The sequence below is a fragment of the Mycobacterium sp. HM-7 genome, from assembly GCF_053852335.1.
The window spans coordinates 961,909-1,018,873 of record NZ_CM132657.1; the positions used below are offsets into that span (position 1 = coordinate 961,909).

The window sequence follows — 56,965 nt, forward strand, 5'->3', positions numbered from 1 at the left end:
CGACCATGAACAGCGCCGTCTCGACGCCTTCGCGGCCGACGGCCAGGAAGGCGAGGGTCGCGACGGCGATGCCGCCCGTCTCGAGGGCGCGGGCCATGTCGCTGCGCAGCTCACCGGAGATGGTCGCGGCGGCCTTCCGCATCCACAGCACCATGGTGGTGACGATGATCACCGCCACCAGGGACGCGACACCGGCGATGGCCTCGGCCGCGAGTCCGGAGATGGTGTTCTCGCTGAGTTGGATGGTGAGGAACACGCCGATGGTCATCGCGATGGCGCCGGCCACGCCGAGCCAGACCCATTTCAGGGCGTCGCGGCGGTCGGACTTCACGAGGAAGGCGATGAGGATGGTGACGACGATCGCAGTTTCCAGGCCTTCACGGAGGCCGATCAGCAAGCTGCCAAATAGCTGTGAGGAAACGCCGGGGCCCGCGGCGACCAGCGATGTCGAGACCGCGAAAGTGGTGGTCATCCGCAATCCTTAGATAGACTAAACGGCAACACAGGTTTGCCTTGCCAAAGGAAGGCAAGCCAACCTTATCAGCGGATGGGCGCCCGTCGTACTCCGTGCTGGAAAGCTTGCGCTCCCGGAGGCATCCAGCCCGGCATGCGACGATGACGGGACGACGAATCCGTCGAGAATCTCTGGGCATGGGGGAGTAGTGGTGTTGCGAGCGCGTCTGCTGCGGGCGACCGCTGTTGCCGCCGCGACAGCGCTCCTGATGGCCTCCAGCTGCTCGTTTCAGCCCGGCTACCTGCGCGGAGTGCCGCCGCCGGCGGGGCCTGCGGTGCCCCCGATCAATACCCATGTGAAGGGCCGGGGCGCGGATCAGCTGCGCGACTGGGCCGAGCATCTGGCACCGCCGCTGGGGATCCCGGTCATGGCGCTGGAGGCGTACGGGTACGCCGCGCGCGTGGCCGAAGTCGAGAACCCCAAGTGCCACATCGCGTGGACCACGCTGGCCGGCATCGGGATGGTGGAGAGCCATCACGGCACCTACCGCGGCGCGACCATCGCCCCCAACGGCGACGTGACGCCCCCGATCCGCGGCGTGCCACTCGACGGAACCATGAACAACCTGCGGATTCCGGACTCCGACTCCGGCAGCATGGACAGTGACGACGCCGTCGACCGCGCCATGGGGCCCATGCAGTTCATCCCGGACACCTGGCGGTTGTACGGCGTCGACGCAAACAACACCGGCTTCGCCAGCCCCGACAACATCGACGACGCGGCGCTGTCGGCGGCGGGTTATCTCTGCTACCGCGGCAAGGATCTGTCCAGCCCGCACGGCTGGATGGACGCGCTGCACGCCTACAACCTGTCCGACGACTACGCCCGCGCCGTGCGGGACTGGGCGACGGCGTATGCGAACGGGCACCAAAGATAGGTATGCGGTAGGTACCGGTAGCTGACGCACTTCACGCCCTGGCACCGTTTAGGCTGATGGGCGTTCGCACGAGTCCGTGACGCCAAAGGGAGACCCAAGTGCCAATCATCGAACAGGTCGGAGCCCGCGAGATTCTCGACTCTCGGGGAAATCCGACGGTCGAGGTCGAGGTCGCTCTGACCGATGGAACGTTCGCTCGCGCGGCCGTGCCGTCGGGTGCGTCGACCGGTGAGCACGAGGCTGTCGAACTGCGCGACGGTGGCGCCCGCTACCTGGGTAAGGGTGTCGAGAAGGCTGTCGAGGCCGTGCTCGACGAGATCGCTCCCGCGGTCATCGGCCAGGCGGCCGACGACCAGCGCATCATCGACCAGGCGCTGCTGGACCTGGACGGCACTCCGGACAAGTCGCGCCTCGGCGCCAACGCGATCCTCGGCGTCTCGCTGGCCGTGGCCAAGGCCGCTGCCGACTCCGCCGGCCTGCCGCTGTTCCGCTACATCGGCGGCCCGAACGCTCACATCCTGCCGGTGCCGATGATGAACATCCTCAACGGTGGCGCCCACGCCGACACCGGCGTCGATGTCCAGGAGTTCATGGTCGCCCCGATCGGTGCCCCCACCTTCAAGGAATCGCTGCGCTGGGGCGCGGAGGTCTACCACTCGCTCAAGTCCGTGCTGAAGAAGCAGGGTCTGGCGACCGGCCTCGGCGACGAGGGTGGTTTCGCGCCCGATGTCGCCGGCACCCACGCCGCACTCGAGCTGATCAGCACCGCCATCGACGCCACCGGCCTGAAGCTGGGCAGCGACGTGGCCCTGGCGCTGGACGTCGCGGCCACCGAGTTCTACACCGACGGCACGGGTTACGCGTTCGAGAAGCAGACCCGCACCGCCGAGCAGATGGCCGAGTTCTACGCCTCGCTGCTGGATTCGTTCCCGCTGGTGTCCATCGAGGACCCGCTGTCCGAGGACGACTGGGACGGCTGGGTGGCGCTGACCACCGCGATCGGTGACCGCGTCCAGCTCGTCGGCGACGACCTGTTCGTCACCAACCCGGAGCGGCTGGAGGAGGGCATCGAGAAGGGTGCCGCCAACGCGCTGCTGGTGAAGGTGAACCAGATCGGCACGCTCACCGAGACTTTGGACGCTGTCGCCCTGGCGCACGCGGCCGGCTACAAGTCGATGATGAGCCACCGCAGTGGCGAGACCGAGGACACCACCATCGCCGACCTCGCCGTGGCATGCAGCTGTGGCCAGATCAAGACCGGTGCCCCGGCCCGCAGCGAGCGCGTCGCCAAGTACAACCAGCTGCTCCGCATCGAGGAGACCCTGGGCGACGCCGGGCGGTACGCCGGCGACCTGGCGTTCCCGCGTTTTGCGGTGGACGCCAAGTAGTTTCGCGGGTCTGACCTACCGATATGGCCGATCCGAAGCGGCGTTCCCCCGCCTCCCGTCCCGCCAAACCCGGCGAGGCGAAGCGGGGGCGCGCCGGGGCCGGGACGGCTGCATCCAACGCGAAGGCCAAAGCGGGTAGCCGGCCCAAGGCCGAGCCGCGACGCGTCCCGGACAATCTGCCGGTTCCGGTCACCGAGCCGATCCGGCAGGCGTACGCGGAGTCGGTCGAGCACCATGCCGAGCAGCGGCTGGGGTCGGCGGCGCGACGCGCGGCGATCCTCGCCGTCGTGGTGTGCGTGCTGACCCTGACCATCGCCGGGCCGGTACGCACCTTCTTCGCGCAGCGCACCGAGATGCAGCAGCTGGCCACCGCCGAGTCCCAATTACGTTCGCAGATAGCCAATTTGGAGCAGCAGAAAGTGAAGCTGGCCGACCCGGTGTATATCGCCGCGCAGGCTCGTGAGCGGTTGGGCTTCGTGATGCCGGGTGATATCCCGTATCAGGTGCAACTGCCTGCCGGCGCCGTCACGACACCGGTCGCACCCGCGCCGTCGCCCACCGCGAAGAGCAACCAGCCCTGGTACACCGCGTTGTGGCACACCATTGCCGATCAGCCGCATGGACTTACGCCGGCCCCGGCTGTCGTCCCGCCCGGCCCGGATGGCGTCACCCCGGACCCTGACGTGCCCCCGACTGATCTGCCCGCACCTCAGGCGCCGCCCGGTGGTTGACGCTGCTGATCTCGAAGCCGTTGCGGCCCAACTGGGGCGGGAACCGCGTGGCGTCCTGGAGATCGCCTACCGCTGTCCCAATGGCGAGCCCGGCGTGGTCAAGACCGCGCCGCGGCTGCCCGATGGAACCCCTTTTCCCACTTTGTATTACCTGACGCATCCGGCGCTGACTGCTGCCGCCAGCCGGTTGGAGTCGTCGGGTCTGATGCGGGACATGACCGAGCGTCTGCAGGCTTCCGAAGAATTGGCGGCGGCGTATCTGCGCGCGCATGAATCGTTCTTGGCCGAGCGTGACGCCATCGAGTCGCTGGGGACGACGTTCTCCGGCGGCGGGATGCCTGATCGCGTGAAATGCCTGCACGTGGTGATGGCGCATTCGTTGGCAAAAGGCCCGGGCGTCAACCCCTTTGGTGACGAGGCGCTGGCGTTGTTGGCCGTCGAACCGGGCATGGCCGGGATTCTGGATCCGAAGGTGTGGGTGTGAGTTCGCGGGTCGCTGCTGTTGACTGTGGCACCAACTCGATACGTCTGCTCATCGCGGACGTCTCCGACGGTCGCCTGCGGGACGTGCACCGCGAGATGCGGATCGTCACTCTCGGTGAAGGTGTCGACGCCACAGGGCAATTCGCGCCTGCCGCGCTGGCTCGCACCGAAGCGGCGCTGACCGACTACGTCGAGGTGATGCTGGCGCACGACGTGACCAAGGTGCGGATGGTCGCGACCTCGGCGGCTCGTGACGCGGGCAACCGCGACGAGTTCTTCGCCATGACGGCAACGCAATTGGGCCGGGTGATGCCGGGCGCGGTGGCCGAGGTGATCACCGGGACCGAGGAAGCCGCGTTGTCGTTCCGCGGCGCTGTCGGCGAATTGGACCCGGCCACAGGGCCTTTCGCGGTCGTCGACCTGGGCGGCGGCTCGACAGAGGTGGTGCTCGGTGGTTCCGGCGCCGAGGTTGCGGACGTGGTGGCCAGCTTCTCGGCCAATATCGGCTGCGTGCGTCTCACCGAGCGCTGCCTGCAGTCCGACCCGCCCACCGCGGACGAGGTGGCTGCGGCGCGTGCCGTGGTGCGCGAGAAGTTGGCCGAGGCGCTGGCCGTCGTGCCCATCGAAGGTGCCCGCACATGGGTCGGCGTGGCCGGCACGTTCACCACGGTAGCCGCGCTGGCGCTGGGGCTGCCGGAGTACGACTCCGAGGTGATTCACCTGTCCCGCATCGGGATTCCCGATGTCGTCAAGGTGTGCGACGACCTGATCGCGATGCCGCGGGCGCAACGCGCCGAGCTCGGCCCCATGCACCCCGGGCGGGTGCCGGTGATCGGCGGCGGCGCGGTGGTCGTCGAGGAATTGGCCCGCGAATTCGGTCAGCGGGCGGGGATCACGGAATTGGTGGTCAGCGAGCACGACATCTTGGACGGCATCGCTTTATCCATCTGACGCCGAGACTACGGTTGCTGACGCGAAAATGGCGATTTCACGACAACAACCGTAGTTTCGCCGATCGAGATTTCTGACTAAACCTTGCAGTTCGGGCGGTTGTGGCAGTGGTGTCCGTCGCGGCAGGCGTTGCACTGACAGCCACAGGTCGACACGTTCTTGGTGGAAACCTTCATTACTGATCACCCCTGTTTGTCTCGGCTTATCGAGATATGACTACTTCACCATAGTTCGATCGCGGGGTGGAGTGAAGGTCGTGGGGAGAGAACGATCCTGGACGATGTCAGGACAGACCGACGGCCGGAACCAGTCCTCGTGAGACTGACTTCCGGCCGTCGGCTGGGGGGTGATTCAGTTGGCTGTGTCGTCCGACGCCTGGACCATCGGTGCCGCCGGTGCGGCAGGAGCGCCCAGCTGGCGGGCGACGAAGTCCGCGGCCTGGTTGGCCATGCCGTTGAACTTGTAGGCGCTGTGGGCCGAGCGATCCATGCCGCCACCGCAGATCGGGTCGCCGGGGGCACACAGCTGGATGGTCTTGCCGGCATAGGCGCCGCCGATGTTGATGGCCGGCGCGCTGCGGTCGGCGACGCTCAGCACGAACGGGCTCGGGGTGCCGAACAGAACCACGGCGGCGACGTGGGAGGCGACCGACGCCGGCATCGGGCCGCTGATTCCGGACGGCAAGACGAAGCCGGCGGGGACGCTGCTCATGGTGCTGTAGCCGGCGACGGCTGCACCCTGTGAGTAGCCGCCGATGACGATCTTGGTGGCGGGGCACGAGGCGGCGATGGACTCGATGCGGTTGGTGGCGTCGGCGACGCCGTCGGCGGCCGCGCCGAAGTCCAGGGAGGCGGGGTAGTTCACGCCGTAGGCGTCGATGTTGCGGCCGGGCATCCGGGCGTTCAGTGCGTCGACGAAGGCTTGGCCGGTGGCTCCGACGCCGGGGGCTTCGAAGGTGCCGCGGGCGAAGACGACCTCGACGTTCGCACAGGAGTCGTCGGCGGCGTTTGCGGTGGCGACCGGGCCGGCGATGGCGCCTGCGATGATCGTGAAAGCGGCGACGGCGGTGAATGCCACCTTGCCTGCCGCGGTACGAATGGCGCTCATGTTGTTTTCCCCGTCCCTTGAATTACCAGTTGCCTGGTATAAGCCGAACGGGTGAGCTGCGATTCCATGCGGTCGTGTGACGTATCGCATACCTAGGGTGGCTAAGCAACAGGGATGATCTGCAGGCCGGAATGCGTTGCGGTCCGGTCACTCCTGGAAGCGGTACCCCATGCCGGCCTCGGTCAGCAGATGCTTGGGGTGTGACGGGTCGACCTCGAGCTTGCGGCGCAACTGGGCGAGATAGACGCGCAGGTAGTGGGTCTCCTTCGCGTATGCGGGTCCCCACACCTCTTTGAGCAGCTCCTCGCGACCGACCAGCTTGCCGCGGTTGCGCACCAGCATTTCCAGCATGCCCCACTCGGTGGGGGTCAGGTGCACCTCGGTGCCGCTGCGTGTCACCCGCTTGGCCGCCAGATCGACTGTGAACGAAGACGTTTCGACGACGGGCTCGTCAGTCTCGGACGCTGCCGCGCCACGGCGCACCGCGGCCCGGAGCCGGGCCAGGAACTCGTCCATCCCGAACGGCTTCGTGACGTAGTCGTCGGCGCCGGCGTCGAGGGCCTCGACCTTGTCCATCGAGTCGGTACGCGCGGACAGCACGATGACGGGCGCCGTGAGCCAGCCGCGCAGCCCGGCGAGCACGTCGATGCCGGACATGTCGGGCAGGCCGAGATCCAGGATCACCACGTCGGGCTTGTGTTCGGCGGCCGCCTTCAACGCCTCGGCGCCGGTGGCCGCGACGGTGACGTCGTAGCCGCGCACGGACAGATTGATCCGCAACGCACGCAGAATCTGTGGTTCGTCGTCGATGACCAGAACCCGTGTCACACCCGATCCTTTCCCGCGGCCGCCAGGTCCACCACGACGGTCAGCCCGCCGCCGGGGGTGTCGGTGGCAGAGATGGTGCCGCCCAGTGCTTCGACAAAACCGCGTGCCACCGAAAGGCCAAGTCCCACACCGGTGCTGTTGTCATGGTCGCCGAGACGCTGGAACGGCGCGAACAGCTGCTCCTCGGCGCCACGCGGGATGCCGGGACCCTCGTCGACGATGGTGATCAACACCCGGTCGCCGACCTGTCCGGCATTCACCCGCACCACGCTGCCCGCGGAGTAGCGCAGCGCATTGTCGATGAGGTTGACCAGCACGCGTTCCAGGAGTCCCGCGTCGGCCAGGGCGACGGCGTCGCCCACTTCGACCTTGACCCGGTCGAGCCCACGGTGCCCGTAACCGGTTGCGCCCCGGCTGATCCCGAGCAGTGCCCGCTGCACTACCTCTTCCATGTACACCCGCCGCAGCTCCGGTTTCACCACCCCGGCGGCCAGCCGCGACGAGTCGAGCAGGTTGCCCACCAACGCCGTCAGTTGGTCGACCGATTCCTCGATGGTGGCCAGCAGTTCGGCGGTGTCTTCGGGCGAGAATCCGACATCCTCGCTGCGCAGGCTCGACACCGCGGCCTTCGCCGCGGCGAGCGGGGTACGCAGGTCGTGGCTGACGGCGCTCAGCAGGGAGCGGCGCAGTTCGTCGGCTTTGGCCAGCGCTTCGGCGCGGCCCGCTTCTTCGGCCAGGGCGCGCTGGCGCACCAACCCCGCCGCCTGCCGGGCGACGGCGCCGAGCACCCGGCGATCGCGGGCCTCGGTCTTGCGGCCGGCCATCAGGAGCCAGTAATCGTCGTCGCTGACCTCGATGGCGGTGTCGGCGGAATCGACTGTCACACAGGGTTCTGCCCCGACGCACGCGACGATGCCGTCCTCTTCGTGCAGCAGGCTGACGGCCCGTTGCGCGTAGGTCTCGCGGACGCGTTCCAGGAGCGTGGTCAGGTCGGCGCCGCGCAGCACGCTGCCGGCGAACAAGGCCAGCAGCTCGGCTTCCTGGGAGGCATGACGGGCTTCCCTGGACCGTTTGGCGGCGCCGTCGACCAGCGCGGCGACGGCGACCGCGACGGCCAGCAGCACCACGATCGTCAGCGCACTGTCGGGGTCGGCGATGGTGAAGCTGTACCGCGGGGCGACGAAGAAGTAATTGAGCAGCAGCCCCGACAGCACAGCCGACAAGGCAGCCGGCGCGACGCCGCCGAGCAGTGCGACGACCAGCACGCCGATGAAGAACACCGCGCTCTCGCCGCCGATGTGCAGGAACGGATCCAGCAGGGAGGTGATGGCGGTGATGATGCTGGGCACGACGATGGCGGCCAGCCAGGACGCCAGGTGCCGTTGTCCGCGCGTCGCCGTCGACCACGACCAGCCGGGCTGGGACTGCTCATGGGTGACCATGTGCACGTCGATCTTCCCGGAGTTCTGGACGGTCTTGGCGCCGATACCCTCGTCGAAGAGCCGGGCCCACCGCGACCGTCGCGACGTGCCCAGCACCAGTTGGGTGGCGTTCATCTCGCGGGCGAAGTCCAGTAGGGCGCTGGGGACGTCACCGTCACTGCCGCCGACGACGGTGTGCAGGGTGGCGCCGAGGCTGGCCGCCAGCTCGCGCACCTTGCCCATCTGCGGGGCGCAGACGCCCGTCAGCCCATCGCCGCGGACGACATGCACCACCATGAGTTCCGCGCTGGATTTGGAGGCGATGCGTGACGCCCGTCGTACCAGCGTCTCCGATTCGGGGCCACCGGTGACCGCCACGACGACGCGTTCGCGGGCCTCCCAGGTATCCGAAATATTGTGCTCGGCGCGGTATTTCGCGAGGGCCGCATCAACCTGGTCGGCCAGCCACAGCAGCGCAAGCTCGCGCAGGGCGGTGAGATTGCCCTGCCGGAAGTAGTTGGACAGCGCCGCATCGACACGTTCGGGTGCGTACACGTTGCCGTGGGAAAGCCTGCGGCGCAAGGCTTCCGGTGTGATGTCGACCAGTTCGATCTGGGCGGCACTGCGCACCACGGAGTCCGGGACTGTCTCCTGCTGCTCGATGCCGGTGATCTGGGCGACGACGTCGTTCAGGCTTTCCAGGTGCTGGACATTGACCGTGGAGATGACGGTGATGCCGGCGTCGAGCAGTTCCTCGACGTCCTGCCAGCGTTTGGCGTTCTTGCTGCCGGGCGTATTGCTGTGCGCCAGCTCGTCGACGAGCACCACCTCGGGGTGGCGTGCCAGCACCGCGGGGACGTCGAGTTCGGCGAACGTCCCGCCGCGGTAGTCGATGAACCGCGGCGGGATGCGTTCGATACCCGCCATCGCCTCCGCCGTCTTCTTGCGGCCGTGGGTTTCGACCACGGCCGCAACGACGTCGGTGCCGCGCTCGAGGCGGCGGTGCGCCTCGCCGAGCATCGAGAAGGTCTTTCCCACGCCGGGGGCCGCACCCAGGTAGATGCGTAACTCGCCCCGCTTGTCCGGCGTTCCCATGTCACCCATCATCCAATACGGGCTGGGTACTTCTGGTCCAACGCGAGATTCAGCTGCAGGACGTTGACCCGCGGCTCTCCCATGAATCCCAGGGTGCGGCCCGTGGTGTTGTCGGACACCAGGGCCCGGACCTGGTCGGCCGAAATGTGCCGGGCCTCGGCGATCCGGTTCACCTGCAGGTCGGCGTAGTCGACCGAGATGTCGGGGTCCAGGCCACTGCCGCTGGCGGTGACGGCGTCGGCCGGCACTCGCGGGTCGGCGGGCGCCGCACCGTGGATCGCGACGATCTGCCCGGCGGTGTAATCCGCGCCGTCCGTGGCGCATTCGACCCGCACCCCCTCGTAGGTCGGGAGGAATGGCACCTTGGTGGTGGCGCACGGCTGGTTGACGCTGACCACCTTGGTGGGGTGGGCGACGTTGCCGGTGGCGTCCCGCGGGCCGATCACCGACAGCACCGCGCCCACACCGTCCGCGGTGCAGAACGGGCGGGCACCGGCGGCGTGGCCCAGTCCTTCAGCCTCGGCGACGGCGTAACTGCGGGTGCACACCTGGGTCAGCAGGCTCGGCTTGTCGGCGGCGTCGACGATGCTCTCGGGGCCGAGGTTGCTCGCGCCGCTGGACATCGGGTCGTACCCGGTACCGGCATTGGACGGCCGGCTCTGGAAATACTGCGGCAGCGCATTGCCTTTGGCGTCGGTGAACAGCTGGCCGATCAGCGAGCTGCCCACGACCTTGCCGCCCGCGGTGACGAGCGAGCCCTCGGCCTTGTCCTTGAGCCCGGGCAGCTGGGCGATGGCCCAGACGAGCACCGGATAGGCCAGGCCGGTGATGACGGTCAGGACCAGCAGAGCGCGCAGTGCTGCGGCGTGGACACGAATCAGGTTGCCGATATTCATGATTAAGACATCCCCGGGATGAACTGGATGAGCAGGTCGATGAGTTTGATGCCGACGAACGGAGCGACAATGCCGCCGAGGCCATAGACATACAGGTTGCGGCTCAAGAGCTTTGACGCACTACTGGGGGTGTACCGGACACCGCGCAGCGACAGCGGGATCAACGCGATGATGACCAGGGCATTGAAGATCACCGCTGACAGGATCGCCGACTGCGGGCTGTGCAACCGCATGATGTTCAGCAGATCCAGGCCGGGGAACAGGGCCACGAACATCGCCGGGATGATCGCGAAGTACTTCGCGATGTCGTTGGCGATGGAGAACGTGGTCAGGGCGCCGCGGGTGATGAGCAGCTGCTTGCCGATCTCCACGATCTCGATGAGCTTGGTCGGGTCCGAGTCGAGGTCGACCATGTTGCCGGCCTCTTTGGCTGCCGACGTGCCGGTGTTCATCGCCACGCCGACGTCGGCCTGGGCCAGCGCGGGCGCGTCGTTGGTGCCGTCGCCGGTCATGGCGACGAGCTTGCCGCCGGCCTGCTCCTTCTTGATCAGCGCCAGCTTGTCCTCGGGCGTGGCCTCGGCCAGGAAGTCGTCGACTCCGGCTTCGTCGGCAATCGCCTTGGCGGTCAACGGGTTATCGCCGGTGATCATGACGGTGCGGATGCCCATCTTGCGCATCTCGTCGAAGCGCTCGCGCATGCCCTGCTTGACGACGTCCTTGAGGTGGATGACGCCCAGCACGTCTGCGACACCCGTCGCTTCGCTCGCCCCTGAAGCCTTGTCGTGCTGGACCCGCCCGACAACCAACGGGGTGCCGCCCGCCGCGGAGATGCCGTCGACGATGTCGCCCAATTCGACGGGCACGGTGCCGCCGTGACCCCGGATCCAGTCGGCGACGGAGTTGGCCGCGCCTTTCCGGAGCTTCTGGCCGTCGTGCAGGTCGACACCGGACATGCGCGTCAGTGCGGTGAACTCGACCCACGTGGCGTCGGTCAGTTCGCCGGGGGTGCGAGCCCGCAGGCCGTGAGCCTGCTTGGCGTACACCACGATCGACCGGCCTTCAGGGGTCTCGTCGGCGAGGCTGGACAGCTGCGCCGCATCAGCGAGTTGCTCGGCGGTGACGCCGGGTACCGGGAGGAAGCCCGCGGCCTGCCGGTTGCCGAGCGTGATGGTGCCGGTCTTGTCGAGCAGCAGCGTGTTGACGTCACCGGCGGCTTCGACGGCACGCCCCGACATCGCGAGCACGTTGCGCTGCACCAGCCGGTCCATGCCGGCGATGCCGATCGCGGACAGCAGGGCGCCAATTGTGGTGGGAATCAAGCAGACCAGCAGCGAGACCATCACGATGCCGGTGACGCCGAAGCCGTCGAGCGCCTCGGTGTCGGGGACACCCGGGTTGTTGGCCTTCGAGTAGATGGCCAGCGGCTGCAGGGTCGCGACGGCGAACACGAAGATGATCGTCAGCGCGGCGAGCAGGATGTTGAGCGCGATCTCGTTGGGGGTCTTCTGCCGGTTGGCGCCCTCGACCAGGGCGATCATGCGGTCGACGAAGCTCTCGCCCGGCTTCTGGGTGATCTGCACGACGATCCGGTCCGACAGCACGGTGGTGCCGCCGGTGACGGCGCTGCGGTCGCCGCCGGATTCCCGGATGACGGGTGCCGATTCGCCGGTGATGGCCGACTCATCCACGGAGGCAATGCCTTCCACGACATCACCGTCACCGGGGATCACCTGCCCCGCCTCGACCACGACGATGTCGCCCTGCTGCAGCAGCGGTGCGGCGATCTCTTCCTCGGTCCCCGCGCTGCCCGGCGCCCAGCCCACCAACTTGCGGGCCATGGTGTCGGACTTGGTCTTTCGCAGGCTCGCGGCCTGAGCCTTGCCGCGGCCTTCGGCGACGGCTTCGGCGAGGTTGGCGAAAACGACTGTCAGCCAGAGCCAGAACACGATCAGCCAGGCGAACCAGCTGGGCTGCAGTGCGGCCAGGACCGTCGACCAGACGGCGCCGACCTCGACGATGAACATCACCGGGTTGCGCCACAGGGTGCGGGGGTCCAGCTTGCGCAGGGCGTCCGGCATGGACTTCCACAGCATCTTCGGGTCGAGCAGGCCGCCCTTTACAGCGGTATCGGACATCAGTGAATTCCTTCAGCAAGGGGGCCGAGCGCCAGCGCCGGCAGGAAGGTCAGGGCGACCAGGATCAGCGTCACGCCGGCGACCATGCCGACGAACTGCGGGCGGTGCGTCGGCAGGGTGCCGATCGACGGGGGAGTGCTGCCCTGCTTGGCCAGCGAACCGGCCAAGGCCAGCACCAGGATCATCGGCAGGAAGCGGCCGATCAGCATCGCCAGACCCAAAGCCGTGTTGTACCAAAAGGTATTGACCGACAGGCCGGCGAACGCCGAGCCGTTGTTGTTGGCGGCCGAGGTGAAGGCGTACAGCACCTCGGACAGGCCGTGCGGGCCCGCGTTCAGCATTGCCGCGCGCTCACCGGGCAGTGCCATGGCAAAAGCGGTGCCGGTCAACACGATCAGTGGGGTGACCAGGAAATAGCTTGCGGCCAGCTTGATCTCCCGCGGGGTGATTTTCTTGCCCAGGTATTCCGGAGTACGTCCGACCATCAGGCCCGCCACGAAGACGGTGATCACGGCGAGGATCAGCATGCCGTACAGGCCGGAGCCGGTACCGCCTGGCGCGACCTCACCGAGCTGCATGTTGAACATGGTCATCATGCCGCCCAGGGAGGTGTACGAGTCGTGGAACGAGTCCACGGCACCGGTGGACGTCAGAGTCGTCGCGGTCGCGAACACGGCTGAATTGGCCACGCCGAAGCGCTGTTCCACGCCTTCCATGGCCGAGCCGATGGCGGTGGGGACGGTGCCGTGGTGCTGACCCTGGAACAACATCATCAGACTGACGCTGATGACGGCCAACACTGCCATCACGGAGACAATGGCATAGCCCTGCTTGCGGCTGTCCACCATGCGTCCGAAGGTGCGCGGCAGCGAGAACGAGATCACCAGCAGCAGAAAGATTTCCAGCCAGTTGGTCCAGGAGGTCGCGTTCTCGAACGGGTGTGCCGAGTTGGCGTTGAAGAACCCACCACCGTTGGTGCCCAGCTCCTTGATCACTTCCTGGCTGGCCACCGGGCCGCCGGTGAGGGTCTGCTGCGCACCGGCCAGGGTGTTGACGACCTGGTCGTGCAGGTGGAAGTTCTGGATCAGGCCGCCGGCGACCAGGATAACCGCGGCAATCACGGCGAACGGCAACAGGATTCGGATGGTGCCGCGCACCAGATCGACCCAGAAGTTGCCCAGTTCGGTGGCGTGCCGGCGCGCGAACCCGCGCACCAGGGCGACCGCCACGGCCATGCCGACGGCGGCCGACACGAAGTTCTGCACTGAGAGCCCGGCCATCTGCACCAGGTGGCCCTGGGTCGTCTCACCCGAGTAGGCCTGCCAGTTGGTGTTGGTGACGAAGCTGACGGCGGTGTTCCACGCCAGGTCGGCCGTCATCGGGGTGGCCGGATTGTTGAGGTGCAGCGGCAGCGCGCCCTGCACCAGTTGGAAGCCGAAGAGGAACAGCAGCGAGACGGCCGAGAAGGCGAGCGCACTGCGAGCGTATGCGCCCCAGTTCTGCTCGGCCTCTGGATCGGCGCCGATCGCTTTGTAGATGAGACGTTCGGCGCGCGAGTGCTTTTCGGACGTGTACACGCGGAACATGTAGTCGCCCAGGGGCACATGCACGGCGGCGAGCGCGACAATGAGGGAGAGCAGGAACGCGATTCCCGCGGCAGTGGGGCTCACTAGAACCGCTCCGGAAAGAGCAGTGCGGCGACCAGGAACAGTGCGATCACCAGACACAGCACCAGGCCGACGGCATTGGCGAGGTTCACAGGCGCTCGACCGCCTTCTGGATTAGGCCGAGCAGCGCGAAGATCGCCACCGTCAGCACCACGAACACCACTACAGACATGGGTTCTCCCACACGTAAACGGGTCGCCGGCCCTCGGCGACCTCGTCAGCATCGGCCCGCAGGGGGAGGCATCCGCCGATCTTGACGCCTTCTTTACGGCCGGCCCGGCTTCCTTTACGGAATTCGGTATCGAGCGCCGGACGTAAGGTGCGCACAACCCGACAAATGCCTGGTCATGTGATGTTTCGCACAGTGCGAGCGGGTGTTTTTGGGGCGTTTACGGGCGGCCCGGCCGGTGGGAGCCGTCAGCAGGTGATGTCGTCAGGGCGCCCAACCGGCTAACGTGCCAACCGTGTGGGGCCGACCACCCCAGGAACTCGGGAGGTATTGGTGATCGACGTCGTCGGCGAAGTCCGTCAGAAGCTGGGCCGTATTGCGGAGTCCGCGACCGCGGTACGCAGGCTGTTCGAGACCGGATTCTTGGATCTGGCCAACCCCGGGGTCATGGTGGAGACCGCCAAGAACGCGCCGGTTTTCGGTCCGCAGGCCACGATGGCCATCCAGGGCGGCCGGAAGTATGCCGGTCTGCCGGCGCTCGTGGATGAACGTGGCACCTTGACCTACCGCCAGGTCGACGACCAGTCCTGGGCGCTGGCCCGTGGACTTCAGGGTCTGGGTGTGACGGAAGGCTCCGTGGTCGGGCTGCTGTGCCGGGACCACCGTGGCCTGATCCTGGCCATGGTGGCGTGCGGAAAGCTCGGGGCCCGGCTGGTACTGATGAACACCGGATTCGCGAAGCCGCAGTTCGCCCAGGTCTGTGAGCGCGAAGGCGTCAAGGTCGTGCTGCACGACAGTGAGTTCCTCGGACTGCTCGACGCCTTGCCCGCGGACATGCCGCGCGTGTTGACCTGGGTGGACGAGGGCCATGATGTGCCCGACTCGGCACAGACCCTCGACGCGATCGTCACGGCCAACTCCACCGACCCGCTGCCCGCGCCGAGCAAGGCGGGTGGCTCGGTCATCCTCACCAGCGGGACAACGGGATTGCCGAAGGGAGCACCCCGAAGCTCGGTGTCGCCCCTGGCGTCGGCGCAGATCATCGACCGAATTCCGTTCCCGCGCAAGGGAACCATGGTCATCGTTTCGCCGATCTTCCACAGCACCGGCTGGGCCACCTACACCGTCGGCGCCGCGCTGGGAAACAAGGTGGTGACTGCCCGGCGATTCAATGCCGAGCGCACCCTGCAGCTCATCGCCGAGCACAAGGCGGACATGCTCGTCGCGGTGCCGACGATGCTGCACCGGATCGTGGAACTGGGGCCCGAGGTCATCGGCAAGTACGACACCTCGTCGCTGAAGACGATCCTCATCGCAGGGTCGGCGTTGAGCCCCGAGCTGTCCAACCGGGTCCAGGACACCTTCGGCGACGTGCTCCACAACTTGTACGGCTCGACCGAATGCGCCATCGCCAGCGTCGCCACCCCGGCCGAATTGCGGCTCGCCCCGGGCACCGCCGGCCGGGCGCCGGTGACGTGCGAGGTGGTGCTGTACGACGAGAACAACCAGCGCATCAACGGCAAAAACCAGCGCGGCCGCATCTTCGTCCGAAATGGCGCGCCGTTCAGCGGTTACACCGACGGCCGGACCAAGCAGATCATCGACGGCTACATGTCCAGCGGCGACATGGGGCATTTCGACGAGCACGGGCTGCTGTTCGTCGACGGCCGCGACGACGACATGATCGTCTCCGGCGGCGAGAACGTGTTCCCGCAGGAGATCGAAGAGCTTCTCGCCGAACGGGAAGACATCTATGACGCGGCCGTCGTCGGCGTCGATGACGTGGAATGGGGAAAGCGCCTGCGCGCCTTCATCGTTTCGCAGCCGGGCGCGGCCCAGGACGCCGATGAGATCAAGGCGTTCGTCAAGAACAACCTGGCCCGCCACAAGGTGCCACGCGACGTGGTGTTCATCGAAGAGCTACCGCGTAACACCACCGGCAAACTGCTGCGCCGGGTGCTGATCGAGATGGACGTCTAGCGCGGCCATGCCGACCGACCTCAGTGCCGAGCAGGCTGCTGCCCGATTGGAGTCTGCCGACACGCTGGGTATCACCCTCGGCCCCGGCCAGCCGCCGGCTGTGCTGCGGGCGCTCGGTGCGCGCCAGGACTGGACGAATCTGCGGGTGTTCGGGGCGCTGTTGGCCGTTGGTACCGAACTGTTTTCGCGTCCGGGTGTGCATTACGTCTCGGGCTTCTTCGGCCCGATCGAGCGGGCGCTGCGGGACATGGGCGCCGACATCGAGTTCGCTGCCGCGGACTTTCGCCGGTTCGCGCCGCTGCTGGAGCGGCAGGCGCCGCGGGTGATGACGACGGTCGCCACCCCACCCGATGCCGATGGGTGGTGCTCGCTGTCGCTGCATGCCGGCGGGACGATCGGCGAGCTGCAGCGGGCGGGGGCCGACCCGCAGCGCCTGCTCATCGTCGAGGTATCCGACTCCTACCCAAGGACTTTCGGATACGGTCCTCGCCGCCACGCCCTACATGTCGACGAGATCGACATCCTGGTGCGCTCGACAGACGCCCCGCGGGCGCTGCCCGGGGGTGACGTACCGCCGACCGAAGTTGAGCGGTCGATCGCGCGGCATGCCGTCGGTTTCATCGGTTCGGGAGCGACGCTGCAGACCGGAATCGGCGCAATTCCCAACCAGATCGCCACGTTGCTGGCCGAAGGTGACGGCAGCGGCTACGGCCTGCACACCGAGATGTTCACCGACGGCTGCATGCATCTGCACCGCGCGGGCAAGATCACCAACACCGGCAAGGGGCAGTATGACGGCGTCAGTGTCACGACATTCGCGTTCGGCTCGCAGGAGCTCTACTCGTGGCTCGACGACAATCGCGATGTCGCCTTCCTGCCCGTCGATACCGTCAACTCGCCGGAGGTGATCGCCGCCAACACGGACATGATCTCCATCAATGGCGCACTCGCAGTGGACATTCAGGGGCAGGTGATCGCCGACACGATCGACGGGGGTCAGTTCAGCGGGATCGGTGGTGCGGAGGATTTCGTGGCCGGGGCTGGGCTGGAACTCTCCGACCGCTCACTGATCTGTCTGCCTTCGACTTTCGTGAAGGACGGCGAGTTGCGGTCGCGGATCGTGCCGTGGTTTGGACCGGGAGCCGTGATCACCACCCCGCGGCAACAGGTCGACGTGATCGTCACCGAATACGGGGCCGCGGAATTGGAAGGCAAGACCGTCCGCGAGCGCGGTGAGGCGCTGGCGGCGATCGCCCATCCACAGTTCCGCGACGCACTCTTGGCGGCGGCACTGCGCGCCGCGAAGGGACGTTCGCCCGTCGGCTAGTTACAGCTAGTTCTTGTTCGGCGGTGTGCCCTCCCAGGAGCGCAAATCGTGGTTCACTGCCGCCATGACGAGCAGCGACCAGCCGTGGTGGATCTCCGCGCCCGTCGCCGAGCTCGCCGCCGCGATCCTGCCGCTATTCGGGCAGTCGTCGTTCGACAGCGAGCGGGCGGCGATGACGGATGTCGTGTCATGGCTCCGCACCGGCGCCCGCGCTCCCCGCGGCATGTTCTCCGCGGGTGTCTCCACGCGCGGCGATGTGTTCCAAAATCCTGACCTGCGGGCCGTCGCGGAGGCCATGCAGTTGCTCGAACGTGCGGGCCTGCTCCTTCGGGTCTTGGTCCCGTCGAGTCATTCCAGCTTCGACGTCGGTTTGACGCGTCTCGGTTGGCAGGCGGTCCAGACCGGCACGGTCAGGCAATATCTCGGCCTCGGTGACGCGCCGGCCTGAGGCGATGGCGCGGCTCTTGACAATTATGCGGGACCGGGGGTCCCATATAACTGATTGGGCAACGGTGCTCAGCGAGTAGGGGAGCGACGTCATGGCTGTTACGAAGATGGTCCGCCGATGGCGCACAGGGATGGACGTGTGCGACGACCTCGACTACTGCGCGAATCTCGAGACGCTCTCGGCGGGTTCGGTACGCCGTAACTTCAACCCGTATCTGGACTTTTCGTGGGATTCGCCCGAATTCCGGGTGACCGAGAACGACCCGCGCTGGGTGCTGGCCAAGAGCGACCCCATCGGGATGAGCGCCTGGTACCAGGCGCAGCCGCTGGAAAAGCAGATCGCGATCGGCATGTGGCGCCAGGCCAACGTCGCCAAGGCCGGACAGCAGTTCGAGAGCATGCTGATCCGCGGGCTCCTCGCGTACACGTTCTGGGTGCCCAACGGCAGTCCCGAGTACCGCTATTGCCTGCATGAAGCGGTCGAAGAGGGCAACCACACCCTGATGTTCCAGGAGATGGTGAACCAGGTCGGCGTGGACGTCCCCGGCCTGCCGCGCTGGGTCAAGTGGCTCAACTGGGCGTTCCCACTGTTCGCGAGCCCGATGCCGACCTTCTTCTTCATGATGGTGCTGTGCGGTGAGGAGCCGATCGACCACATGCAGAAGTCGATCCTGCGCGAGGGCGGTTCGATCCACCCGATCATGGAGCGCGTCATGGCGATCCACGTTGCCGAGGAGGCGCGCCACATCTCGTTCGCTCACGAGTTCCTGCGCCGGCGGATCCCGGAGATGCGGCGGCTCAACCGGTTTGGGCTCTCCATCATGTATCCGCTGTCGTTCCGGCTGGCGGCCTCGCTCATCGCCAAGCCGCCCCGCTCCTTCTGGCGTGAGTTCGACATCCCCAAGTCGGTGAAGAAGGACATCTTCTGGCGGGCACCGGAATCCAGGACGATGCTGCGCGAGATCTACGGCGACGTGCGCATGCTCGCCGAAGACACCGGCCTGATGAATCCGGTTGCCAAGGTGTTGTGGCGGATGTTCCGGATTGACGGCCCGGCGTCGCGCTACCGCAGCGAGCCGGCGCGCCACGCCGCCGTCACTGTCACCGTCTAGGTCGCAGCGCCCACATTGCGATGAGCTTCGGCCCGATCGCGAGTCATTTCATCAGTCATGTCGAAATCGGCCCCGCCCGTTCGACGTGTATGTGAAGGATTGACTCGACGACGAAAGGTCACCGCAATGCTGTACATGGGTTTGGTCATCATGGATCCCAACCAGGGGATGCCGCCGCAGGAACTGATGGACGCGATGGAGGTCTACGTCGGCAAGAACACCGCCGACGGCATCTATGTCGGCGGCGGCGGACTGGGACAGGGCGAGAACCGGATCGGCTACCAGGTCCGCTCCGGACAGCTGAGCACCACCGACGGGCCCTTCACGGAGGGCAAAGAGATCATCGGTGGGTACGCCATGCTCGAGTACCGCAACCACGCCGAGGCCGTGGAGGGGTGCCGCTCGTTCACCGAGCTTCACCGGCAGCATTGGCCGGAGTGGGAAGGCCGGGTCGAGCTGCATCTGGTCGAAACCGAGCCGTGTCCCGGCGCCTGATCGTCGCGTGACCACAGCGGAGGCAGTGACCGCCGCGTGGCGTGCCGAATCGGCGCGCCTCGTGGCGGCACTGGCTCGCATGACGCGCGACGTCGACCTTGCCGAGGACGTCGCGCAGGACGCTCTCGTTGCGGCGCTTGAGGAATGGCCCGAGCGGGGAATTCCCGCGAACCCCGCCGCGTGGCTCATGACGGCGGCGAAGCGCCGCGCGATCGACCACATCCGTCGGGCCGAGACGCTGCGCCGCAAGAACGAGGAGATCGGGCAGCGGCTGGAGGAGGTCGAAATGCCGGATTTCGACGGGCAGGTCGACTTCATCGAGGACGACGTGCTCCGGCTGATGTTCCTGACCTGCCACCCGGAGCTGCCTGCGCCGTCGCGAGCGGCGCTGACTCTGCGGCTGGTGTCAGGACTGAGCACCGGCGAGATCGCACGCGCCTTCCTGGTGCCGGAATCGACGATGGCGCAACGGATCACGCGCGCCAAGAAGAGCCTCGTCGGCGTCGACATGGAGCTGCCCGTCGGGGCCGAGCGGGCCGACCGCATCGACGACGTGCTCGCTGCCATCTACCTCACTTTCAACGAAGGCTACGTCGCGACCACCGGCCGGGACTGGACGCGCCCCGACCTGTGCTTCGAAGCCATCCGGCTGGCGCGCATGGTGGCGGCCATGGTCCCGGATATTCCCGATGTCCTTGGGCTGCAAGCACTTCTGGAACTACAGGCGTCACGGATCCCCGCTCGCGTCGACCACGTCGGGGCGCCGGTGCTGCTGGACGATCAGGACCGGGCGCGGTGGGATCACCTGCTGCGACACCGTGGCCTCCGGGTGCTGGACCGGGCCGAGAAACTCGCGGCGGCCGGTGCACCCGTCGGGACGTACTTTCTGCAGGCGGCCATCGCGGCCTGCCATGCGCGCGCCATCCGAGCCGAGGACACCGATTGGCAGCGGATCGCGGACCTGTACGACGTGCTGGCGCTTGCCGCGCCGGGTGCCGTCGTCGAGGTGAACCGCGCGGTGGCCCATGGACGTGCGCACGGAGCCGAAGCGGGCCTGGCCGTGCTCGACGCCCTCGGCTCCGATCCGCTGCCCCGATCGCCGCTGCCACATGCGGTCCGCGGAGACCTGCTGGAGCGTTTGGGTCGAACCGTCGAGGCGTCGGCAGCGTTCACGCACGCCGCGACGCTCAGCAGCAACGACGCCGAACGGTCGCTGCTGCTCCAGCGGGCCGAAATGATCTAGGCCGGCTTCTTGGTCAGGTCGGCGTTCTCGTCCTCCTGGATCGGCACGCCGTCCTTCTGTGAGATGGATTCGATCGACCCGATCGAGGAGTTCAGGTCGGTGATGCCGCTGGCGTCGCCGCCCTTCAACTTGTCGAACGCCGCCTGGACGGTGTCCCCGAGCTTGTCCAGCGGCGCGATGATCGCCTTGCACAGCGTGGGGTCGGCCTGCACGTCAGTGGCGGCCAGCCGAACTTCACGTTTGACGAACAGCGCCGAGAGGCCGCCCTTGATGAAGGCCTTGATGCGGCCGTCGGCGCCCTTCTTGAACGTGCCCGCCTGGAACGGCTTCCACAGCCAGCGGTGGAACGCGCCGAAGGCCAGGCCGCTGTGCGCGACGAACTTGGTCTTGGCGAACGAAGTGGTGGCCTGCGCGGGACAGGTCTGGGAGATGGGCGCGGCGTCACCGGCATCGCCCGACGGGTCGGCGGGGATGGAATCCGACGAGGTGGCGTTGTTGCCCGTCGATGTCTGTTTGTGTCCGCAGCCGCCCACCAGCAGGACGACTGGGATGATCAGGACCGCGATCAGACGGACCAGCGTGTTCACGAGTTACCCCCGGCAAAGTTGGCTCGGTTCCAGGACCGCGCGAAGCTAGCACTCGAAGCTGGGTATTTGGTGGCAGTCGGTGGCTTCGACGAATCTGCTCAGACAGGCGGAACCGGCCTGGGTCTGTGAGAATCGTTCGAAAAGTATGCTTTTGCTTCACTGCGCTGCGAGCAGCATTTATATTGACGAAGACGTAACAATCTTGCCGTCGTAGTCGCCTTGAGTTTTTCCGGAGCCATGGAGGCCCAGTGACTGCAGAAGCCTTGGCCCCTGAGCCGATCACCAGTGGCGGGTTCACGGACGCCGACTACACCCGGGGCATGGAGCGCCTGATGAAGGCGGTCCAGGAGCTGTCGATGGCCCGCAGTCTGTCCGATGTCCAGCGCATCGTACGTACCTCCGCGCGTGAACTGACTGGCTGCGATGGCGCCACCTTCATCCTCCGGGACAACGGCAAGTGCTACTACGCCGACGAGGACGCGATCGAACCTCTATGGAAGGGCATGCGGTTTCCGATGGAAGCGTGTGTCAGCGGCTGGGCGATGCTGAACAAAGACGCGGCGGCGATTCCGGACATCTATCAGGATGCCCGCGTGCCGCACGACGCGTACCGACCCACCTTCGTCAAGAGCATGGTCATGGTGCCGATTCGGACGCTCGATCCGATCGGGGCCATCGGCAACTACTGGTCCTATGCGCGGCAGCCCTCTGAAAGAGAGATCGGCCTGCTCCAGGCACTGGCTGACTCGACGTCGATCGCCATGGAAAACGTTCAGGTCTATACCGAACTCGAACAGCGGGTGCGTGAGCGCACGGCCGATCTCGAGAAAGCCAAAGCGGAAATCCACCAGCTGTCGATTTCTGATGAATTGACCGGCCTACTGAACCGCCGCGGGTTCTTCGTGGTCGCCGAACCCGCCCTGGAACTGGCAAAGCGCAATAGGCACAGCTGCCTGGTGGCATTCCTCGACGTCAACGGCCTCAAGCGCGTCAACGATGGATATGGCCACGAAATGGGTGACGAGCTCATCCGCGATGTGGCTGCGGTCTTGCGCTCGACGCTGCGCAATTCCGACATCATCGGGCGGATGGGCGGGGACGAGTTCTGCATCCTGGTCTGCGATCCGGACGGTGACCTGCCCGTCTTCAAGAAGCGGATCCTCGGAGCGTTCCGGGCGTTCAACGGGACCCACGATCGTGTCTACAGCCTTTCCGCCAGTATCGGCATGCTGCATGTATGGCCGGCCGAGGACGGCACGCTCGAACAGCTGCTGGCCCGCGCTGACGAACTCATGTACGAGGAAAAGCGCGCCGGACCCCCTCAGCGTTGAAATCGATCGGATTGCGGTGCCACGCTGGTTCCATTGCCTGCTTCGAGTGCGGGCGTCGATGACGAGCGGGGGAAAGCCATCTCAGAGCTTCTCGTAGACCTTCGCCAGGCGATCGACCGAGATGAACTCTCGCTCGTCTATCAGCCGAAGTTCGACGCGCGCACGGCCGCTGTCGTCGGGGTGGAAGCGTTGTTGCGATGGCGCCACCTCGACCGCGGTTTACTGCGGCCCGCCGATTTCCTTCCGCTGGTGCGTGCGCACGGTCTGATGGGACAGGCGACTGGTCTGGTCGTCAACATGGCACTCGACGACGCGCTGCGGTGGTACGTCGCCGGTGTGGAAGTGCCTGTGGCCGTTAACCTTTTCGCGCCATTGCTGAGCGATTTGAATCTGCCGGACCAGCTGTGTCAGGCGCTGGACGACCGCGGGTTGCCGCCGTCGGCGCTTGCGGTCGAGATCACCGAAGACCTGTTCGTCGACAACATGGAAGACACCCGGATTGTGCTGACCGACTTGGCCGACCGCGGCATCAGGATCGCGCTCGACGACTTCGGCACCGGGTACTCCGCGCTTACGTACCTGTCCGACCTGCCGATCGACGAGATCAAGCTGGACCACGACTTCATCGCGCGGGTCGCTGTCGACGACCGAGCCGCCCTGGTGGTGCGTACCATTATCGACCTCGCGCACAAGCTCGGTTTCGGGACCGTCGCCGAGGGCATCGAGAACGCCGAATCAGCCGCGCAGTTACGGGATTTCGGCTGTGATGTGCTGCAGGGGTTCTTCCTGAGCCCACCCCTGCAGGCGTCCGAGGTGCTGGGTGTGGTGGGTGCGGGCGTGAGGCCCGCGTTCTAGGCCCTCGCCCTGCGGTTGGGGTCGGGTTCAGTGGCAGGGTGGCCACGTCATAGGTTGTTACCCGCTTGATCACCAAGCCCCCATAGCCCAATTGGCAGAGGCAGCGGACTTAAAATCCGCCAAGTGTCGGTTCGAGTCCGACTGGGGGCACCCAACTGCGGCGACAGTACGCATCTTGTCGGCTCTAGCAAATCCCTCCTCGCGAGCGTTTACTGATCCCACGGCGTTTCGGTGGCATCAGCAAGAACCGGAGGGTTGCCATGGGCCTTCTCGACGGCAGGGTCGCGTTCGTGACCGGCACGGCGCGCGGCATGGGACGTAATCACGCGATACGACTCGCGCGCGAAGGGGCGTCGGTGATAGGCATCGACATCGCGGCCGACGTCTCGCCGCACTGCGCATGTCCGGGCCCCACTGAGCGGGACCTGCACGAGACCGCGCGCCTCGTCGAGGCCGCGGGCGGCAAGTGCGTGATGGCGGTCGCCGAGGTCCGCGACTCCGCGGCCATGGACGCGGTGCTGAGGGACGGCGTCGAAAGGTTCGGTGGACGACTCGACGTCGTTGTCGCCAACGCCGGGATCAGCAGCTGGGCACGGTTCTGGGAGATGCCGGACGACGAGTGGCAGACGATGATCGACGTCAACCTCACCGGTGTCTGGCGCACGATGAAAGCCGCTATTCCACACATGATTTCAGCGGGCAATGGTGGGTCGATCGTCAACATCAGCTCGGTCGCCGGGATCAAGTCATTGCCGGGGCAGGCTCACTACAGCGCTGCCAAGCATGGTGTGGTCGGCCTGACCAAGTCGGCCGCGATCGAACTCGCCGAATTCAAGATCCGAGTGAACTCCATCCACCCCTGGGGCGTCGACACCGTGCTCGCCGCGGACCCCACCGTCGGTACGTTGCTCACCGAGCACCCGAGTTATCTGATGTCGTTCGGCTGCATGCTCACCGATCCGTTTCCCTCCAACGTCGACGACATTTCCGATGCGGTGATCTACCTCGCGTCGGATTTGTCACGTGCTGTCACCGCAACGCAATTGACAGTCGATATGGGTGCCACGAAGGTCTGACCCCCCGCTTCGACGTGGGTCCACCAGCATCCGATCCATTCGGGCACAAAATTTGCTGTTCGGCCATGGGGGTGCGCAATCAGGCGGACGATCGTAGAAAGCGTCCACCGATCACATTCTCAGCCCGCGAAGGCCGAGGCAGTGCCGCCGTGGTGGCACGGAGAGAAGGCCCATCATGATGTACGCAGAGGTAGGAATCTCGGCGGTGCTGTTGGTGGTGCTGGGTGGCGGCGGGCGTGCGATCACCGCTCGCCTGCGCCGCTCCCGCCGCACGCGGCTGCCGGATCGCCACGCCGCGCTGCGGCTACAGAAAGCTCATGGAACCCATTCGGCGGCAAGGACTTACCCGCCCAATGGCTCGGCCAGTTCGAACGGGCTGCGCCTGGCCATCGAACGCTCGCATGCCAAGCGGGTGCGACGACGCCGCGCGAAGAAAGAATTCCAAGCTTGGCTGCAGATCACCTCGGAACCACTGTGATGCCGGACCAAACCCGTCGCGGAGCGGTCCGACCGTCCTACGATCGGTCGGTATGACCCGAAAGCTCGCGTTGATCTCGGCCCTCACCGCCTTGGCTCCAGTAATCCCGACCATCGCATCTGCACCGGCAACCGCCGCACCGTGCCCCGACGTCCAGGTCGTGTTCGCCCGTGGCACGACCGAGGCGCCGGGCCTGGGCAGTGTCGGACGTCCGTTCGTCGAAGACCTACGTGCCCGGATCGCACCGCGCTCGGTTGAGGCGACACCGGTCGACTATCCGGCGAGCAACGACTTCGCCGTCAGCACACCGGCCGGCATCGACGCTGCGCGAGCAGTGATCGAGTCCACCGCGGCGAATTGTCCGAAGACCAAGATGGTGCTCGGTGGTTACTCGCAAGGTGCGGCGGTCATCGAAGGAGCTACCAACGCGGCGCCGCAGCTCGCCAGCCGCGTGGCCGCCACCGCACTGTTCGGTGCGCCCCGCACCGGTTTCGCCGGCATGCTCGCCGGCGGACCGTTGCCCGAGCTGGCACCGCAGTACGCGGCCAATTCCATCGATCAGTGCGCCGAGGGCGACCCGATCTGCTGGGTGGGTGGCGGCTTCGACGTCGGTGCCCACGGTTCCTACGTCCAATCCGGAAAAGTCACGCAGGCAGCCGATTTCGCGGCCGGCCGGCTCTAGAACCGGGATTTGCGAGCGACCCAAGCACCACCCGAGATCGCGTTCGAACTGCTTCAAATTCTCTGACGTTCCGCGATTCCGTCGTCTCCACACCGGCGAAGCAACCGGCCGCGGGTGAGACTGGGCAATGTGCCTACCGGCTCGCTCGAAGAAGTCGAGAAAACGTCACAATTGGTCGATCATCAGCCATCCGAATTCCTGATGAAGACCGATTATCTGAGTCAATAACATTCACCGCATGGATGCACTGGGGCGGATCGACCTGAACCTGCTGGTGACGTTGCAGGCTCTGCTCGCCGAGAAACACGTCACCCGGGCGGCGTTACGTCTGCATAAGAGTCAGCCGGCTGTCAGCCATTCCCTCGCACAGCTGCGTGCGCATTTCAACGACCCTCTGCTGGTGCGACGCGGCGGCCAGATGACCTTGACGGCGCACGCTGAGGCGTTGAAGCAGCCTCTTGACGATGCGCTGACCAGTCTCAACGGGCTGCTCAGCGCCCCGGACTTCGACCCGGCGCTGGAACGACGCCGATTCCGCCTCTCCTTATCCGACTATTCGTCGCGCATCGTTTTGCCGCCGTTGGTCCGCCACATTCGTCGAAATGCGTGCGGTATGGACTTGGCGATCAGTCAGGCGACCAGGGAGACCATGTTGGCACAACTGATTGATGGCGAACTCGACCTCGCGTTGGGAATCTTCCCAGAGGTACCGGAAGGCGTTCGGGTTCAAGACTTGTTCTCGGAACGCTTCGTCTGCCTCGCTGACAAGGCTGCACTGCCCGAGAAAGGCGATCTATCCCTGACCGATTGGCTACAGCGCCCGCACGTCACATTGGCGATGCGCCCGGATGCGACAGATGAGATCGAACGGACACTCGCCTCGCTCGGGCTGCACCGCCGCCTGGCCGTGGCGCTGCCGCACTGGGGTGCGGCCGTGGATCTGCTAGCCGGCACGGATCTTGTCCTGACGGTGGCCAGTCGAGCCGTAGGCCCGATGCGGCGTCACAAAACACTACGAAAGTTCAATCCGCCCTTGGAGCTTCCGAAGTTTTCTTACCAGCAAGCGTGGCATGTGCGGCGCGAACCGGACCGCGCCCATCGCTGGCTTCGCGAGGCGGTATTCACCTGCATGCAGGCGCTCCCATAGTCCGCGCTATCCAGATCCCGAACCGGCCGAGCCTCTAGCTCCGCGGAAGGTCGACGGCCGCTATTCGTGATACGAATACGGTGAATGCCTACAAGCGATTTCCCTTTCGTTGGGCCGTCATGGAGCATCGAAATGTGAGTGTCGCTGGATGGAGCACCCGGCTCGACGGTGTGCCTCGGTCAGCGACTTTCGTCCTAGTGATTATGGGCCTGGCCCTCAGCGCACGCCGTGGTGAGCCGAACATGACACATCGGGAAACTGCGAACCCTCTTGGGTCGTCGTACTTGGCAACGGACATATGCCGGTGCTCTGCTCTTCAGGCACACCCATGGGTGCCGATCTAGTGTGAATCGCAGGCGGACAGAGGAATTCGCCGGGGCCAGAACCCAACAAAGGAGGGTCTTTCATGTCGTACTTTGGTTTTCCAGACCGGTATCCGCCTACCCTCTATCACGGTGAGGACGGCGAGGTATCGGCGTATTTGCGCCGAACCGACACCCCGCCCACGCTCACCTATCCCACAGGGGAAACCTGCGAATATCTAACCAGCGGTGCCCAGTCGGAGGGCAGATTCGGGTTGTACCGGTGGACGTTCGGCGAAGAAGAACATGGACCCGACGCACACTTTCATCGCACCATCACCGAGCACTTCTATGTTTTGCGCGGCACGGTATCACTTCATGACGGAAACAAATGGGTTACCGCCAATCCCGGAGACTATCTCTACGTCCCGGCGGGCGGCTGGCACGGTTTCCGGGGCGGTGGCCACGCCCAAATGTTGCTTTCGTTCTCGCCGGGTGGCCCACGCGAAGACTATTTCGAAACTCTCGCCACTGGCGGCCTGGACGCCATGAGCGCAGATGAGCGCCAAGCGTTTATGGACCGTCACGACACATACTGGGCTAAAACCCAGAGCTGACAACAGGCGAACGGCGGGCGGAAGTCGTTGACTCCAACCCAGGCCTCTGGTCAATCCCGCCGATCTCGCTGCCGTAGTACCCGGCCTGTGTCCTCGACGCCGATTCCGTGGGCTTACCTGCAACCTCGTTCCAGACCAGAAGTCTCCAGGTTCTCCGCGGCGGTTCGTATTCGGCATTACAACATTTTTCCATTAATAGCTTTATGTAGTTAATTGTCTCGGTTGGTTAACTTTCTGTCGTTGAATTTCAATATCGAATAACGAATAATTTCGGCGCAATTCGCCCCACGTGGTGATCAGTCTGAAGTAATTTGCGGGTGCAGGTTACCGATTACTGAGGGGGAGTTATGCAAACGTGTGTCCGGACCGGCATGACCAGCGGTGTGGCGCTGATCGGAGCGAGTGCAATTGCGCTGTCACCGATAGTGGTGGCACCGCAACAGGTGCACCTGCCGGCGGTCCCGGTGTCGAGCCTCGCGACGACGTTGACCTCGTCGGTCAATCCCATCAACGAATGGGGGAAGGTCCTCACGACAACGTTCAACAACATTTCGGCCCTCGGTCAGCAGGTGTGGGCCGACCCGGCTCCCATCCTGAAGCAGATCATCATCAACCAGATCGGCTACGCGAACACCGTCTCCACGGCGCTTGGCGCCGCCGGCAACAGCCTCGTCGCTACTGTGGCGGCACTTCCACCGGCGCTCCGTCAAGCAGCACAACAACTGGCCGCCGGCCAGATCAGCGGAGGCCTGAACACGGCATTTCAAGCGCTGCTCAACTTAGTGGTGAACCCCGGCTTGGCACTGATGCAAAGCCCGATATTCAACATCCCCGGCCAGGTTATGCAGAACATGACCAACGTCGCCAAACTGCTTCCCGATGTTATTGTCTCAGCGGGCTTTTCAGTGCTCAGCACGGTTAGTGGTGTCCAGCGCGCCTTTGGCGATACCGCGCAAGCGGTGTACGACGGGGTTCGCGCCGGCAACCTCGGGGCGGCTGTGAACGCGATCCTCAACGCGCCGGCCGTGCTCACCAACGCATTCCTGAACGGGTATGCACCGACGGGAGCCGCAGGCATTCTGAGCTCCGGATTTGGCTTGGTCCCCTTGATGGTGATCAGCATTCGCCAAGCCATCGCGCAAGCGCTGGGCGCACCGGTACCAGTCGCGGCGACGGTGGCCGACGTCGGACCGGCCACCCTTCCGTCGGCCGCCTTGTCGGTTGCGGCGGTCACGCTGGGCGCTGAGAAGGTGACGACGCCTGATGCCGCAAAGTCCGCAGCGGCGAAGGTCGGGGCTACAAAGACCACCCCGACCGAACCCGCCGCGACGGTGCCCGCCGTGTCGAGTGCAGCGGATCCTGTCTCGACTTCACCCGAAACACCCTCCACCGCAACCGAAACGAAGCCGGAATCGGGTACAACCGCGGAGAGCGCCAGCACGCCAAACGGGGGCGCCGACGCGGCCGGCGGCACCAAGACCGGTACGCCCGGCACGGCCGGTGAGCCCACGAAGCCCAGCGGATCGACCGGGAGCGAGACGGGTTCGGGCGGCACCGCCAAGCCAAAGGGCGGCGCGACCAGCGGTACGAAGCCCGGTACGCCTGGCAAGGCCACGGACGGTCTGACGAAGGCGATCAACTCCGCGGGGGAGAACCTGAAGTCCTCGTTGAACAAGTTCGGCGCCGGCCTCAAGAACGGCTTCGGCAAGCCGGCCAAGCCCAGTAAGAGTGGTAGCAGCGCCGGCGCAAGCAGCGCAGGCGGCAGCAGCAAGTAACCGCATCCTGGACCAATCGGCTCCTCCTGCGACGACCGGGGAGGGGCCGATTGCTGCCATTAGACAGGCCACTGCGTCAGGCATCGCCGTTGTCCGGTGCGTGGCCGAGCTATTTCCGCAGGCAATATCTATGCAGAAATAGCTTTCTATTATTCAATTCTCAATACCGAATAGCTAATAACGAATAATGAATGCGACACGGCAATAGCAACGTATTCAATATGTGCACGGAATTTAATTGAGGGCGAGTTATGTTTTCTTCGCATTACCGCGGCGCGGCACCTCGCCCACGTCGCTACCTTCACCTCTTGGAGATAACAATGCGATCGAATACGTCCACGTTGCGTCGTGCCGGCGCCATTACTCCGATGGCGCTTGCTGCTGCACTTTGTTTCGCCGGGGCGGCGCATGCAGCCGTCTCTGTGAATTGGAGTTGTCAGGCCTCGGTTGGGACTTCGAGTATGACAACCTCGGTTACCACGACCGCGCCGGGTTCGGTGACCGCGGGTTCTCCTGTGGCCATCACCATTGCACCGGGTTCATCGACGGTTCCGACGTCGGCGGCCGGAGTTACGGTCGTCAAGATCAGCAACATGAAGATGCTCATACCGGTGCCGGCCAACTCGACGTATGTCTCCTCCAGTGCATCCGGTGGATCTGTCGCCGGCACGACGGCCCTCGTCGGCAGTAATGTCGTGCTCACCGTTCCCGGCCCAATTTCCGGTGGGGCGACGTATACCCCGCCCCAAGTCACCATCAACGTGACGGCCAACGCTCCCGGCTCAATTACCAGCAAGTATGCCGGCACCAGCTACACCGACCCCGGCATGACCTTCACCACCACCGTGAAACCGCCGCTTCTTCCTCAAATCGACGTCGCAACCGCGTGCTACCCGAATCCGTCTCCGACGCTCACCACCACGACCGTCACCTAACTCTGGATGGCGCGCAAGAAATAGCCGGCTGTACATAGGGCGGCGCTGATGGGATCAGGGACAGATTCAGCGCACAGCCTGGGGAAGTGCAGCGGTGGATGGCCCTCGACTGGGTTGAATGACCAGCCCAGTCGTGGGTCATCGCGATTTTCCAGTGGTGCCACCGTTGGAAGTTGAGTTCCACGACCCGGCAGGTGTCGCCGGCCAAGGCGGTGACAAAGTTGTCCATCGACAGATCTAGCCAAAGCGTCAATAATTCCATTCGGAACCACTCGGCCATCGCTATGATCAAGCCGAGTCGCAAAGGACACCTTGGGGGAGGTCTTTCGTCCGATGGCATCTGAACTCGCGCGTATCGCCGCAGATCTGAAGAGAAGACTGGAGTCTTTTCATGGAGCCGTCGATGAATTGGCACACGAACTGATGAGGATGCTCGGCGTCAATCACACGGATCTACGTGCTCTGTTACTCGTTCTCCTCACGGGCGAGAAGGCAACGACGCCGGGAGTCCTGGCCGACCGGCTCGGTCTCACTGCTGCCGGAACCACGATTGTGCTCAACCGCCTGGAGAAGCTGAGTTACGTCAGCCGATCGCTACATCCGACCGATCACCGCCGAGTAATCGTGTTGGGCACAGAACTTGCGGCTCGCCGTATCTCGGAACTCACCGCCCCGCTGCTGGATCAGGGTGGCAAGTTGTTGTTGAGCTACAGCGCGGCGGAGATTGCCTTGATCGTCGGGTTCCTCACTCGTACGGGCGAACTACAGCAAGCTCATCTGAAGCGGATGCGCGAATTGGAACCGTATCCGCATTAGGAGTCATCGTCGAGCTTCAGAACCGTGAACCGTGCGGCTGGTACGGCCCGGAAACGTCACGGAGGCAGCCGATTTCGTAGCCGCTCTGGATCGCCCAGTTACCGGGCGTAGTCTTCAGGCGACTGCTCGACAATCGGAGGCATACCCAATGACCGAAGCACCGCAGACCGCGTTGGAATTGCGGTCGTTGGTGACACCCGACGGCATGCTCGAACTCTCGCTGCGTGACGTCGACATTCCGGCCCCAGCCGCGGACCAGGTCGTCGTCCGCGTCGAGGCATCGCCGGTCAACCCGTCGGATCTGGGTCTGCTGATTCCGAGTGCGGCGGACATGTCGGCCGCGACGGTCTCGGGCACGCCGGAGCGTCCCGTCGTCACCGCGCCGCTGCAGCCAGGGGCGCTGGCACAGCTGTCGGTCCGCGTCGGTCAATCACTTCCCGTCGGCAACGAAGGCGCGGGCACCGTCGTGGCGGCGGGGGAGTCGGCGGCGGCGCAAGCGCTCCTGGGCAAGATCGTGGGCATCGCGGGCGGCGCCATGTATTCGCAGTACCGCGTCGTCAATGCCGCGGCCTGCCTGGTGTTGCCCGACGGCGCCGCGGCGAAGGACGGGGCCTCGTCGTTCGTCAACCCGCTGACCGCGCTGGGCATGGTGGAAACCATGCGCCGCGAAGGGCATTCGGCCCTGGTGCATACGGCGGCGGCGTCGAACCTCGGACAGATGCTGGTCAAGATCTGCCTCGCCGACGGGGTGCCGCTGGTCAACATCGTTCGCAAGACCGAGCAGGAAGAAATCCTGCGCAATCTGGGTGCGACGTACGTATGCAATTCCGCCGCACCGACTTTCGAGCAGGACCTGGTCGACGCACTCAAAGCCACGTCCGCGACGTTGGCGTTCGATGCCACTGGCGGCGGCAACTTGGCGAGCCAGATTCTGGGCGGCATGGAGCAGGCGGCCAACGCGACTGCGACGGAGTACTCCCGCTACGGCTCGGCCGTTCACAAGCAGGTGTACATCTACGGCAGCCTCGACACCGGCCCCACCGTCCTCACCCGAAGCTTCGGCATGGCGTGGGGTGTCGGCGGCTGGCTGCTCACGCCGTTCCTCGCCAGTGCGGGGCCGGAGGTCATCGGCAGGCTGCGGGCACGCGTCGCCGCGGAACTCACCACGACCTTCGCGAGCACGTACACGCAGGAAGTGTCACTGGCCGGCCTGCTCACGCCCGAGGCGTTCAACAGCTACCTCAAGAAGGCGACCGGCGAGAAGTTCCTCGTGACGCCACAATCGGCCCCGTAGCTGGCAAATCCCTGTCATGCGCGCGGTAAGACGGGCGCACCGAAGGAATCTCAGCTACCTTACGGCGCATGATCTCCGTCGTCATCCCGTGCCGTGATGGTGCCGGCGAACTCGCCAATCAATTGGACGCGTTGCTCGCGCAACAAACCTGCACCGAGTTCGAGATTGTCGTGGCTGACAACGGGTCAACCGACGGCACCGCCGACTTGGTGCGCTCCTACCCGGACCCGCGCGTCCGCGTCGTGGATGCCGGCCGGGCACCGGGCGCCAACGTCGCTCGCAACGTCGGGGTCGCCGCGTCCAAGGGTGAGTTCATTCTGCTCACCGACGCGGACGATGTGGTTCACGACGGGTGGATCGAGGCATACCACCGGGCATTCCTGCGGGGAGCGCACGCGGTCGGTGGTGGGCTTGACCGCATCCTCGGAGACGGCACGCTGTTGGCCCGCGAACGCCGGCTCTACCCGGCGCTGGCTCGCAAGGATGTGTTCGCGAACGGCACGAACTGTGGCTTCACCCGTGAGGTGTTTTGCCAGGTCCACGGCTTCGACGAATCGTTCAAGGGTGGTGCCGATGAGGTCGACTTCTTTTGGCGCGTAGCCGAAGCCGGGTTCATGTTGGAGTTCGTGCCTGATGCTGTGGTGAGCAAGGTGCAGCGCACGGAGCTGAAGGCAGCGTTCCGTCAGTATCGGAATTTCGGCCGCGGTGAAGCGCGCATGCTGGACAAGTTCCGCCCGTGGTGGCTGGGACCCGCCGCGGTGGGGGCTGCGTTTCAGTCGATCGTGTGGGCTACAGCGTGGTTGTCCGGCGTCGCCCGTCGAAAGACGACGTGTGCGCTGGCGTGGAACCTCGGCGCGCTGCAGGAAGCCGTACAGCTGCTGCGTGTCCGTGCGGCCGGCCGAGCGTAGATCAGGGCTGACTCCGCAGTCACCGCACAATTTGCTGACGGGCGTCATCACATTGGTGGCAGCCACCGTGTGATGGCTCAAAGGTGGCCGTCCGGTGGCCAGTGCGTCAATTTACGGTTTGCTAGAGGTTTGTCATTTGCGTGCCGCGAGATGGCTGACGGTCGTACCCTGCTTACCAGTCGACATCGATTCACGGCCGGTCAACGGCGCCCGGCCACACCTCGATCTGACGCTGGAGTGTCATGACGAAACCGCGGCCGCCACTGCAGCCGTTGCCGCCCGTCGCTGCGGGTCAGGTCCATGCGCCGCTCAACCGGGATCGCACTCCGCCGTACAAGATCGCCGGCCTGATCATGGCTCTTGTTGCCGCCGCGGGGATGGCGCTCACCTGGCTCCAGTTCCGTGGGGCTTTCGAGAGCAAGGCCCAGGTGTACGTGCTGGCCAGCCGTGCCGGTCTCTCGATGGACAACGGCTCGAAAGTCACCTACAACGGCGTGCCGATCGGCCGGTTGAAGGGCACCGAGGTGGTGACCGCTGCCGGCGAGCGGCCCGAGGCCAAACTGATCCTCGACGTCGAGCCGCAATACCTCGGCGTGCTGCCGCGGAACGTGGACGTGAAGCTGCTCGCCACAACGGTATTCGGCAACAAGTACATCTCCATGACCTCGCCGCCGAACCCGACACCGCAGCGGCTCAAGGCGGGCGACACCGTCAACGCCGTCAGCGTCACCACCGAATTCAACACGCTGTTCGAGACCATCACCGCGATCTCCGAGCAGGTCGACCCGGTGAAGCTGAACGCGACATTGACCGCCGCGGCGCAGGCGCTCGACGGGCTGGGTGACAAGTTCGGTCAGTCGCTGGTCAACGGCAACGTCATCCTGGCCGATCTCAACGAGCGGATGCCGTCCATCCGGCACGACAACCGGGCACTTGCCGATCTCACCGAGGTCTATGCGGCCGCGTCCCCGGATTTGTGGGACGGCCTCAAGAACGCGGTGACCACCGAGCGTGCTTTGAATGATCAGCGCGACAACATCGATCAGGCGCTGATGGCATCGGTCGGGTTCGGCAACACCGGTGGTGACATCTTCGAACGTGGCGGGCCGTACCTGGTCCGTGGCGCCCAGGATCTGCTCCCGACGGCCCAGGTGTTGGACAAGTACAGTCCCGAAATTGATTGCGGGATAAGGGCTCTCCCGCGCGCGGTGAAGGCAACGGCCTTCGCCGTCGGCGGGAACGGATACTCGCTGATATCGCACACTGCGCTCGTCGGCTCGGCGAACCAGTACGTCTACCCCGACAACCTGCCGCGGATCAATGCCAGGGGAGGGCCGATGGGCCGGCCGGGGTGCTGGACGGTCACCAGGGACATCTGGCCCATGCCGTACATGGTGATGGACACCGGTGCGTCGATCGCGCCGTACAACCATTTCGGTCTCGGTTCGCCATTCGCGTCCGAGTACGTCTGGGGCCGTCAAGACGGCGAGAACACCATCAACCCCTGAGCATTGTTGGCGGGACGCCGCAGCGTTAGCCTTGATCAAGAGGTATGCGGCGTGACAGGAACGACTTCCGGTTCCAGCAGTGGGCGCGGCCAGCGGCTCGTAGATGCCGCCGGTGGTTCCGCCGCATGTGTCGGCAGCCATCAGGACGTATTGCAGCGCATGGTCGATCATGCCGTCCGCGAGATACCCGCCGCGAAGTACGCAGGTGTGACCACCGCTGTCTTTCCCGCCCAGTTGGACACGGTCGTCATGACACATCCGTATGCCGCCGTGGTGGATGCCATTCAGCAATATCAGCACCAAGGTCCGTTCCTGAGCGCGGCGTGGAAGCGCGACGTCCTACGGGTGAACGACCTCGAGTCCGACGATCGCTGGCCGAGCTATCGACGAGATGTGCTCAGATCGACGCCCATCCGCTCGGTGCTGTCGTTCCGCCTGTTCACCACGGCACGGTCGGTCGGCGCTTTGATGATCTACGCGAACGAGCCCAACGCGTTCGACCGGCACGCCGAGGAGATCGGCTATGTGGTGGCCACGCACACCGCCCTGGCAGTGGGCGGCGCGCCGCCACGTGACTTGGTGCGTCACGTGCTGGACGACTGGGATGTGGTGTGGCAGGCGAAAGTGCTTTTGATGGAACGGTTTCAGGTCGGTGGTTCAGAGGCCTTCCAAATGCTGAAACGCCTATCGCTGAGCAGTAGCGGGGACCTGCTCGGGCTGTCCCAACGGGTAATCGAGAAGGCCAAACAGCTCTGATCGACCAACTTCGATCGGCGCGGGGTTTGGCTACAGGACGTTCTCGGGACCCACGGCCGCCCAGACGATCTTGCCGGTCGGCGTCGGGAGGTTTCCCCACCCGCGAGTCAGCGCAGTCACAATGGCCAGGCCTGATAGCTCGCTGGTGCCGCAGCGGCCCTCTTCCCTGCGCTGCGCCAGCGCGGTACTGGCGTCCTCGACCGCCACCGCGACCATCCGGCCGTCGTACTCCAGGCGAAGCGTGGGCGCGGAGTCCGTGTGCCGCAGCACGTTTTCGACGAAAGCCGTGGCGACCATTGCCGCAACCGGGATCAGGGGGGCGCACGACCATCCGGACAACCAGCCGGCGACCAATCGTTGTGCGTCGATGATGCTGCTGACGTGCGGAGGAAGTTCGGCCCGCGCCCGACGCCTCGATCGCGGCCACTCGTCGCTCACCGACTGCAGTGCTTCCTGCGCTGTGGCGAATGTCGGTACGTAGCGCGTGATACCGCGCCGGCGGATGAGTTCGCGGGCGGCGTCATTGGCGCACACCAGCAGGATCGGCACGTTCGGCCAGGTTCGGATGTGCCAACGGGCACTTGAGAACACCGACCACGCGGACGCGTCCGGCACGCGCAATTCGTTGACATCGACGATCACCACGCGGGGCTCGTCCAATGCGGCCTTGACCAAGCTGTCGCGCAGCGTGCGATATGACGCACCATCGAGTTCGCCGGTGCAGCGCAACGTGTATTCACCGCACCCCCCGAAGAGAGGCGCGCTGACGCGCAGCAACTCAGCCATCGGTGCCCGCCGCCGTCCGTTGTGAGGTCGGCCTCCGCAGCGTATTCCGTTCGGCCACTGTGCCCACCCCAATTCCACCTGTGCCGACTCCCGGCCGTCAGGCCGGCGTACTGACTGCCTACCCGGTGTCGGTCGGCTGAAACGGCACATGGCACCTCGTGGTCACTCACCTGAAATCGTGATTGACCGAGCCGGGGCGGGGGTACCCGTACGCATGACCAGCGGGGGATAGCCGACCGATAGAGGAGATGTGCTGTGACTGAATGGTCGCAACGTTTTTGGAATCGGCTGCAAGGAGCAGGGCCTCTGGTTCAGCAGGCCATCGAAAACCAACACTGGCTGGACAGGCCGAGCTACCGCCTGGAGCACCTCCTGACATTTGTCTTCGCGGCCATGGGTCGCCGTCGCGATCAGGTGGCCAATGCGTTGCACGGCACGTGGCTCGGTCACCCGCTGCATCCAGCGTTGACCGCCCTGCCCACCGGCGCGGCAACAACGACACTTGCGCTTGACGCGGCGAGCGTGCTGAGCCGGGGTGCGCCGGAATTGCGTCGTGCGGCGAGGATCGCACTGGGAGTGGGGCTGGCGGGAAGTGTCGGCGCCGCGGCGACCGGCCTGACGGACTGGCAACACACCCACGAGCAATCGCGTCGACTGGGCCTGGTGCATGGTGCGCTCAACGCGCTCGCAACAAGCTTGTATGCGCTGTCCTGGTGGGACCGCGGCCGCGGTCGCGATACCCGAGCCATGGCGAGCAGCGCGTTGGGTTACGGCATCACCCTTGGCAGCGGATATCTGGGCGGCGCTTTGGTATTCGGCTGGGGCACGGGAATGGACCGTTCCGGCGACACGCTCAGCGCTCCCGAGTGGACGCCGGTGCTGCCGGTCGCGGCACTCGACGGACAGGCGCGGCACCTGGAGGTCGACGGTGTCGGAATCGTGCTGTACCGCACCGACGCTCAGGTGATCGCGGCTGGTGAACATTGTCCGCACATGGGTGCCCCCATGGACGACGGCTGGATCGACCGCGACCGGATCGTCTGCCCATGGCACGGGTCCCGATTCTCCTGTCAGTCGGGAGAGGTGCTCCGGGGCCCGGCCACAGCGGCTCTCCCGACCTATCCGACCCGGATTCGTCACGGCATGGTCGAGGTACGTGGGGTGGCGCAATGAATGCCTACGACGTGTTGTTCGACCACCACAAAGTGCTGCGAAGTCTGTGTCAGAAGATCAGTGCGCTACCGCCGGAATCTCAGGCGCGAACTGAAGCACTCGATGAACTGTTGGTAGAACTCGACATTCACATGCGCATCGAAGACGACTTGTTCTACCCCGCGGTGTCGGAGGCGAGCAGACTTGTCGCCATCGCCCATGCCGAGCATCGGCAGGTCTGGGACCAGCTCGCGGTGGTGCTCCGGACCTCACCGTCGGCGCCGGAGTATGTGGACGAGTGGAATTCGTTCGTCACCGTGCTTGATGCGCACGCTGCCGAAGAAGAGCGTGACCTATGCCCGGCGCCGGCGGATTTGAGTAGCGACATGCTCGATGCGCTCGGCGAACAGATGACGCAACGCAAAGCCGAACTGCGCGACTCCACCGTCGAGAAGCTTCACGTCAAGGGTCGCACCGCCGTGCTGCGCGCCATGTGACCGCTCGGCAGGCGCTACTTCTGGCGGCTGCAGTTCGGCTGAGCCGGTTTGGCCGGCCACGTGCAGACGTTGAGGTAGGTCTCCTTGCCGAACCCGCCGCCGTCGAATACGCCGTAGTTGTCGCCGTGGATACCGGTGTACGTGGCGCCGCCACCGCCGTCGGACCCACCGACGGACGACACGATGGTGGTGACGGTCCAGCCCTTGCCTTCCAGCGCTGCCTTGTATGCGGTCACGACGTCGGAGGGCGCGGCGGCCACCTTGAAGCTGAGGTGAATCCCGTTGTCCGCGATGGTGTCCGGCCCATAGGTCTGGGCGGTGCCGGCGGGTGTCGGCACCAGCGCCTGCAGTTGTGCGGGACTCGCCGCCGACGCGGTGCCGGTCGGTGCCGCGCTGGATGATCCCTTGGCTCCGGAATCGGACGCGCTGCTGCAGCCTGCCGCGAGGCCGATTACCGCCGCCGCGACGGCAATCGAACGGATTGCGTTGCCCATGGTCGCTCCCATCCTTGATCGCACCGTAGCAACGTAATCGTCGGAATGGTCAAAAACGGCGCGGTTAGGCGGCTGAGTGCACCGCACCTACGATGCGAACGTGGTTGGGGAAGGCTGGATAGCGCACATCCCGACGGCCACCTACGGGCCGCCTCGGCTCGGTAGCGCCGTCATCGCCCGGCCGGCGGTCACCGGAATGCTGGCCGGTTCGAACGCGGAACTGGTGGTGATCACCGCGCCCGCCGGATACGGCAAGACGACCGCGGCGGCGCTGTGGGACGACTCTGATGCGCGTCCGTTCGCGTGGGTACGGCTCGATCACCTCGACAACGACCCCGCGCATCTGCTGCTGCACCTGGTGACCGCGGTAGATCAGGTCGCCCCGGTCGATGCCGCGACGTTTCAGTACCTCCGCGGCGCCGGCCGGTCCGTCGAAACCCAGCTGGTTCCCGCGACGATTGCGGCACTCGAGTCCGCCGGGCCGATCGTGTTGGTGCTGGACGATATTCATGAGCTGACGCACGAGGCCGCGCTGTCGGCCTTGCGAGACCTGGTTCAACACGCCCCGGCATCGACAACACTGACGCTGATCGGCCGGACGGCGCCGCCGCTCGATCTGGCGCGGCGCCGGCTGCAGGGCGACGTGCTCGAGGTCGGCACCGAAGAGCTGAAACTCTCGGTCGCAGAGGCGGAGTCGGCTCTCGGCTCGGTTGGCGGTCCGGCCGGCGCGACGGCTGCGCTGGTCGTCGACCGGTGCGAGGGCTGGGCGGCCGGCGTGGTGATGGCGGCCATGGCATTGCGTGATGGGTCGTCCGCGGACGCGATCACCGGACGTCACCGCCTGGTCGCTGACTATCTGGTCGAAGAGGTACTGGGCCGGCTGGAGCCGGCAGTCGAATCGTTCCTCGTGGAATCCGCGGTGCTCGACCACTTCAGCGCCGACGATCTGAACAGCGTGCTGCAGCGCGATGATTCGGCCGACATGCTGAACACGATCCACGCCTCGGGCAACTTGTTCCTGGTCGCGCTCGACGCGCAGGGCGTCGAATACCGGTACCACCGATTGTTCGCCGATCTGCTGCGCGCGCGGTTGCGCAATCGCGATCCGGAGCGGTTCCGCGCCCTGTCCTCCCGCGCGGCGGAGTATCTCGAGCGCGCCGGCGACATCGACGGTGCCCTGTTGCAGGCACTCGCGGCCGACGACCTGGCGCACGCGGCGGCGCTGGTCGAACGCGATGCCGTCCGGCTCGGATTCGACGGCCGCGCAGGCATCTTGGAGCGCCGGCTGAGTCTGCTCGACGAGCATGTCTTCGCCGATCACCCCGATGCCGCGATCGCCCGGGCCTGGTTCGGGCTGACAGTGGGGGACGCCGATCTGATCCAGCGGTCGCTGCTGCTGGCGGCGGCCGCGGACCGTGGAACGGCCGTGGCGGACGGTGCGCCATCGGTGAAAGTGGCCGCGGCCCTGGTCGGTTCGCTCGTCGGAATCGGCGGGGTGCTCGAGGTGGTCCGGCACGCCGATACGGTGTGCGCCGCCGGCGACCACTTGGTCAACCCGTGGTGGGGTGCCGCCGCATCGGTCAAAGGCGGTGCGCTGTCGATGGCCGGTGACCCCGAAAACGCCAGGGCGACATTGGAATCGTCACTGCCGGTCCTCGATGACCTACCTGGATTCCGGGCCGTGGCGCTGGCGCATCTGGCCCTGCTGGACCTCGATGATGGGGCCCTGCAGTCCGCGGCGCAGCGCAGTGCCCAGGCCCGCGGCATCGTCGACTCCCGTGATCTGTGCGATCTGGTGCCGGTGGTGTTGGTGTACGCGGTGGACGGGCTGGTGCGGAGCCACCGCGGCGACGCGGCCGGGGCACGAGAGGCGGTGCGGGGCACCGAACGGCTGCTGGACCGGCTGGGTGACCTGGCAGCGCGTACCGCGGCACTGGGACATGCGCTCACCGCGGCCACCGCCCTCGAGATCGACGATCCGGAACTGTGCCGGCGCCATCTCGACGCGGGGCTGCTGGCTTCCCGTCGTGAGCCCGACGCGACCGCGGTGCACCTGCGGTTGGCGCGCGTGCGGGAATTGCTTGCCGCACATGCACAGCACGGGCCGCGGTCAGCCCTGACCGCGGCCGAGCTGCGCCTGCTCCCGCACCTGGCCACCCACCTGTCGCTGCAGAAGATCGCCGGTGAATTGCATCTGGGCCGGGAGACCGTGAAGAGCCAGGCCAAGGCGATCTACCGCAAGCTGTCGGTCTCGTCGCGCGCCGACGCGGTGGCCGAGGCGGCGCGGCTGGGTCTGCTCGACCCGCCCTGATCCGTCAGGCGTTGCGAGCCAGGAACCGGGAGAACGGGATCAGCATGGTGAACTCGGCGATCAGCACGACGGTGATCATCACCGTTACGCGCGGATCGTCGAAGTTCTGGCCGGCCACCACGAAGGCCGCCGCGGCATTGCGTTGTGCGGTACCGAGCGCGAGCACGGGCCGGGCGGTGGTACTGAAAAAGACCAGAGCCCAGCCGATTCCGGCGCACACGGCGGTGTAGACGATGGCCGCCAGAATGCCTCGCGTGCCGTACACCGAGAGCACTTCCCGGAAATTGGCGACGATGGTCAGGACGACCACCAGCACCATGCTGACGGTGCTCAACAACCCGACGGCGGGCCTGACGCGGGCCGCGGTATCCGCGGACTGCTTCCGCCAGAACAGCCCGATCGCCAAGGGGATCAGCATGAGAATCACGAGTGAGGAGGCGATCGCGAGCGGATCGACCGTCGACCCCGTGAGGAAGATCGGCAACACGATCGGCACGTAGGCCACGGTCGTGATCATCAGCAGCGCCATCAGGCCGACGGTCAGCCCGGTATCTGCCTTGGCGAATTCGGCGAGCTTGATCAGGAAGGGTGCGCCCGCGGCCAGCCCGCACAGCAGCAGTCCCACACCCAGTGGCTCATCGAGGTCCAATAAGCGCGACAACCCGACCGCGACCAACGGTGCCGCAACGAAATTGGCGACCAGGGCCAGGCTCACCATCCGAAAGTCCTTGAGCGGCGCCAGGATCTGAGCCGGGGTCAGACTCAACCCGACGCCCAAGGTGCTGGACACGACAAAGAGGACGACGGCGACGTTGGCACCGCGCGCCGCCAGCTCGGTCAACGTCACATCGTCACCAGATTGCGCCAGAACGACTTCAGGCTGTCGCTGGCGCCGAACAGCGTCGTGAAATGCGTGGAGTCGACCAGGACGATGTCGCCGGCGCGCTCACCGGTCGGCGGCAGGTGGATCAACGCGTTGAACTCCGTGTTGCCGGCCAGGGTGAACGGGTGCGGCCGGGTCTGGTCGATCAGCTGGCGCCCAAGCACCTTCAGCTCCGGTCCCTCCGGGGCGGTCAACTGGTAGTGCGGCAGATGCGGATGCAGGGCCAGGGTGGTGACGTCCCGCAGCAGCCCCGCGGAGTCCAGATCGCGGAAAGCAGTAAGCGGCACAATCTGTTTCGTGCCCTCGACCGTCGCGGGCCGCAGACCCCATGTGTTGTGCACCGGGATGTTCAGCCCCGTCAGCAGCGACCGCGCGAATCGGCTGAAATTCTGGACGCGCGGCGTCAGCGGGTCTCCGTGATGCAGGTACTCCATCTGCTGCTGCTCCTTGTCGTCGGTGAAACCGACGTCGTGGTGCGGGGCCAGCATCAGGCAGGTGCCTTCGCGCGTCAGCCACTGCTGGATCGCGGCGACCTCGTCCGGGGTGGCCGCCTCGTCGCCGAGGAGGTGGTCCAGGCCGAAGATCATCAGGGTGTCGGTGTCGTTCAGGATGCGTTCGTCGATCGGCAGCCGGTAGCCGGCTTGGTCGACCCGCTGGAACACCGCCACCGGATGCCCCGTCACGTCACCGGCGACGTCCTGAAATGACAGGGAGGAGCGGTGGAACAGCTCCAGCGTGCCGTCGACGCCCTGCAGGAACTCCCGCGGGCTGTATTCGACGCCTTCGTACGCCGGCCACGTCGCCGCGCGAACCTCGGTCATGGTGGAGAACCGGTTGTACAGCAGCGCCGGGTCGCGCTGGGCCTCCCACGGATAGCTCCACGACCAGTAGATGGACACCCGCCGGTTGCCGTTGTGCGGACGGGTGAGGTGGGCCTGGTTATAGGTGCGGGCGTAAGAACTCATGATGCTCCTTGCGGTACGAGTGTCGACAGGTGACGCAGCGCAGTCAGGCCGGGTAGGAAGAAGTATGCTCCGCCGCGCAGCGTGGTGAATGCCGGTAACCCCTTGTGCACCTTCCGGATCGGCCGCTTCGGAATCGTGAAGTCGAGCGTGCCGTCCTGGGTACCGCAGATGGGGTCGTGTTCGTTGCCGAGCTCCTGGAACGCGGTGTCGTTGATCCACACGTTCTGGGCGAACTCGAACTGCCGCACCAGGCTGGCGCAGATCAGGAACATCCCGACCCCGCGCTCGACACCGTCGTCGGAGACACCTTCGGGTAGTGCCGGCCCGTAGGTGCCACTGCGCCGGATCATCCGGCGCCGATTGGGATTCGGCTCGGTATCGCGCGGGTTCAGCCGGCGCGCGTGGGAACCGACGGGGCACCGGTACCCGTGCGGATCCATTGTGGCGTAGTCGAAGTCGTTGTTGCGCATGGGATCCGCGCCGAGCTCGGGGTCGTCGTGCTCCGGGGCCAGCACCAGGGGCGCCCCGCTGCGCCACCGGCCCATGAACTTGGCGGCCAACAGCTCCTCGCCCTCGGCGTCGTCGGTGTGCTCCTTGAGGTAGTCGCGGAACGTGCCGACGTGCTCCTCCAGCCGGCGGTACGCCAGAAAGCTGCCGTTGCGTGAAAGCACTTCGAGGGCAGGCTGATTCGATACCAGACCCTCCTCATCTGGATAGCCGAGGAGGAACTCGCCCGCGGCCAGCGCGCCACCGGCGCCGGGGATCAGCGTCTCGCCGGAACCGGCCATCTGCGGCTGCGACACCGGATCGCGGTACCCGAAGTGGTCGTGGTCGTACTCGAACGGTGCGGTGGCCGCCAGATCGAGATGCGACAGCGAGCGCACCCCGGGGCACCGTTCCAACAGGGCGTCGTGCTCGCCGACGCAGCGCACCCGCTCGTCCTCGTCGCGGGCGAACAGGATGACGATGGCATGCAGGTCGTCACCCGCGAGCCCACCGGCCCAATGCTCCGGTGCGGCCGCACCGGTGTCGCCGAGGATGTCGGCGCGGGCGGCCATACCTTCGCGGAACTCGGCGGGGAACGTCGCCAGTGTCGCTTCGTCAAGTCCCAACGCGCGCAAGCCGTTCCAGGTGAACGCGAGGTTGACCCACCGCTTGAAGATGTTGACCGTTGTGCGCACATCGGTTGCCGACTGCACCAGCGGAACCATCTCGGCAAGCCACGCCTGCCCGGCCTCGGGGGTGTCGAACGACAGGAACTCGTACCGACCGGTGAGGTGGGGCGTCCCGGTCAGCATGATGTGCTGGATGTCGTCGAATTCGAGATCTGTCACTGCATCTGGTCCAACATGTCGGAGAACGCGGCCTTGAGCCGCAATGCCTTCTTGATCTCCACCGACGTCACGTGCGGGTACTCGCCGTACTCCAGGAAGCTCGGCACCTGGTGGTCGCGGACGTACATGATGAACGCCTCCGGGTTGGTCTTCCAGTCCTCCGGGAAGTCCTCCAGATGGGTGAATGCCGTGGTGATGCCCGTCGAGCTGAACAGCTTGACGGCGTCCTCGGTGTACTTGTCGAAGTCGGTGTCGAAGATGCCCATGTACTGGAAGTGCAGACCGGAGCCGACGTCGAACAGATTCCACCGCAGATAGTGCAGCTTCAGCGGGGCCAGCACGTCGGGCTGCGCGGCGACGGCGGCTTCGATGCTCCTGCCGTGGGCCCGGATGGCCTCCTCGTGTTCAGGGCCGTCCTTCACCTTGGCGATGATGTTGAAGCCGTAGCACGCGGGGGTCCGGGGAAAGACCGGGCCGTACCGCCCGCGGGTCAGTTCGAAATAGCCCTCCCTGGGGATGGCGAGAGCTGCGGGTCGGGTCCAGTCGTCATTTCCGTTGTGCGCCATGGCAACGAGATTATGGGCGCGTCGAGGGCGCGTCGTCCCCCGAATCGGGGGAAATCGACGCGGCGGCGTCCGTGCCGGTTCAGCCGCGGCTGACGGTGTTGGACCGGCCCGGATCGGGAATCTCCGGGTTCCCGGAGTGGTAGGTCACGTGGTTGTCCATGCCCGACGTGACGATCTTGTCGGCGGAGTCCACGGTCACGGAGTTCTCGATGCCCGACACCTCGACCGTCGAGCAGTGCCCGGTGATGGTGACGCTGTTGGACACCCCACTGATGTTGATCCGCCGGTCGTTGCACGCCACGGTTCGGTGGCCGCGTACGCCCGCGACCTGGATCGGCCGGTTGGGATCATCGGACTGCGGCGGCAATTCGACCAGCCCGGGGCCGGACAACACCGTGGTGCCGTTGACGACCACCGAGGACTCATCGCCCGATTGCGGTGGGGCCGGGACGGCGACCGAGATGCTGGGCTGCTGACCGGGGGAGGGTGGACGGAACGTCGTGTGCTTCTTGCCGGTCAAGTTGGTGACGAACACGATCGCGGCGACTACCGGGCCGACGATGACGGCGAGGACGACGACGCCCAAGATCATTCGGCGGGCCGCGGTTGTGGGCACCCCGGACGGCCACGGTTGCGCCGGCCTGCTCTGCGGGAGCCGGCTGTACTGGGTGGGGTACGGCGTGCCGGCCGCGGGCGCGCGCGAGGACCACGCCTGGCCGGGCTCCGTCAGCTCAGAGGCCCGTGCCTGGTCGCTCATCGCCCGTTCGAGCTCGCGGATGCGGGCTTCTGGATCGTCGTCGCGACTCATGATCCGATGCTGTCACACCTGCAGTGACGGCTCAACGCCAGAGATAGCGGGTCTTGGGCCGGCCGGTCCCGCCGTATTCGCTTCGGCGCGTGACGGTTCCGTCGTCGGCCAGGCGTTCGAGATAGCGCCATGCCGTCACCCTGGCCACCCCGACCGCTTTGGCGGCCTCGTCTGCCGTCATCCCGTCGGGGCTGTCTCGCACCGCGCGGGCGATATCGTCGTTGGTGAGTGTGGCGGCGCCCTTCGGGGCCGCGGATTTGTCTGCGCTGGTGCGCAATTCGGCGAGTGCACGGTCCACCTCGGCCTGGCTGGCGGCGTCCACGCCCGCGGGGAGTGCCGTCCGGTACCGCTGATAGCGGTCCAGCCGGTCCCGGAACGCGGCAAAGGTGAACGGCTTCAACAGGTACGCCAGCGCGCCGTGTGCGACGGCGGCACGCACCATCTCCAGATCGCGTTCGGAGGTGATGGCGATGATGTCGGGCGCCGGTCGCAGCCCGGCCAGCGCAGACGCCAGACTGATGCCGCTGGCGTCGGGCAGCCCGAGGTCCAGCAGGACCAGGTCGATGGGCTGGTCGGTGGCGGTTGCCCGCGACGCGGCCTGCATCGCCTCGCGCGCCGTGTGGGCCACTGCCGCGACGGAAAACCCTTCCAGCCGTACGACATACGTGCGGTGCGCCTCGGCGATCAGCGGATCGTCGTCGACGATCAGGACGGTGGTCACGCGGGTGCCGCCGGAATCGTCACCGACACCGCCGAACCGTAGCTGACATCAGATGACAGGGTGCCCCCGTGCCGCTTGGCCACCTGCGCCACCAGTGCGAGTCCCAGCCCGTGCCCCGGCGTTGATTTCGTCGAATAGCCACGGCGCCTGGCATTTTCGAACATTTCGGGATCCATGCCGGGACCGCTGTCGGCGACCCGCATCAGCAGTTCGCGCCCCGGCTCGCAGCGCACCGTCACCTCGACCCACGGCTCGTCGCGGTCACACGCGTCCATGGCGTTGTCGATCAGGTTGCCCAGCACCGTCACCATTTCCTGCCCGGTCAGCGGTAGATCTGAAGTGTCCGAAGGCAATTGCGAGTCCATGGTGACGGTGAATTCGATACCACGCTCGTGGGCTTGTGCGCTCTTGCCCAGTAGCAGCGCCACCAGGGCGGGTTCGCGGACCTCGCTGGACAGCCGGTCGACGAGTCGCTGGGACAGCTCCAGTTCGTCGGTGGCGAAGGCGACGGCGTCGGTCGGGCGGCCCATCTCGACCATGGTGATCACGGTGTGCAGTTTGTTCGCCGCTTCGTGTGCCTGCGCCCGCAACGAATCGGTCAGGACCTTCAATGAGCTGAGTTCGCCGAGGGTGCTTTGCAATTCGGTGCGGTCCCGAATCGTCACGACCTCCGAGCCCGCGGTGCCCGACACCGGTGAGCGGCTCACCACCAGCACCCGCTCGTCGGTGACGTGTACCTCGTCGCGCACGCCGGGGTCGGCCGCCTGCAGGAACTCCGGCAGATCGGACAGGGCCACCGCGCCCGGCGGCAGGGCAAGCAGGCGGCGCGCCTCGTCGTTGGCCAGCGCGACGCGCCCCCTCTCGAGAACCAGCAGACCTTCGGACACCGAATGCAGGACGGCGTCGTGGTGCTCGTACATCACGCGCAACTGGTCGGGCCGCAGCCCGTGGGTCTGACGGAGCAGCCGGCGCCGGATCAACCAGGTGCCGGTCAGCGAAAGGGCAAGGGCGGCAAGGCTGATCGTCACGATCACCGGAATCTGATGGCGCCACTGCGCGGTCAGCGTGGTCTCGGTGATACCCGCGGCGACCAGCCCGAGCACCCGTCCGGATCCGTCCCGCACCGGGGCGATGGTGCGCACCGAACGGCCAAGCGTCCCGGTGTAGAACTCGGTGTACGTCTGGCCTTTCAGAGCCTGCTCCATGGTCCCCAGGTAGTGGCCGCCGATCTGGCGCGGGTCGGTGTGGGTGAACCGGATGCCGTCGGGTGCCATGACGGTGATGAAGGCGATGCCGGTCTGGGTTCGGACCGTTTCGGTCACGGGCTGAAGGACTTCCGTGGCGTTCCCGCTCTGGATGGCGACAGCCGTCGACGGGGCGTCGGCCAGCGCCGTGACGATGCCGGTGAGCAGTTGTTCGGCCGCGGCGTCGTTGGTGCGGCGGGAATTCATCAGCGCCAAGGCGCTACCGGCGACCACCACCACGATGATGATCGCGACCTGCAGGGCGACGATCTGCCCAGCCAGCGACCAGCGCGGCGCGGCCGGCCAACTGCGCATCGCTGCGTCCTTCTGTAATCCGGATGTCCACGTCCGCGGTGAACTTCCGTGAACGAAATGAACATATGCGTGACGTGCCTCACGTTCTGGCTCAACATCCTTGCAGAAGCTTTCGACATCGAGGCCGGAGGATTGCCCGACATGACTGATCAAGCGCCCCGTCGCGACCGCACCCATTGGCTGTACATCGCCGTGCTCGTCGCCGTCGTCGGCGGTGTGGCCGTCGGCCTCATCGCACCCGGGGTAGGCAAGGACATCGCGGTCCTCGGCACCCTGTTCGTCAACCTGATCAAGATGATGATCACCCCGGTCATCTTCTGCACGATCGTGCTGGGCATCGGCTCGGTGCGCAAAGCCGCGACCGTCGGCAAGATCGGCGGCCTGTCACTCGGCTACTTCCTGCTGATGTCGACAGTGGCGCTGGCCATCGGCCTCGTCGTCGGCAACCTCCTCAGCCCCGGTTCGGGTCTGCATCTGTCCGCGCAGGCGACCGGCCAGGGCGCGAAGCTGGCCCAGAAGGCGCACGAGGCCGGCGGCCTCATGGATTTCGTCTCGCACATCATTCCCGAGACGCTGCTGTCGGCTCTGACCAGTGGAAACGTGCTGCAGGCCCTGTTCATCGCCCTGCTCGTCGGCTTCGCCGTGCAGGCGATGGGGACCGCCGGCGAACCCATCCTGCGGGGCGTCCAGCACCTGCAGAAACTGGTGTTCCGGGTGCTGATCATGATCCTGTGGCTGGCGCCGATCGGCGCATTCGGCGCGATGGCCGGCGTCGTCGGCCAGACCGGCTGGCGCGCGGTCACCCAGCTGCTGACGCTGATGCTGGGGTTCTACGTGACCTGCGTCGTCTTCGTCTTCGGTGTGCTCGGGGTGCTGCTGTGGTCGGTGACGCGGATGTCGATCTTCCGGCTGGTCCGCTACCTGGCGCGCGAGTATCTCCTGATCTTCTCGACGTCGTCGTCGGAGTCGGCGCTACCTCGGCTGATCGCCAAGATGGAACACCTGGGCGTGGACCGCAGCACCGTCGGGGTCGTGGTGCCGACCGGCTACTCGTTCAATCTCGACGGGACCGCGATCTACCTGACCATGGCGGCGCTGTTCATCGCCGACGCCATGGGACGGCCGATGGCCGTCGGGGAGCAACTGGCGCTGCTGGCGTTCATGATCGTCGCCTCCAAGGGCGCCGCCGGGGTCACCGGAGCGGGCCTCGCGACGCTGGCCGGCGGCCTGCAGAGTCACCGGCCGGATCTGCTGGACGGCGTTGGCCTCATCGTCGGCATCGACCGGTTCATGTCAGAGGCGCGGGCCGTCACCAACTTTTCGGGCAACGCCGTCGCCACGGTGCTGATCGGATCGTGGACCGGGACGCTCGACCGGGCAAAGGCCCAAGCCGTGTTGCACGGCGCCGATCCGTTCGACGAACTGACGATGCTCGACTCGGGTGTCGAGCACCCGTCGGCAACGCCGGTGTGACCGCCTTCACATCATGAACAAAATGTGAATTCGTCGATAACAGCGAATCTCTGGGTCGGTCCGGGCGGGCCGCGAACCCATCACGATCTTGATGGACGGAAGTGCACGCTGGGTTCTATCGTGCAGATGGGACTGATGAGATTCTATGCGTTCGTGTCGCGGTGTGATGTTTCGCTCACTTTGCCTGGGAATGTCGGGAAACGGCGTTTCGAAACCCTCAGGAATGAGGTCCACCTATGTTTGCTCAATTTGAATTCACACGTTGTTTACGCAGGTCGTGGCACCGATTGGCATTGATAACAAGTGCATAACAATTCACAACATAAGTAACTCCTAAGAGCTTCTGATCAATTCGTGACGAGGCGTCGCTGAAGCTGTCCGGAATGTCGGTGGGGATCACTACACTTCTTGAAAGCAGCGCTCATCCGGGCGCACCCGGACGGGAAATCGACTACCGGCGCGTTGCCGCGCTGGCGGAGGTACCGAAGATCGTGGCAAATAATAACGCTCGTGCAAAAGCGAAGCGGGCCGGCGCCCAGGCGCTGCGCGGAACCATGGACATCGCGCAGATCGGCCGCGGCACCATCGCCGACATCGCCGAGAGCGCGGGCCAGTTGGTCGCGACCAGCTACGCCGACAACATCGTGTCGCTGATCGAGCCGCGCAGCCGCAGCATCCGCGATATCGCCGTCGACGGTGAGCCGTTCGCGGTCGTCGCCACCGCAGACCGCGCCTACGTCGCCGTGTCCGGCGCCGAGTTCGACGGTGTCGCCGTCATCGACGTCGCCACCGGTGCCGAGCTGGCCGCCTACCCGCTGGCCTCGGGCGTCAGCGCCCTCGCTGTCGGCCCCGACGGCAAGCGCGTGTTCGCAGGCCGCGCCGGTGATACCTACATCGACGTCGCCGTCATCGACATCACCGCCGACCGCGTCGGCACCATCGAGATCGCCACCGGTGCCGCCATCAGCATCGACGCCCTCGCTGTCGACCACACCGGCCGCCGGCTGTACGTCGCCACCACCGACGAGATGGGCAGTCAGCTGGTCGTCGTCGACACCGAGACCACGCGCATCCGCAACACCATCGTCATCGGTGCCCCGATCCGCAGCCTCGCGCTCGGCCCGGACAACACCGCCTACGTGCTGACCTCGGACCTGACCGCCCGCGGTGAGGTGCACGCCGTCGACCTGGCCGCCGGCCGCGTGACCGGCCGCTTCGCCGTCGGCGAGGCCCCGACCCAGCTGGTGCTCGGTGCCGACGGCACCCGCGCCTACGTCGTCGACTACGACCGCGTCTCGGTGTTCTGCACCCAGACCAACGCGGTCATCGACACCATCGCCGCCGACGTCCAGCCGTCCTGCGTCACCGTCAGCCGCGACGGGTCGACGCTCTACGTCGCGGACGTCATCGGTGACGTCACCGCGGTCGCCGTCGAGGCCCCGAAGCCGTTGCTCTACTCGCAGTTCATGGCGACCAAGTCCGTCGCCATGAACGACGTGCGCGCGCTGGAGCCCGCGACCGTCTAGTCAGTGCAAACAAAACGCCCCCGCCAGCAGGCGGGGGCGTTTTGGCATCTGGGGGGCTATCGCGTGCCCGTGCAGTCGAGCGACACCGAAATGGTCCGGCTGGTTTGCGGCAGCAGGACCGTACCGTTGTTGCGGCCCAGACCGGGGCCGACCCACGGCACCAACTGTGTCGTCTGCTGCGGATTACGCACGCTGGTCACCGTGCACTCGGACACCGGCGCCGTCCCGAGCTTGTCGATCGTGACCACGTAGCCCTCGGATTGCAGCCGGTTGATGGTGTCCTGCGCCGATTCGGCGGCGGCCAACCCGGCCGGCGCCAGCATCGCGGCCACCCCGCCGACGGTCGCCGCGGCGAGCGCCCAATTCGTACGCATCGTTTTCTCCTGTCGTGCTTGCGACAATCATCCTCCTCCCTGGCGGGGTCGGCTAGCATCTCGACATCCCAGCGGCAGCAACCCAGAGGCGAAATTCACGATGCTCAGTACGATGCAGGACGCCCCGCTCACCATCGCCACGATCATGCGGCACGCGATCGGCCAGAATTCCCGCCGAACCGTCACCACGGCGCTCGGCGGCGGGCAATACCGCACCACGACCTACGGCGAAGTCGGCGAGCAGGCCGGCCGCCTGGCCAACGCGTTGCGCGGCCTCGGCATCACTGCTGATCAGCGGGTGGCCACGTTCATGTGGAACAACGCCGAGCACACGGTGGCGTACCTCGCCGTACCGTCCATGGGCGCCGTGCTGCACACCCTCAACATCCGGTTGTCGCCCGAGCAGATCGCCTATATCGCAAACGAAGCCGAGGATTCGGTCGTCATCGCGGACCTCTCGCTGACCGCGCAACTGGCCCCGGTGCTCCCGCAGATGAGCACGGTGCACACGGTGATCGCCGTCGGCGCAGGGGATTTGGCGCCGCTCGAAGCCGTTTGCGCGGCGGAGGGCAAGACCATCCTGCGGTACGACGAACTGCTGGCCGGCCAGCCCGTCGACTTCGACTGGCCCGAGATCGACGAGCGGTCCGCGGCTGCGATGTGTTACACCAGCGGCACCACCGGAAATCCGAAAGGTGTTGTCTACAGCCATCGTTCGAGTTTTCTGCACGCCATGGCAACGTGTACCAGCAATGCTCTGGACGTCGGCAGCGACGACGTGGCGCTGCCCATCGTGCCGATGTTTCACGCCAACGCCTGGGGGCTGCCGTACGCCGCGCTGATGGCCGGTGCCGACCTCGCGATGCCGGACCGGTTCCTGGACGGCACTTCACTGATCAACCTCATCGAGACCCTTCGCCCGACGATCGCCTGCGCGGTTCCGACGATCTGGAACGACGTGATGAACTGCCTGGAAAAGAATCCAGGACATGACATCTCGTCCCTGCGGATCGTCGGTTGCGGCGGCTCGGCGGTGCCGGTATCGATGATGCGGACCTTCCAGGAGCGGTACGGCGTCCACATCCGTCAGGCCTGGGGGATGACCGAGACCTCGCCGCTGGCCACCACCGCCAAGCCGCTGCCGAACGTGTCCGAGGACCAGTACTGGGCGTCCCGGGCGACCGCGGGGCGTCCCATGTGCGGCGTCGAGATTCGGATCGTCGACGACGCCGGTGCCCCGTTGCCGCATGACGGAGAATCGGTCGGGGAGATCGAGATTCGCGGACCGTGGATCACCGGTAGCTACTACCTGGGCTACGACACGAGCAAATTCGACAGCGGCTGGCTGCGCACCGGCGATGTCGGACGCATCGATGACTGCGGGTTCGTCACCCTCACCGACCGCGCCAAGGACGTCATCAAGTCCGGCGGCGAGTGGATTTCCTCGGTCGAGTTGGAGAACCACCTGATTGCGCACCCCGCTGTGCTGGAAGCCGCGGTGGTCGCGGTGCCCGACGATCGCTGGCAGGAACGTCCGCTGGTCGCTGTAGTGCTGCACGAGGGCGCTTCGGCATCACCTGACGAACTTCGAAAATTCTTGGCGGACAAGGTCGTTCGGTGGTGGCTGCCCGAGCGGTGGACGTTCATCGATCAGGTGCCGCGCACCAGCGTCGGCAAGTTCGACAAGAAGACCATCCGCGCCCGGTACGCCGACGGCGCCTACGACGTCGTCACCATTTAGGTCAGGCCCGCACCGCGAGCGTCGACATCAGGTCCGCGAGCCGGTCCGGACGGTCGAGCATCGAGAATGTGCGTGCGCCGTCGATGATCTCGAGGCGGGCATTCGGGATGATCTCCGCGAGCTTCTCGCCGTCGCCGACTTCGAAGAACACGTCGTCGGCCGACCACGCGATGAGCGTCGGCTTGTCGAACTCGGGCAGTCGCTTGGCGACCTCGGTGGTGACCTCGCTGCGCAGGGAACTGGTGAACAACCGAAGATCCTCGGCGACAGCGGGTTTGGACTGGGTGTTGTGCACCCACTCGCGGGTCAGGGCATCGAGGTCGGCATACGCGAGCCCGGCGTAGGCGCGCTTGCGGACCAATGGGATCCGGAACACCTGCGCGCCGGCCCGGAACAGCGCCTTCGATTGCGAGGCCAGGATGAGCGGTTTGAGGATCGGCGGCGGAAAGTGTTCGAACGCATCGCAACTCGTCAGCACGAGGGCCCCGATACGCTCGGGGTGGTGCACCGCGACCAGCTGGGTCACGACGCCGCCGGTGTCGTTGCCGACGAGCACCACGTCATCGAGGTCCAGTGCGGCCAGGGTGTCGGCGACGATACGCGCGACGCCGTGAATGCTCCGGTCGGCGCCGGGGCGCAGCGGTTCGGGATGTGCGCCGAGCGGCCAGGTCGGGGCGATGCACCGCAGGCCGCGTTCGGCCAGGCGGGCGGCCACCCGCCGCCACAGTTGGCCGCCCATCATGTATCCGTGCACGAAGACGACCGGCCTGCCGTCCTTCGGTCCGAATTCCTCGAAATGGATGGTTCCGGCGTTAATCTCGATGATCGACATGGATGACTCCTAGCTCGATACTCATTTACAAACAGGCTGTCCGCAACTTACCAACAGGGTGTATGGAAAACAAGAGGCGTACTCAGGAGGAGCGCTCCGCGGCTACCCGCGAGGCGTTGATCATCGCTGCTCGGCGACTGTGGGGCGAGCGTGGTTACGCCGAGGTGGGCACGCCGGAGATCGCGACGACCGCCGGGGTGACCCGGGGTGCGATGTATCACCAGTTCGCTGACAAGGCAGCGCTTTTCCTGGCGGTGGTGGAGGCGGTGGAGCAGGATGTGATGGCTCGGATGGGGGCGATGGTGGCGACATCCGGCGCGACATCACCGGCCGATGCCATCCGCGCCGCGGTCGATGCCTGGCTGGAGGTCTCCGGCGACCCGGAGGTGCGCCAACTGGTGCTGCTCGACGCCCCGAGCGTCCTCGGCTGGGCGGGCTTCCGTGACGTCGCTCAGCGTTACAGCCTCGGCATGACCGAGCAGCTGCTCAGTGAGGCGATGAAAGCCGGCCAGCTGGCTCGCCAGCCGGTGCGCGCGCTGGCGCATGTGTTGATCGGCGCCCTCGACGAGGCCGCCATGCTCATCGCCACGGCCGACGACCCGAAGAAGGCCCGCCGCGAGACTCGCCAGGTGCTGCGCCGCCTCGTCGACGCCATGTTCCAGGGCTGATTTCCCCGCGAGCGGGAGGTGCCCCCAGCTCGCGGGGAGAAAGCCCTACCGCTCGGCGCGCTGGTAGGCCGTCACGACGGCGGCGCCACCGAGGCCGATGTTGTGCTGCAGGGCGGCATTGACGCCGTCGACCTGTCGCTTGTCGGCGGTACCGCGCAGCTGCCAGGTCAGCTCGGAGCACTGGGCCAGGCCCGTCGCGCCGAGCGGGTGACCCTTGGAGATCAGGCCGCCCGACGGGTTGACCACCCAGCGTCCGCCGTACGTGGTGTCGTTGTCGTCGATCAGCCGCGGGGCTTCCCCCTCGCCGCACAGGCCCAGGGCTTCGTACAGCAGGAGTTCGTTGGCGGAGAAGCAGTCGTGCAACTCGATGACCTGGAAGTCCTCGGGGCCGAGGCCTGACTGTTCGTAAACCTTCTTGGCGGCTTGGACATTCATGTCGTAGCCGATGATGTTCGCGGCGCTGCCGTCGAACGTCGACGCGAAGTCGGTGGTCATGGCCTGGCCGACGATCTCGACGGCCTGCGAGGCCAGCCCGTGTTTGTCGACGAACGCCTCGCTGGCGACGATCGCCGCGCCCGACCCGTCAGAGGTGGGGGAACACTGCAGCTTGGTCAGCGGGTCGGAGATCATCTTGGCGGCCAGGATGTCGTCGAGGGTGTACTCGTCCTGGAACTGCGCGTACGGGTTGTTGACGGAATGCTTGTGGTTCTTGTAGCCGATCTTCGCGAAATGCTCGGCGGTGGTGCCGTACTTCTTCATGTGCTCACGGCCGGCCGCGCCGAACATCCACGGCGCCACGGGGAAGGCGAACTCGTCGATCTCTGCCAGGGCCTTGACGTGCCGGCCCAGCGGCGATTCGCGGTCCTGCGCACCGCCGCCCAGCGAGCCCGGCTGCATCTTCTCGAAGCCCAGCGCGATGGTGCAGTCGGCGAGTCCGCCGCGGATCGCTTGCGCGGCAAGGTAAAGCGCCGTCGAGCCGGTCGAACAGTTGTTGTTGACGTTGACGATCGGGATGCCCGTCATGCCCAGCTCGTACAGGGCGCGCTGGCCGGACGTCGAGTCGCCGGAACAGTAACCGACGTAGCCCTGCTCCACCTGGTCGTACGCGATCCCGGCGTCGGCGAGGGCCTTGTTGCCGGACTCGTTGGCCATCTGCGGGTAGTCCCAGCCCTCACGGCTGCCGGGCTTCTCGAATTTGGTCATGCCGACGCCGACGACGAACACGCGATTCTTGGCCATGGGGTTCCTTTCGTTACTACCTGTAGTTCAGTCACGCGCGGCGCTTTTAGTCAAGACCCCAAAGGTCTGGTCTCCGGTGCCGAGCCGGTGGTATACAACCTAGAACGTGTTCTAGTTCTGGCGGTGCTCGGGAGGTTTAATGGCGTTGCGGGTCGTGCAGTGGGCAACCGGCGGAGTCGGCGTGGCTGCGATCAAAGGCGTGCTGGAGCATCCCGACCTCGAACTCGTCGGCTGTTGGGTGCATTCGGAAGCCAAGAACGGCAAGGACGTTGGCGAGCTCATCGGCACCGCGCCCGTGGGCGTCACCGCGACCAACAGCGTCGACGACATCCTGGCGCTGGAGGCCGACGCCGTCATCTACGCACCGCTCATGGCCAACCCCGACGAGGTCGCCGCGCTGCTGCGGTCCGGCAAGAACGTGGTGACGCCCGTCGGCTGGGTGTACCCGAGTGAAAAGCAGGGTGCGCCGGTGCGCGAAGCCGCGCTGGCCGGCGGCGCCACGCTGCACGGCACCGGCATCGCGCCCGGCGGCATCAGTGAGAAGTTCCCACTGCTGTTCTCGGTGATGTCCACCGGTGTGACTTTCGTTCGGGCCGAAGAGTTCTCGGATCTGCGGACCTACGAGGCACCCGATGTGCTGCGGCACGTCATGGGGTTCGGTGAGACGCCGGACAAGGCGCTGACCGGCCCGATGCAGAAGCTCCTGGACAGTGGCTTCATCCAGGCCGTCCGGATGTGCGTCGACGAGTTCGGCTTCAACGCTGACCCGAAAATCCGTGCCCGCCAAGAGGTTGCGGTGGCAACCGCGCCCATCGACTCGCCGCTGGGACCCATCCAGCCGGGCCAGGTGGCGGCCCGCAAGTTCCACTGGGAGGCGCTCGTCGGCGACGAGGTCGTCGTACGCGTCACCGTCAACTGGTTCATGGGCGAGGAAAACCTCGATCCCGCATGGGATTTCGGTCCTGAAGGCCAACGCTACGAGATGGAGGTCAAGGGCAACCCGGACTTCACGGTGTCGATCAAGGGCTTCCAGGGCGAGGTCGGCGAGGACGGCCCCGAACCGGGCGTCGTCGCCACCGCCGCCCACTGCGTCAACTCGGTGC

55 protein-coding genes and 1 tRNA gene (2 of these 56 running past the window's edge) are annotated in these 56,965 nt (G+C 66.0%); 34 read left to right on the forward strand and 22 right to left on the reverse strand.

Annotated features, from left to right (window positions below):
- Nucleotides 1-472: the 5' portion of an iron uptake transporter permease EfeU gene (gene efeU, locus ACWW1C_RS04615; RefSeq protein ID WP_455982351.1), read on the reverse strand. 425 nt of this gene lie to the left of the window's left edge; only the first 472 of its 897 coding nucleotides appear in the window; it begins with the start codon at nt 470-472; the stop codon falls past the left edge of the window.
- A gap of 250 nt (nt 473-722) precedes the next feature.
- Here efeU and ACWW1C_RS04620 point away from each other — a divergent pair, with 250 nt between their 5' ends.
- The 5 genes from ACWW1C_RS04620 (at nt 723) to ACWW1C_RS04640 (ending at nt 4,944) form a co-directional block, all read left to right on the forward strand.
- Nucleotides 723-1,391 carry a lytic transglycosylase domain-containing protein gene (locus ACWW1C_RS04620; protein ID WP_455984143.1) on the forward strand — a complete coding sequence of 223 codons (669 nt, stop codon included), beginning with the start codon at nt 723-725 and terminating at the stop codon, nt 1,389-1,391.
- Nucleotides 1,392-1,489: 98 nt separating this feature from the next.
- Nucleotides 1,490-2,779, forward strand: coding sequence for a phosphopyruvate hydratase (gene eno / locus ACWW1C_RS04625; protein ID WP_455982352.1), 1,290 nt, complete (start codon nt 1,490-1,492; stop codon nt 2,777-2,779).
- A 23-nt stretch (nt 2,780-2,802) separates the two neighbouring features.
- Nucleotides 2,803-3,510, forward strand: a complete 708-nt coding sequence (locus ACWW1C_RS04630) for an FtsB family cell division protein (RefSeq protein ID WP_455982353.1) — start codon at nt 2,803-2,805, stop codon at nt 3,508-3,510.
- A complete protein-coding gene (locus ACWW1C_RS04635) occupies nt 3,503-3,994 on the forward strand; it encodes a DUF501 domain-containing protein (protein ID WP_455982354.1) in 492 nt (163 codons plus the stop codon). The genes ACWW1C_RS04630 and ACWW1C_RS04635 overlap by 8 nt, the downstream gene beginning before the upstream one ends.
- A complete protein-coding gene (locus tag ACWW1C_RS04640) occupies nt 3,985-4,944 on the forward strand; it encodes a Ppx/GppA phosphatase family protein (protein ID WP_455982355.1) in 960 nt (319 codons plus the stop codon). The genes ACWW1C_RS04635 and ACWW1C_RS04640 overlap by 10 nt, the downstream gene beginning before the upstream one ends.
- Nucleotides 4,945-5,295: 351 nt before the next feature.
- Here the strand turns inward: ACWW1C_RS04640 and ACWW1C_RS04645 are convergent, their stop codons facing one another.
- The 8 genes from ACWW1C_RS04645 to ACWW1C_RS04680 all read right to left on the reverse strand — a co-directional run bounded on the left by ACWW1C_RS04645 (nt 5,296) and on the right by ACWW1C_RS04680 (nt 14,277).
- Complete coding sequence (locus tag ACWW1C_RS04645; RefSeq protein ID WP_455982356.1) at nt 5,296-6,051, reverse strand: cutinase family protein; 756 nt, start codon at nt 6,049-6,051, stop codon at nt 5,296-5,298.
- A gap of 147 nt (nt 6,052-6,198) precedes the next feature.
- On the reverse strand, nt 6,199-6,879 hold the full coding sequence (locus ACWW1C_RS04650; RefSeq protein ID WP_455982357.1) for a response regulator: 681 nt from the start codon (nt 6,877-6,879) through the stop codon (nt 6,199-6,201).
- Entirely contained in the window at nt 6,876-9,404 is a 2,529-nt protein-coding gene (locus ACWW1C_RS04655) for a DUF4118 domain-containing protein (protein ID WP_455982358.1), read from the reverse strand. Before ACWW1C_RS04655 ends, ACWW1C_RS04650 begins: the two co-directional genes overlap by 4 nt.
- Complete coding sequence (locus tag ACWW1C_RS04660; protein ID WP_455982359.1) at nt 9,404-10,291, reverse strand: potassium-transporting ATPase subunit C; 888 nt, start codon at nt 10,289-10,291, stop codon at nt 9,404-9,406. The genes ACWW1C_RS04655 and ACWW1C_RS04660 overlap by 1 nt, the downstream gene beginning before the upstream one ends.
- A gap of 2 nt (nt 10,292-10,293) precedes the next feature.
- Nucleotides 10,294-12,426, reverse strand: coding sequence for a potassium-transporting ATPase subunit KdpB (gene kdpB / locus ACWW1C_RS04665; protein ID WP_455982360.1), 2,133 nt, complete (start codon nt 12,424-12,426; stop codon nt 10,294-10,296).
- Entirely contained in the window at nt 12,426-14,096 is a 1,671-nt protein-coding gene (gene kdpA / locus ACWW1C_RS04670) for a potassium-transporting ATPase subunit KdpA (RefSeq protein ID WP_455982361.1), read from the reverse strand. The genes kdpB and kdpA overlap by 1 nt, the downstream gene beginning before the upstream one ends.
- Nucleotides 14,096-14,185 carry a potassium-transporting ATPase subunit F gene (locus tag ACWW1C_RS04675; protein WP_138248102.1) on the reverse strand — a complete coding sequence of 30 codons (90 nt, stop codon included), beginning with the start codon at nt 14,183-14,185 and terminating at the stop codon, nt 14,096-14,098. The genes kdpA and ACWW1C_RS04675 overlap by 1 nt, the downstream gene beginning before the upstream one ends.
- Nucleotides 14,182-14,277 (reverse strand): potassium-transporting ATPase, encoded by a 96-nt coding sequence (locus tag ACWW1C_RS04680; RefSeq protein WP_455982362.1) that lies wholly within the window; start codon nt 14,275-14,277, stop codon nt 14,182-14,184. Before ACWW1C_RS04680 ends, ACWW1C_RS04675 begins: the two co-directional genes overlap by 4 nt.
- Nucleotides 14,278-14,595: 318 nt before the next feature.
- Here ACWW1C_RS04680 and ACWW1C_RS04685 point away from each other — a divergent pair, with 318 nt between their 5' ends.
- The 6 genes from ACWW1C_RS04685 to ACWW1C_RS04710 all read left to right on the forward strand — a co-directional run bounded on the left by ACWW1C_RS04685 (nt 14,596) and on the right by ACWW1C_RS04710 (nt 20,866).
- Nucleotides 14,596-16,242 carry an acyl-CoA synthetase gene (locus tag ACWW1C_RS04685; RefSeq protein WP_455982363.1) on the forward strand — a complete coding sequence of 549 codons (1,647 nt, stop codon included), beginning with the start codon at nt 14,596-14,598 and terminating at the stop codon, nt 16,240-16,242.
- Nucleotides 16,243-16,249: 7 nt separating this feature from the next.
- Nucleotides 16,250-17,569: an acetyl-CoA hydrolase/transferase family protein gene (locus ACWW1C_RS04690; RefSeq protein ID WP_455982364.1), complete on the forward strand. Its 1,320-nt coding sequence runs from the start codon at nt 16,250-16,252 to the stop codon at nt 17,567-17,569.
- Between the two features lie 64 nt (nt 17,570-17,633).
- Entirely contained in the window at nt 17,634-18,017 is a 384-nt protein-coding gene (locus tag ACWW1C_RS04695; RefSeq protein ID WP_455982365.1) for a hypothetical protein, read from the forward strand.
- Nucleotides 18,018-18,108: 91 nt separating this feature from the next.
- Nucleotides 18,109-19,128: an AurF N-oxygenase family protein gene (locus ACWW1C_RS04700; RefSeq protein ID WP_455982366.1), complete on the forward strand. Its 1,020-nt coding sequence runs from the start codon at nt 18,109-18,111 to the stop codon at nt 19,126-19,128.
- 126 nt (nt 19,129-19,254) lie between these two features.
- Nucleotides 19,255-19,623: a YciI family protein gene (locus ACWW1C_RS04705; RefSeq protein WP_455982367.1), complete on the forward strand. Its 369-nt coding sequence runs from the start codon at nt 19,255-19,257 to the stop codon at nt 19,621-19,623.
- 7 nt (nt 19,624-19,630) lie between these two features.
- Complete coding sequence (locus ACWW1C_RS04710; RefSeq protein ID WP_455982368.1) at nt 19,631-20,866, forward strand: RNA polymerase sigma factor; 1,236 nt, start codon at nt 19,631-19,633, stop codon at nt 20,864-20,866.
- Here the strand turns inward: ACWW1C_RS04710 and ACWW1C_RS04715 are convergent.
- Complete coding sequence (locus tag ACWW1C_RS04715) at nt 20,863-21,453, reverse strand: hypothetical protein (RefSeq protein WP_455982369.1); 591 nt, start codon at nt 21,451-21,453, stop codon at nt 20,863-20,865. The two genes, ACWW1C_RS04710 and ACWW1C_RS04715, sit on opposite strands and share 4 nt — an antisense overlap.
- Before the next feature lie 248 nt (nt 21,454-21,701).
- Between ACWW1C_RS04715 and ACWW1C_RS04720 the strand changes: the two genes are divergently transcribed.
- The 15 genes from ACWW1C_RS04720 (at nt 21,702) to ACWW1C_RS04790 (ending at nt 35,933) form a co-directional block, all read left to right on the forward strand.
- The gene (locus tag ACWW1C_RS04720) at nt 21,702-22,784 is read left to right on the forward strand and encodes a GGDEF domain-containing protein (protein WP_455982370.1); all 1,083 of its coding nucleotides are present in this window, start codon (nt 21,702-21,704) and stop codon (nt 22,782-22,784) included.
- 33 nt (nt 22,785-22,817) lie between these two features.
- Complete coding sequence (locus ACWW1C_RS04725; protein WP_455982371.1) at nt 22,818-23,639, forward strand: EAL domain-containing protein; 822 nt, start codon at nt 22,818-22,820, stop codon at nt 23,637-23,639.
- Nucleotides 23,640-23,715: 76 nt separating this feature from the next.
- Nucleotides 23,716-23,789: transfer RNA gene (locus ACWW1C_RS04730), tRNA-Leu, on the forward strand.
- A 110-nt stretch (nt 23,790-23,899) separates the two neighbouring features.
- Nucleotides 23,900-24,715: a mycofactocin-coupled SDR family oxidoreductase gene (locus ACWW1C_RS04735; RefSeq protein WP_455982372.1), complete on the forward strand. Its 816-nt coding sequence runs from the start codon at nt 23,900-23,902 to the stop codon at nt 24,713-24,715.
- Between the two features lie 175 nt (nt 24,716-24,890).
- On the forward strand, nt 24,891-25,193 hold the full coding sequence (locus tag ACWW1C_RS04740) for a hypothetical protein (RefSeq protein ID WP_455982373.1): 303 nt from the start codon (nt 24,891-24,893) through the stop codon (nt 25,191-25,193).
- Nucleotides 25,194-25,245: 52 nt separating this feature from the next.
- A complete protein-coding gene (locus ACWW1C_RS04745) occupies nt 25,246-25,875 on the forward strand; it encodes a cutinase family protein (protein ID WP_455982374.1) in 630 nt (209 codons plus the stop codon).
- Between the two features lie 238 nt (nt 25,876-26,113).
- The gene (locus tag ACWW1C_RS04750) at nt 26,114-27,022 is read left to right on the forward strand and encodes a LysR family transcriptional regulator (RefSeq protein WP_455982375.1); all 909 of its coding nucleotides are present in this window, start codon (nt 26,114-26,116) and stop codon (nt 27,020-27,022) included.
- A gap of 406 nt (nt 27,023-27,428) precedes the next feature.
- A complete protein-coding gene (locus ACWW1C_RS04755) occupies nt 27,429-27,941 on the forward strand; it encodes a cupin domain-containing protein (RefSeq protein WP_455982376.1) in 513 nt (170 codons plus the stop codon).
- A gap of 371 nt (nt 27,942-28,312) precedes the next feature.
- Nucleotides 28,313-29,716 (forward strand): hypothetical protein, encoded by a 1,404-nt coding sequence (locus ACWW1C_RS04760; RefSeq protein ID WP_455982377.1) that lies wholly within the window; start codon nt 28,313-28,315, stop codon nt 29,714-29,716.
- Between the two features lie 515 nt (nt 29,717-30,231).
- The gene (locus tag ACWW1C_RS04765; RefSeq protein WP_455982378.1) at nt 30,232-30,651 is read left to right on the forward strand and encodes a hypothetical protein; all 420 of its coding nucleotides are present in this window, start codon (nt 30,232-30,234) and stop codon (nt 30,649-30,651) included.
- A gap of 333 nt (nt 30,652-30,984) precedes the next feature.
- The gene (locus ACWW1C_RS04770; RefSeq protein WP_455982379.1) at nt 30,985-31,467 is read left to right on the forward strand and encodes a MarR family winged helix-turn-helix transcriptional regulator; all 483 of its coding nucleotides are present in this window, start codon (nt 30,985-30,987) and stop codon (nt 31,465-31,467) included.
- A gap of 148 nt (nt 31,468-31,615) precedes the next feature.
- Nucleotides 31,616-32,761 carry a zinc-binding dehydrogenase gene (locus ACWW1C_RS04775; protein ID WP_455982380.1) on the forward strand — a complete coding sequence of 382 codons (1,146 nt, stop codon included), beginning with the start codon at nt 31,616-31,618 and terminating at the stop codon, nt 32,759-32,761.
- Nucleotides 32,762-32,829: 68 nt separating this feature from the next.
- Nucleotides 32,830-33,669 carry a glycosyltransferase family 2 protein gene (locus ACWW1C_RS04780; protein ID WP_455982381.1) on the forward strand — a complete coding sequence of 280 codons (840 nt, stop codon included), beginning with the start codon at nt 32,830-32,832 and terminating at the stop codon, nt 33,667-33,669.
- A 242-nt stretch (nt 33,670-33,911) separates the two neighbouring features.
- Nucleotides 33,912-35,177: an MCE family protein gene (locus ACWW1C_RS04785; RefSeq protein WP_455982382.1), complete on the forward strand. Its 1,266-nt coding sequence runs from the start codon at nt 33,912-33,914 to the stop codon at nt 35,175-35,177.
- A gap of 6 nt (nt 35,178-35,183) precedes the next feature.
- A complete protein-coding gene (locus ACWW1C_RS04790; protein ID WP_455982383.1) occupies nt 35,184-35,933 on the forward strand; it encodes a GAF domain-containing protein in 750 nt (249 codons plus the stop codon).
- A 30-nt stretch (nt 35,934-35,963) separates the two neighbouring features.
- On the opposite strand, the gene ACWW1C_RS04795 is transcribed toward ACWW1C_RS04790, so the two are convergent.
- Complete coding sequence (locus ACWW1C_RS04795; protein WP_455982384.1) at nt 35,964-36,719, reverse strand: STAS domain-containing protein; 756 nt, start codon at nt 36,717-36,719, stop codon at nt 35,964-35,966.
- A gap of 288 nt (nt 36,720-37,007) precedes the next feature.
- On the opposite strand from ACWW1C_RS04795, the gene ACWW1C_RS04800 reads away from it, so the two are divergent.
- Nucleotides 37,008-37,892, forward strand: a complete 885-nt coding sequence (locus ACWW1C_RS04800; RefSeq protein WP_455984144.1) for a Rieske 2Fe-2S domain-containing protein — start codon at nt 37,008-37,010, stop codon at nt 37,890-37,892.
- A complete protein-coding gene (locus ACWW1C_RS04805; RefSeq protein ID WP_455982385.1) occupies nt 37,889-38,368 on the forward strand; it encodes a hemerythrin domain-containing protein in 480 nt (159 codons plus the stop codon). The genes ACWW1C_RS04800 and ACWW1C_RS04805 overlap by 4 nt, the downstream gene beginning before the upstream one ends.
- A 14-nt stretch (nt 38,369-38,382) precedes the next feature.
- Here ACWW1C_RS04805 and ACWW1C_RS04810 read toward each other — a convergent pair whose 3' ends face one another.
- Nucleotides 38,383-38,862, reverse strand: coding sequence for a hypothetical protein (locus ACWW1C_RS04810; protein ID WP_455982386.1), 480 nt, complete (start codon nt 38,860-38,862; stop codon nt 38,383-38,385).
- A gap of 100 nt (nt 38,863-38,962) precedes the next feature.
- On the opposite strand from ACWW1C_RS04810, the gene ACWW1C_RS04815 reads away from it, so the two are divergent.
- A complete protein-coding gene (locus tag ACWW1C_RS04815) occupies nt 38,963-41,173 on the forward strand; it encodes an AAA family ATPase (protein WP_455982387.1) in 2,211 nt (736 codons plus the stop codon).
- A 4-nt stretch (nt 41,174-41,177) separates the two neighbouring features.
- Here the strand turns inward: ACWW1C_RS04815 and ACWW1C_RS04820 are convergent, their stop codons facing one another.
- The 7 genes from ACWW1C_RS04820 to ACWW1C_RS04850 form a co-directional block, all read right to left on the reverse strand.
- Entirely contained in the window at nt 41,178-42,020 is an 843-nt protein-coding gene (locus ACWW1C_RS04820; RefSeq protein WP_455982388.1) for a bile acid:sodium symporter family protein, read from the reverse strand.
- Nucleotides 42,017-43,021: a hypothetical protein gene (locus ACWW1C_RS04825; RefSeq protein WP_455982389.1), complete on the reverse strand. Its 1,005-nt coding sequence runs from the start codon at nt 43,019-43,021 to the stop codon at nt 42,017-42,019. The genes ACWW1C_RS04820 and ACWW1C_RS04825 overlap by 4 nt, the downstream gene beginning before the upstream one ends.
- Nucleotides 43,018-44,319, reverse strand: a complete 1,302-nt coding sequence (locus tag ACWW1C_RS04830; protein WP_455984145.1) for a Dyp-type peroxidase — start codon at nt 44,317-44,319, stop codon at nt 43,018-43,020. Before ACWW1C_RS04830 ends, ACWW1C_RS04825 begins: the two co-directional genes overlap by 4 nt.
- A 32-nt stretch (nt 44,320-44,351) precedes the next feature.
- Entirely contained in the window at nt 44,352-44,921 is a 570-nt protein-coding gene (locus ACWW1C_RS04835) for a hypothetical protein (protein WP_455982390.1), read from the reverse strand.
- Nucleotides 44,922-45,000: 79 nt separating this feature from the next.
- Nucleotides 45,001-45,729 (reverse strand): DUF3060 domain-containing protein, encoded by a 729-nt coding sequence (locus ACWW1C_RS04840; protein WP_455982391.1) that lies wholly within the window; start codon nt 45,727-45,729, stop codon nt 45,001-45,003.
- A gap of 31 nt (nt 45,730-45,760) precedes the next feature.
- A complete protein-coding gene (locus ACWW1C_RS04845; protein WP_455982392.1) occupies nt 45,761-46,450 on the reverse strand; it encodes a response regulator in 690 nt (229 codons plus the stop codon).
- A complete protein-coding gene (locus ACWW1C_RS04850; protein ID WP_455982393.1) occupies nt 46,447-48,009 on the reverse strand; it encodes a sensor histidine kinase in 1,563 nt (520 codons plus the stop codon). The genes ACWW1C_RS04845 and ACWW1C_RS04850 overlap by 4 nt, the downstream gene beginning before the upstream one ends.
- 141 nt (nt 48,010-48,150) lie before the next feature.
- Between ACWW1C_RS04850 and ACWW1C_RS04855 the strand changes: the two genes are divergently transcribed.
- Both ACWW1C_RS04855 and ACWW1C_RS04860 read left to right on the forward strand, forming a co-directional pair.
- The gene (locus tag ACWW1C_RS04855; protein WP_455982394.1) at nt 48,151-49,482 is read left to right on the forward strand and encodes a cation:dicarboxylate symporter family transporter; all 1,332 of its coding nucleotides are present in this window, start codon (nt 48,151-48,153) and stop codon (nt 49,480-49,482) included.
- A 389-nt stretch (nt 49,483-49,871) separates the two neighbouring features.
- Nucleotides 49,872-51,008 carry a hypothetical protein gene (locus tag ACWW1C_RS04860; RefSeq protein WP_455982395.1) on the forward strand — a complete coding sequence of 379 codons (1,137 nt, stop codon included), beginning with the start codon at nt 49,872-49,874 and terminating at the stop codon, nt 51,006-51,008.
- 56 nt (nt 51,009-51,064) lie between these two features.
- Here ACWW1C_RS04860 and ACWW1C_RS04865 read toward each other — a convergent pair whose 3' ends face one another.
- Entirely contained in the window at nt 51,065-51,382 is a 318-nt protein-coding gene (locus tag ACWW1C_RS04865) for a hypothetical protein (RefSeq protein WP_455982396.1), read from the reverse strand.
- Nucleotides 51,383-51,482: 100 nt separating this feature from the next.
- Here ACWW1C_RS04865 and ACWW1C_RS04870 point away from each other — a divergent pair, with 100 nt between their 5' ends.
- Nucleotides 51,483-53,123 carry a fatty acid--CoA ligase gene (locus ACWW1C_RS04870; protein WP_455982397.1) on the forward strand — a complete coding sequence of 547 codons (1,641 nt, stop codon included), beginning with the start codon at nt 51,483-51,485 and terminating at the stop codon, nt 53,121-53,123.
- Between the two features lies 1 nt (nt 53,124).
- Here the strand turns inward: ACWW1C_RS04870 and ACWW1C_RS04875 are convergent, their stop codons facing one another.
- Nucleotides 53,125-53,955, reverse strand: coding sequence for an alpha/beta fold hydrolase (locus tag ACWW1C_RS04875; RefSeq protein WP_455982398.1), 831 nt, complete (start codon nt 53,953-53,955; stop codon nt 53,125-53,127).
- A gap of 62 nt (nt 53,956-54,017) precedes the next feature.
- Between ACWW1C_RS04875 and ACWW1C_RS04880 the strand changes: the two genes are divergently transcribed.
- On the forward strand, nt 54,018-54,623 hold the full coding sequence (locus tag ACWW1C_RS04880) for a TetR/AcrR family transcriptional regulator (protein ID WP_455982399.1): 606 nt from the start codon (nt 54,018-54,020) through the stop codon (nt 54,621-54,623).
- A gap of 45 nt (nt 54,624-54,668) precedes the next feature.
- Here ACWW1C_RS04880 and ACWW1C_RS04885 read toward each other — a convergent pair whose 3' ends face one another.
- Nucleotides 54,669-55,862: a lipid-transfer protein gene (locus ACWW1C_RS04885; protein WP_455982400.1), complete on the reverse strand. Its 1,194-nt coding sequence runs from the start codon at nt 55,860-55,862 to the stop codon at nt 54,669-54,671.
- A 139-nt stretch (nt 55,863-56,001) separates the two neighbouring features.
- Between ACWW1C_RS04885 and ACWW1C_RS04890 the strand changes: the two genes are divergently transcribed.
- On the forward strand, nt 56,002-56,965 hold the 5' portion of the coding sequence (locus tag ACWW1C_RS04890) for an NAD(P)H-dependent amine dehydrogenase family protein (RefSeq protein ID WP_455982401.1). The gene runs 86 nt beyond the window's last position; only the first 964 of its 1,050 coding nucleotides appear in the window; its start codon is at nt 56,002-56,004; its stop codon lies off the right edge, out of view.

What these genes read in the sequence shown, in the direction of transcription:
- ACWW1C_RS04620 (WP_455984143.1), top strand. Translation starts at nt 723, where the DNA reads ATGGCCTCCAGCTGCTCGTTTCAGCCCGGCTACCTGCGCGGAGTGCCG.
- ACWW1C_RS04630 (WP_455982353.1), top strand. Translation starts at nt 2,803, where the DNA reads ATGGCCGATCCGAAGCGGCGTTCCCCCGCCTCCCGTCCCGCCAAACCC.
- ACWW1C_RS04645 (WP_455982356.1), bottom strand. Translation starts at nt 6,051, where the DNA reads ATGAGCGCCATTCGTACCGCGGCAGGCAAGGTGGCATTCACCGCCGTC.
- ACWW1C_RS04655 (WP_455982358.1), bottom strand. Translation starts at nt 9,404, where the DNA reads ATGGGTGACATGGGAACGCCGGACAAGCGGGGCGAGTTACGCATCTAC.
- ACWW1C_RS04660 (WP_455982359.1), bottom strand. Translation starts at nt 10,291, where the DNA reads ATGAATATCGGCAACCTGATTCGTGTCCACGCCGCAGCACTGCGCGCT.
- kdpB (WP_455982360.1), bottom strand. Translation starts at nt 12,426, where the DNA reads ATGTCCGATACCGCTGTAAAGGGCGGCCTGCTCGACCCGAAGATGCTG.
- ACWW1C_RS04690 (WP_455982364.1), top strand. Translation starts at nt 16,250, where the DNA reads ATGCCGACCGACCTCAGTGCCGAGCAGGCTGCTGCCCGATTGGAGTCT.
- ACWW1C_RS04695 (WP_455982365.1), top strand. Translation starts at nt 17,634, where the DNA reads ATGACGAGCAGCGACCAGCCGTGGTGGATCTCCGCGCCCGTCGCCGAG.
- ACWW1C_RS04700 (WP_455982366.1), top strand. Translation starts at nt 18,109, where the DNA reads ATGGCTGTTACGAAGATGGTCCGCCGATGGCGCACAGGGATGGACGTG.
- ACWW1C_RS04705 (WP_455982367.1), top strand. Translation starts at nt 19,255, where the DNA reads ATGCTGTACATGGGTTTGGTCATCATGGATCCCAACCAGGGGATGCCG.
- ACWW1C_RS04735 (WP_455982372.1), top strand. Translation starts at nt 23,900, where the DNA reads ATGGGCCTTCTCGACGGCAGGGTCGCGTTCGTGACCGGCACGGCGCGC.
- ACWW1C_RS04740 (WP_455982373.1), top strand. Translation starts at nt 24,891, where the DNA reads ATGATGTACGCAGAGGTAGGAATCTCGGCGGTGCTGTTGGTGGTGCTG.
- ACWW1C_RS04745 (WP_455982374.1), top strand. Translation starts at nt 25,246, where the DNA reads ATGACCCGAAAGCTCGCGTTGATCTCGGCCCTCACCGCCTTGGCTCCA.
- ACWW1C_RS04750 (WP_455982375.1), top strand. Translation starts at nt 26,114, where the DNA reads ATGGATGCACTGGGGCGGATCGACCTGAACCTGCTGGTGACGTTGCAG.
- ACWW1C_RS04755 (WP_455982376.1), top strand. Translation starts at nt 27,429, where the DNA reads ATGTCGTACTTTGGTTTTCCAGACCGGTATCCGCCTACCCTCTATCAC.
- ACWW1C_RS04760 (WP_455982377.1), top strand. Translation starts at nt 28,313, where the DNA reads ATGACCAGCGGTGTGGCGCTGATCGGAGCGAGTGCAATTGCGCTGTCA.
- ACWW1C_RS04770 (WP_455982379.1), top strand. Translation starts at nt 30,985, where the DNA reads ATGGCATCTGAACTCGCGCGTATCGCCGCAGATCTGAAGAGAAGACTG.
- ACWW1C_RS04775 (WP_455982380.1), top strand. Translation starts at nt 31,616, where the DNA reads ATGACCGAAGCACCGCAGACCGCGTTGGAATTGCGGTCGTTGGTGACA.
- ACWW1C_RS04780 (WP_455982381.1), top strand. Translation starts at nt 32,830, where the DNA reads ATGATCTCCGTCGTCATCCCGTGCCGTGATGGTGCCGGCGAACTCGCC.
- ACWW1C_RS04785 (WP_455982382.1), top strand. Translation starts at nt 33,912, where the DNA reads ATGACGAAACCGCGGCCGCCACTGCAGCCGTTGCCGCCCGTCGCTGCG.
- ACWW1C_RS04795 (WP_455982384.1), bottom strand. Translation starts at nt 36,719, where the DNA reads ATGGCTGAGTTGCTGCGCGTCAGCGCGCCTCTCTTCGGGGGGTGCGGT.
- ACWW1C_RS04805 (WP_455982385.1), top strand. Translation starts at nt 37,889, where the DNA reads ATGAATGCCTACGACGTGTTGTTCGACCACCACAAAGTGCTGCGAAGT.
- ACWW1C_RS04810 (WP_455982386.1), bottom strand. Translation starts at nt 38,862, where the DNA reads ATGGGCAACGCAATCCGTTCGATTGCCGTCGCGGCGGCGGTAATCGGC.
- ACWW1C_RS04825 (WP_455982389.1), bottom strand. Translation starts at nt 43,021, where the DNA reads ATGAGTTCTTACGCCCGCACCTATAACCAGGCCCACCTCACCCGTCCG.
- ACWW1C_RS04830 (WP_455984145.1), bottom strand. Translation starts at nt 44,319, where the DNA reads ATGCTGACCGGGACGCCCCACCTCACCGGTCGGTACGAGTTCCTGTCG.
- ACWW1C_RS04835 (WP_455982390.1), bottom strand. Translation starts at nt 44,921, where the DNA reads ATGGCGCACAACGGAAATGACGACTGGACCCGACCCGCAGCTCTCGCC.
- ACWW1C_RS04840 (WP_455982391.1), bottom strand. Translation starts at nt 45,729, where the DNA reads ATGAGTCGCGACGACGATCCAGAAGCCCGCATCCGCGAGCTCGAACGG.
- ACWW1C_RS04850 (WP_455982393.1), bottom strand. Translation starts at nt 48,009, where the DNA reads ATGCGCAGTTGGCCGGCCGCGCCGCGCTGGTCGCTGGCTGGGCAGATC.
- ACWW1C_RS04855 (WP_455982394.1), top strand. Translation starts at nt 48,151, where the DNA reads ATGACTGATCAAGCGCCCCGTCGCGACCGCACCCATTGGCTGTACATC.
- ACWW1C_RS04865 (WP_455982396.1), bottom strand. Translation starts at nt 51,382, where the DNA reads ATGCGTACGAATTGGGCGCTCGCCGCGGCGACCGTCGGCGGGGTGGCC.
- ACWW1C_RS04870 (WP_455982397.1), top strand. Translation starts at nt 51,483, where the DNA reads ATGCTCAGTACGATGCAGGACGCCCCGCTCACCATCGCCACGATCATG.
- ACWW1C_RS04875 (WP_455982398.1), bottom strand. Translation starts at nt 53,955, where the DNA reads ATGTCGATCATCGAGATTAACGCCGGAACCATCCATTTCGAGGAATTC.
- ACWW1C_RS04880 (WP_455982399.1), top strand. Translation starts at nt 54,018, where the DNA reads ATGGAAAACAAGAGGCGTACTCAGGAGGAGCGCTCCGCGGCTACCCGC.
- ACWW1C_RS04885 (WP_455982400.1), bottom strand. Translation starts at nt 55,862, where the DNA reads ATGGCCAAGAATCGCGTGTTCGTCGTCGGCGTCGGCATGACCAAATTC.